General features: G+C 37.4%; 39 protein-coding genes (1 of these 39 running past the window's edge). 19 read left to right on the top strand and 20 right to left on the bottom strand.

Features of this window, described 5'->3' with window-relative positions:
* The 5 genes from A3EM_RS0120505 to A3EM_RS0120480 form a co-directional block, all read right to left on the bottom strand.
* Positions 1-798: the beginning of a hybrid sensor histidine kinase/response regulator transcription factor gene (locus tag A3EM_RS0120505; RefSeq protein ID WP_020530121.1), read on the bottom strand. The gene continues 3,501 nt to the left of window position 1, outside the view; only the first 798 of its 4,299 coding nucleotides appear in the window; it begins with the start codon at positions 796-798; its stop codon lies beyond the left edge, outside the window.
* Between the two features lie 125 nt (positions 799-923).
* Entirely contained in the window at positions 924-2,387 is a 1,464-nt protein-coding gene (locus tag A3EM_RS0120500; RefSeq protein ID WP_020530120.1) for a glycoside hydrolase family 27 protein, read from the bottom strand.
* Positions 2,388-2,569: 182 nt separating this feature from the next.
* The gene (locus tag A3EM_RS0120495) at positions 2,570-4,036 is read right to left on the bottom strand and encodes an arylsulfatase (protein WP_020530119.1); all 1,467 of its coding nucleotides are present in this window, start codon (positions 4,034-4,036) and stop codon (positions 2,570-2,572) included.
* 280 nt (positions 4,037-4,316) lie between these two features.
* Positions 4,317-5,705, bottom strand: a complete 1,389-nt coding sequence (locus A3EM_RS0120485) for a glycoside hydrolase family 27 protein (RefSeq protein WP_083925282.1) — start codon at positions 5,703-5,705, stop codon at positions 4,317-4,319.
* 45 nt (positions 5,706-5,750) lie between these two features.
* Positions 5,751-7,622, bottom strand: a complete 1,872-nt coding sequence (locus A3EM_RS0120480; RefSeq protein WP_020530116.1) for a sodium/sugar symporter — start codon at positions 7,620-7,622, stop codon at positions 5,751-5,753.
* A 261-nt stretch (positions 7,623-7,883) separates the two neighbouring features.
* Here A3EM_RS0120480 and A3EM_RS43105 point away from each other — a divergent pair, with 261 nt between their 5' ends.
* A complete protein-coding gene (locus tag A3EM_RS43105) occupies positions 7,884-9,248 on the top strand; it encodes a sulfatase (protein WP_063745026.1) in 1,365 nt (454 codons plus the stop codon).
* Positions 9,249-9,350: 102 nt separating this feature from the next.
* Entirely contained in the window at positions 9,351-11,138 is a 1,788-nt protein-coding gene (locus A3EM_RS0120470) for a DUF5060 domain-containing protein (protein ID WP_026210454.1), read from the top strand.
* 74 nt (positions 11,139-11,212) lie between these two features.
* On the opposite strand, the gene A3EM_RS43100 is transcribed toward A3EM_RS0120470, so the two are convergent.
* Both A3EM_RS43100 and A3EM_RS0120460 read right to left on the bottom strand, forming a co-directional pair.
* Positions 11,213-12,646: a sulfatase gene (locus A3EM_RS43100; RefSeq protein WP_157637999.1), complete on the bottom strand. Its 1,434-nt coding sequence runs from the start codon at positions 12,644-12,646 to the stop codon at positions 11,213-11,215.
* A gap of 231 nt (positions 12,647-12,877) precedes the next feature.
* Entirely contained in the window at positions 12,878-14,371 is a 1,494-nt protein-coding gene (locus tag A3EM_RS0120460) for a glycoside hydrolase family protein (RefSeq protein WP_083925281.1), read from the bottom strand.
* 203 nt (positions 14,372-14,574) lie between these two features.
* Between A3EM_RS0120460 and A3EM_RS0120455 the strand changes: the two genes are divergently transcribed.
* On the top strand, positions 14,575-15,381 hold the full coding sequence (locus A3EM_RS0120455) for a 3-keto-disaccharide hydrolase (protein WP_020530111.1): 807 nt from the start codon (positions 14,575-14,577) through the stop codon (positions 15,379-15,381).
* 291 nt (positions 15,382-15,672) lie between these two features.
* On the opposite strand, the gene A3EM_RS43095 is transcribed toward A3EM_RS0120455, so the two are convergent.
* On the bottom strand, positions 15,673-17,532 hold the full coding sequence (locus A3EM_RS43095) for a glycoside hydrolase family 2 protein (RefSeq protein WP_020530109.1): 1,860 nt from the start codon (positions 17,530-17,532) through the stop codon (positions 15,673-15,675).
* A 43-nt stretch (positions 17,533-17,575) separates the two neighbouring features.
* Complete coding sequence (locus A3EM_RS0120440; RefSeq protein ID WP_083925280.1) at positions 17,576-18,568, bottom strand: glycoside hydrolase family 43 protein; 993 nt, start codon at positions 18,566-18,568, stop codon at positions 17,576-17,578.
* Between the two features lie 215 nt (positions 18,569-18,783).
* Between A3EM_RS0120440 and A3EM_RS0120435 the strand changes: the two genes are divergently transcribed.
* A complete protein-coding gene (locus A3EM_RS0120435) occupies positions 18,784-19,827 on the top strand; it encodes a pectin acetylesterase-family hydrolase (RefSeq protein ID WP_020530107.1) in 1,044 nt (347 codons plus the stop codon).
* A 189-nt stretch (positions 19,828-20,016) separates the two neighbouring features.
* On the opposite strand, the gene A3EM_RS0120430 is transcribed toward A3EM_RS0120435, so the two are convergent.
* The 4 genes from A3EM_RS0120430 to A3EM_RS0120415 all read right to left on the bottom strand — a co-directional run bounded on the left by A3EM_RS0120430 (position 20,017) and on the right by A3EM_RS0120415 (position 26,969).
* Positions 20,017-21,543 (bottom strand): RagB/SusD family nutrient uptake outer membrane protein, encoded by a 1,527-nt coding sequence (locus tag A3EM_RS0120430; protein WP_026210452.1) that lies wholly within the window; start codon positions 21,541-21,543, stop codon positions 20,017-20,019.
* Positions 21,544-21,586: 43 nt separating this feature from the next.
* The gene (locus A3EM_RS0120425) at positions 21,587-24,979 is read right to left on the bottom strand and encodes a SusC/RagA family TonB-linked outer membrane protein (protein ID WP_157637998.1); all 3,393 of its coding nucleotides are present in this window, start codon (positions 24,977-24,979) and stop codon (positions 21,587-21,589) included.
* A gap of 203 nt (positions 24,980-25,182) precedes the next feature.
* Entirely contained in the window at positions 25,183-26,226 is a 1,044-nt protein-coding gene (locus A3EM_RS0120420) for a FecR family protein (protein ID WP_020530104.1), read from the bottom strand.
* Between the two features lie 146 nt (positions 26,227-26,372).
* The gene (locus tag A3EM_RS0120415) at positions 26,373-26,969 is read right to left on the bottom strand and encodes an RNA polymerase sigma-70 factor (protein ID WP_020530103.1); all 597 of its coding nucleotides are present in this window, start codon (positions 26,967-26,969) and stop codon (positions 26,373-26,375) included.
* Positions 26,970-27,118: 149 nt separating this feature from the next.
* Here A3EM_RS0120415 and A3EM_RS0120410 point away from each other — a divergent pair, with 149 nt between their 5' ends.
* Entirely contained in the window at positions 27,119-27,979 is an 861-nt protein-coding gene (locus A3EM_RS0120410; protein ID WP_020530102.1) for a helix-turn-helix domain-containing protein, read from the top strand.
* A gap of 94 nt (positions 27,980-28,073) precedes the next feature.
* Positions 28,074-28,559 (top strand): hypothetical protein, encoded by a 486-nt coding sequence (locus tag A3EM_RS0120405; protein WP_157637997.1) that lies wholly within the window; start codon positions 28,074-28,076, stop codon positions 28,557-28,559.
* A 71-nt stretch (positions 28,560-28,630) separates the two neighbouring features.
* Here A3EM_RS0120405 and A3EM_RS0120400 read toward each other — a convergent pair whose 3' ends face one another.
* The gene (locus A3EM_RS0120400; RefSeq protein WP_020530100.1) at positions 28,631-29,473 is read right to left on the bottom strand and encodes a tetratricopeptide repeat protein; all 843 of its coding nucleotides are present in this window, start codon (positions 29,471-29,473) and stop codon (positions 28,631-28,633) included.
* Between the two features lies 1 nt (position 29,474).
* On the opposite strand from A3EM_RS0120400, the gene A3EM_RS0120395 reads away from it, so the two are divergent.
* Positions 29,475-29,753 carry a hypothetical protein gene (locus A3EM_RS0120395; RefSeq protein ID WP_020530099.1) on the top strand — a complete coding sequence of 93 codons (279 nt, stop codon included), beginning with the start codon at positions 29,475-29,477 and terminating at the stop codon, positions 29,751-29,753.
* Positions 29,754-30,005: 252 nt separating this feature from the next.
* Here A3EM_RS0120395 and A3EM_RS0120385 read toward each other — a convergent pair whose 3' ends face one another.
* A complete protein-coding gene (locus A3EM_RS0120385) occupies positions 30,006-30,407 on the bottom strand; it encodes a hypothetical protein (protein ID WP_020530097.1) in 402 nt (133 codons plus the stop codon).
* A 190-nt stretch (positions 30,408-30,597) separates the two neighbouring features.
* Between A3EM_RS0120385 and A3EM_RS0120380 the strand changes: the two genes are divergently transcribed.
* Positions 30,598-31,584 (top strand): hypothetical protein, encoded by a 987-nt coding sequence (locus tag A3EM_RS0120380; RefSeq protein ID WP_020530096.1) that lies wholly within the window; start codon positions 30,598-30,600, stop codon positions 31,582-31,584.
* 10 nt (positions 31,585-31,594) lie between these two features.
* Here A3EM_RS0120380 and A3EM_RS0120375 read toward each other — a convergent pair whose 3' ends face one another.
* Together A3EM_RS0120375 and A3EM_RS0120370 are read right to left on the bottom strand one after the other, a co-directional pair.
* Entirely contained in the window at positions 31,595-32,236 is a 642-nt protein-coding gene (locus tag A3EM_RS0120375; RefSeq protein ID WP_020530095.1) for a response regulator transcription factor, read from the bottom strand.
* A 13-nt stretch (positions 32,237-32,249) separates the two neighbouring features.
* Positions 32,250-34,214 (bottom strand): tetratricopeptide repeat-containing sensor histidine kinase, encoded by a 1,965-nt coding sequence (locus A3EM_RS0120370; protein ID WP_020530094.1) that lies wholly within the window; start codon positions 34,212-34,214, stop codon positions 32,250-32,252.
* A 386-nt stretch (positions 34,215-34,600) separates the two neighbouring features.
* Between A3EM_RS0120370 and A3EM_RS0120360 the strand changes: the two genes are divergently transcribed.
* The 6 genes from A3EM_RS0120360 (at position 34,601) to A3EM_RS0120335 (ending at position 43,626) form a co-directional block, all read left to right on the top strand.
* Entirely contained in the window at positions 34,601-34,924 is a 324-nt protein-coding gene (locus tag A3EM_RS0120360) for a PadR family transcriptional regulator (RefSeq protein ID WP_020530093.1), read from the top strand.
* Between the two features lie 4 nt (positions 34,925-34,928).
* Positions 34,929-37,613, top strand: a complete 2,685-nt coding sequence (locus A3EM_RS0120355) for an ABC transporter permease (RefSeq protein ID WP_020530092.1) — start codon at positions 34,929-34,931, stop codon at positions 37,611-37,613.
* Positions 37,614-38,337: 724 nt separating this feature from the next.
* Positions 38,338-38,934, top strand: coding sequence for a LytTR family transcriptional regulator DNA-binding domain-containing protein (locus tag A3EM_RS46050; RefSeq protein ID WP_157637995.1), 597 nt, complete (start codon positions 38,338-38,340; stop codon positions 38,932-38,934).
* 163 nt (positions 38,935-39,097) lie between these two features.
* Positions 39,098-41,455, top strand: a complete 2,358-nt coding sequence (locus A3EM_RS0120345) for a TonB-dependent receptor (protein ID WP_020530090.1) — start codon at positions 39,098-39,100, stop codon at positions 41,453-41,455.
* 340 nt (positions 41,456-41,795) lie between these two features.
* Entirely contained in the window at positions 41,796-42,032 is a 237-nt protein-coding gene (locus A3EM_RS0120340) for a hypothetical protein (RefSeq protein WP_020530089.1), read from the top strand.
* A 160-nt stretch (positions 42,033-42,192) separates the two neighbouring features.
* A complete protein-coding gene (locus A3EM_RS0120335) occupies positions 42,193-43,626 on the top strand; it encodes an NADP-dependent isocitrate dehydrogenase (RefSeq protein ID WP_026210449.1) in 1,434 nt (477 codons plus the stop codon).
* Positions 43,627-43,792: 166 nt separating this feature from the next.
* Here A3EM_RS0120335 and A3EM_RS43085 read toward each other — a convergent pair whose 3' ends face one another.
* The 3 genes from A3EM_RS43085 to A3EM_RS0120320 are packed head-to-tail and all read right to left on the bottom strand — an operon-like array spanning position 43,793 to position 48,441.
* Positions 43,793-44,545, bottom strand: coding sequence for a glycoside hydrolase family 16 protein (locus tag A3EM_RS43085; protein ID WP_020530087.1), 753 nt, complete (start codon positions 44,543-44,545; stop codon positions 43,793-43,795).
* Between the two features lie 40 nt (positions 44,546-44,585).
* Positions 44,586-46,865, bottom strand: coding sequence for an FAD-dependent oxidoreductase (locus A3EM_RS0120325; protein WP_020530086.1), 2,280 nt, complete (start codon positions 46,863-46,865; stop codon positions 44,586-44,588).
* Positions 46,858-48,441 (bottom strand): sodium:solute symporter family protein, encoded by a 1,584-nt coding sequence (locus A3EM_RS0120320; RefSeq protein ID WP_020530085.1) that lies wholly within the window; start codon positions 48,439-48,441, stop codon positions 46,858-46,860. The genes A3EM_RS0120325 and A3EM_RS0120320 overlap by 8 nt, the downstream gene beginning before the upstream one ends.
* Positions 48,442-48,765: 324 nt before the next feature.
* Between A3EM_RS0120320 and A3EM_RS0120315 the strand changes: the two genes are divergently transcribed.
* The 5 genes from A3EM_RS0120315 to A3EM_RS0120295 all read left to right on the top strand — a co-directional run.
* A complete protein-coding gene (locus A3EM_RS0120315; protein WP_211211997.1) occupies positions 48,766-49,785 on the top strand; it encodes a LacI family DNA-binding transcriptional regulator in 1,020 nt (339 codons plus the stop codon).
* A gap of 22 nt (positions 49,786-49,807) precedes the next feature.
* On the top strand, positions 49,808-52,240 hold the full coding sequence (locus A3EM_RS0120310; RefSeq protein ID WP_020530083.1) for a glycoside hydrolase family 95 protein: 2,433 nt from the start codon (positions 49,808-49,810) through the stop codon (positions 52,238-52,240).
* Positions 52,241-52,884: 644 nt separating this feature from the next.
* Entirely contained in the window at positions 52,885-54,537 is a 1,653-nt protein-coding gene (locus A3EM_RS0120305) for a sulfatase family protein (RefSeq protein WP_020530082.1), read from the top strand.
* A gap of 378 nt (positions 54,538-54,915) precedes the next feature.
* Complete coding sequence (locus tag A3EM_RS0120300; protein ID WP_083925276.1) at positions 54,916-56,733, top strand: family 43 glycosylhydrolase; 1,818 nt, start codon at positions 54,916-54,918, stop codon at positions 56,731-56,733.
* Between the two features lie 188 nt (positions 56,734-56,921).
* On the top strand, positions 56,922-57,671 hold a 750-nt coding region (locus A3EM_RS0120295; RefSeq protein WP_020530080.1), incomplete at its 3' end, for an IS256 family transposase.

Raw genomic sequence — 57,671 nt, 5'->3', positions numbered from 1 at the left:
AATAGAGGATGCATTTTCATTAATTTGATCAACAGGTTTCCTTAGCAACCGATCTCCACTGGCCAGATATAAATAATTTTCATGAAAGGTAAAGCCTGACGTCAGGTTTTGAACTTCATCATTTAAAGTCACAGGAAATAACCGTGCTGATTTTTCATTAGAATCAACGGATAATAACCCCCTTTCGGTTGCAGCCCAAATTTTCCCCGATTCATCCCTTCCAATGCTATAGGATGCAAAATTCTCCTTATGTTCAGTTTCATAAATAGTTTCGCATTTTATCACGATATCCTGTCTGATCTCCAGGAGTTCCAGGGCATTAGCACTAAAAACAAGAATTTGATTTTCTGAAATGGGAAAAGTGCGGAAAACATCCGATTTCAATGCATTTAAAGGTACTTTCAAATTGGTGGACAGCGGAATATACTGGTGGGTAAGTAAATCAAACTTTTTTAATCCACCTTCTGTACTGATCCATAAAACATGGTTATAGCCTTCACTAAGGGAAATTATCCGGTTATTATAAACAGCATTTACTTCATTTTCATCATTAAGATATAGCCTGAGTTCTCTACCATCATACCTTTGTAATCCTGCATTTGTTCCAATCCAGATAAATCCTTTTTCATCCTGAATAATTGCTTTGGCATCGGTATGTGCCAGGCCTTCATTTACAGAAATATGACGAAACCTGTAATCAATTTCCTGAGCTTTTAAGTCAGCTATTTTTAGCAGGACAAAAAATACCCAGATTAGCCTTAAAGGAATGGTAGAGGAGAAAGTTAAAAGGCAATTCATAAGCAAATTTCAGGTGTAATGGTTAAGGTAATTCTTCCTTAAGATTTCAATACAGTTGGAAGAACAATTTAAAATAATTCTCCCATAAAACAAAAGATAAAAAACCATCCCAATGCGGAGAAAAGCTATTTTTTAATTAATCGGTATAAACCCGCACCATGAGTAGGAAGCTCAACTGCAAATTGATTCTCAAATACCCCCAATGACTTTTTTGCCCAAATATCTTTTATTTCGTAACTATCCCTTAGATATTCCAATTCGAAATCGAATGTTACTTCTGCTTTTTCTTCACTTAAATTAAATAAAGCTAAATACCTGTCTTCAGAATGTTGATCTTTAGCAACCCAAATGGCATATTCTTCCGGGACTCTTATCACTTGTCTGTTGTCTTCACTTGCCTGATTTATTTGTAATACTTCCTCATTCAAAAAGAAAGTTTCAATGGTTTCCTTTGGAGTGGAAATTAGGTCTGTACCAATCATTAAAGGGGAGCGGGCTATGGCAAATAACGACATTAACGTATATTGCTCGGGAACGGTAAATTTGGAAAGTCTTTCTTCTCCATGAGGCCGATCCTGGAGGGAAATTTTTCCAAAAGGGATCATATCTGCATCTGGCCAGGAATGTTTTTTAATCCAAGGCGACCAGGCATTTAGCAACTCGAAACTATGGGAAAGATGATCCCATTCATCCCAAAAATCGGCCGATATTCGCCACATATTGGCATTTTCCGCCAAATGCTTTGCCTGAGATAAAGGTGCTTCTCCACAAGAAAGACTTAAAACCATAGGTCTTCCGCAATTATCAATCGCTTTTCTGATCATTTCAATTTCCCCAGCATGGTAATTGGCAAACATCATATCATCAGCTTTTATATAATCTACTCCCCAGCTGGCATAAAGCTCGAATAAAGAATTATAGTATTCCTGTGCTCCGGGTTTGGTAGGATCAACCCCAAACATATTATTATTCCATTTGCAGGTGTCCCATGGCTCGGCAATCTGACTAGCTCCTATGTTGGTACCTTTAATGGGCATGTTTTTTTCTGCCACATAGCGATGTACCCCACGCATAATATGGATACCAAATTTTAGTCCCTTGGCATGTACGTAATCGGCAATGGGCTTAAATCCCTGGCCATCTTTGGCGGAAGGAAATCTTTCCACTGCAGGAAGCAGTCTGCCAAATTCGTCCACGGTTACCCACTCGGGGTGTTTTAAGGTTCCATCCTCATTAAACTGAATATTAGGATGGCCAATTCTTCGGGTAAAATTGTCGGGTGTATTCCAGTTGCCCGGGTCGGGATGCCACCAAATATAATCTATCACGGCATACTCCCATCCCAATGGTTTCATGTGCTTAGCCATGAAGTCCACAGTGGCTTTAAATTCAGCTTCATTTATACGGCAATCATATGCATCAAAACTATTCCATCCCAATGGAGGAGTATCCGCTACTTTATTGAGGTAGGTGGAAGGTTCGGAAGTAGTGGGGCTAAGGCTTTGGTCATATTTTACGCTGTGGTTACAGGCACAAAAAGTGAGCAATAACATTCCGACCAGGTAATTTGAAAATATCCTGTTATTCATATTTTTAGATTTTTTGTAAACTGAAATCAGAGATTTACTGAAATATTTAAAATTTCCCTCTGCTTGCCATCTGAAAAAAAATCAAACAGCCTATAATTATTTAATAATTGTGCACGGTATTTTTTTGACTAAAATTCGCCTGATTTTTCCTGTGGAAAATTCAATGTTTTAAAAAATGCTGATTAAAATTTGGTTTCGGCATTAGCCTCATCTTCAGAAAACAGGGAAATGAAATCAACAGGCTGATGGGCCTGATTAAGCAATTTTTCCATCTCCAGGGCCAAATCTTCATTTCCTTCTATTAAATTATTTTCCTCACCTATATCTTTTGAAAGGTCGTACAACTCTGCTACAGGTTCCGCTGCATCACGCACATGTAATTTTACATATTTCCAATTTCCCTTCCGAATGGCCTGTTTTCCACCTACTTCGTAAAATTCCCAGTATAAATACTCATGTTTTATTTGCTTCCCGGTTTCGCCTAATAAGGTGGGCATAAAAGAAATGCCATCAATTCCCGAAGGAGTGCTTACTCCGGCAATGTCGCAAAAGGTGGGTAAAATATCCCAAAAAGCACTGATATGTTCTGATTTAATGCCAGGTTTTATTTTCCCGGGCCATTTGGCAATCATGGGAATTCTTACACCTCCTTCATAAAGATCTCTTTTTGCCCCCCTTAGTTTCCCATTGCTATCAAAAAAATCTACCTGATGCCCTCCTTCCTGATGAGGTCCGTTATCACTGGTGAAAATTATAATTGTATTTTCCGCCATCCCCAGCGCTTCCAGTTTTGCTTCAATTTCCCCCACATATTGATCTATTTTTTGCATAACAGCCGCAAACCCTTTTTCAGGCTCAGGCCAGGCTTTACTGGCAAATTCTCCATGAGAAGGCACTTCCATACCGTCTCCGGTCAAATAACCTGCTTCATTATTGGCATGGGGAATATTTAAAGCATAATAGATGAAAAATGGATTATCCTTTTGGTTTTCCACATAACTCAGCAAATCCTGCTGAAATAAATCAGGTGCATAATCATTTCTTACTTCTGCTACGCCTCTTCCTTCTGGTTCCTCACTAAACTTTTCGTAAGACTCACTCGTCTGTTTGTTGTTAAGCATAACTTTCTCCCCGTTTTTGTAGAGAAAATCTGGATAAAAATTATGGGCATGCCACATATTAATGTAACCAAAAGCATAATCAAATCCATTTTGAGCCGGGTCGTCTAAGGCCGGAGGATGACCAACGCCCCATTTTCCAAAAAGGGCGGTATGGTATCCAGCCTCTTTCATCTTTTCGGCAATGGTAATTTCATCGGGTTTTAGAAGCTGGCCTGCAGGGGCGTTTCCTCTTACTGATGTATGCCCTGTATGTTTTCCTGTTAATAGTGCTGCTCTGGAAGGGCCACAAACCGAACTTCCTGCATAATGTTGGGTAAATAACATTCCTTGGGCAGCCAGTTTATCAATATTTGGTGTAGATAAAGTTTGTTGCCCATAACAGCTCAGGTCACCATAGCCCATATCATCTGTCAGGATATAAATTATATTGGGAGGAGTCTTTTTTTCAGTGTCTGCTGATGGCTTTTGGTTACAAGCCAACAATCCAATTATTGTAATAATGATCAATGTGAATGACTGTAATTTCATTTTCAATTTTGAATTTTTTGAATATTGATTAAAACTCCTGATTTAAATTATCATGGCCATTTTTAATACTATAGCGAAGGTCGGCAATGAACACTCCATTTTTTTGCTCAAATAACCGGTATTCTTGCTCTTTTTGCCTGGTCATATTCTAATTGTACATTAAAACAACCCTAAATCAATCAGGAGGGGGATTTGGTTAAAATCAAAAATCATTGCCTATAAAACCGGACTTTGCCTTTTCAACTTTATTTACCCCTTTAAAAATTCCCCAGTAACGTTTCTATTGCTGTGTTATGGAGATTAATTTGGCATCATGCGGAGCTAGTTTGCATTTCAATTTTGCACTGATTGTACCCAGACTTTTTTGTTCCCATAAATCTTTTCCCATGAATTTACCTGAAAAACCAGCCTCTTTTAAGTTCAAGGAAATCTCTTCTTCCTGATCATTCAGGTTAAAAAATCCGATATTGATCGTCTTCCCATCGGGCATTTCACTTATCCAGATTACTTTGTCATCAATTCTGGAATATTGTCTTGCACTTTTTCCTTTCTGATTAAGGGCTATCACCTCCGGGTTGGTGAGTAAATTTTCTGTAAATTCATTGTTATCGGGCATATCTCCTCCCATCATCAGGGGAGATTTTGCGATGCACCACAAGGACATATGTGTTCTTTCTTCTTGTGGGGTAAAATTACTTTCTCTTTCTGGTCCGTGTGGACCTCTTCTGGAAATCATGCCTAACTGGAGCATGTCAGCATCCGGCCAGGAGTTTGGGCCGGCCATTTCAGCCCATTTTTGCGTCAGTTCAAATTGGTTGTAAAGCAACTTCCAGTCGTCCCAGAAGTCTTTGGAAATTCGCCATAAATCACCGTTTTGTTGTACGTGTTCCCGATTTTCGTATTTCATATTTAAAGAAAGACTTAGAACCATTGGGCGTTCTCCCTGGTCTATGGCTTTTCGCATGGCTTCCCCCTCAGAAGCACGGTAAGGATATTTTTCATTCAAATCAATGTCATCCATTTTAATGTAATCTACTTCCCATTCTGTATATAATTCTATTAGGGAATTGTAATATTCCTGAGCTCCGGGCTTGTTCATGTCTATCCCATACATTTGATTCAACCAGGGGCAAATGCTGGTGGTATCTGCAATCATGGAAGCATCAATACCGGGAGCGCCCTTAATTGGAGTTTTTGCCCAAACGGCCTGGCGGGGAATACCTCTCATGACATGGATACCAAATTTTAACCCTTTTTCATGAATATAATCTGCCAGCGGTTTAAAACCCTTACCACCAGAAGAAGAGGGAAATTTTCTTAAATCAGGTAATAACCTGCCATATTCGTCCATGCCCAGCCAGGGTACAGGGGCATTGTCCTTTTTAAGCCGGAATTGGGGAGGATTGTTCTGTGTGCTTCCAGGAGGATGAGGATATGACCAACAATAATCTACCACAATGTACATCCAGCCAAGTTCTTTTAACTTCTCAGCCATGTAATCGGTGTTGCTCTTCATTTCCTTTTCAGTAACGGCTGCACCATATGAATTATAACTGTTCCAGCCCATTGGTGGAGTTTGAGCCACGGGAGTTTTCTCTGTCTGCGCACATATAAAACCTGCCCAAAATGACAATAAAATAGTACCAATAAATCGTTTGAATTTCATCATTATTTTTCGTTTGTCAGTTCAGAAAATTAAGCTTATAGCATAGAATTATTGCCAAAAAATTCCATATAGAATTGCTACGGTGGCCACAATACCTATGGCTGCCACATTAAATCCTGTTGTAGTTTTAAATAAGGTTTGTGTATCTCCAATATGGATGGCTTTGGGATCCTGATGATCCAGTCTGGCATTGGTGTAAAAAATTATGCCCAGCATAAGGAATAAAACTGCCATCATAAAAATGGATTCCAGACCAATATGGCTAAAGGCAGTACTCATTAAGATACCAATTATAAAGCAAATGATTCCGGTCCCAAGCAACAAGAAGGCAATTTTTACCAAAAAGGACGAGTTGCCGGCATAATTTGTAACGGTTTTAATCTTAATATCTTTATCCAGAAAACTAACCACTGAAGCAATGGTACACAGTATGATAAAAACATAACCCATTCTTAGAATAAAGGGAATTTCCGGAAATAATAGTTTAATCCCAATGCCGATTGGAATCGTAAGAATTGCAGTCCATAAAGCCGCTTTGGAAGTCATTTGTTTCCAGAAAAGCCCCATGGCAAAAACAACTACTACCCCTGGATAAATAAATCCTGTGTATTCCTGAATATACTGGAATACCTGATCCAGGTTGTTGAGTAAAGGCGCAAAAGAAGTGGAAATGATTAACGCCACAATGGCGACTATCCTACCCACTTTTACCAATTCCTTATTAGAAGCATTTTTATTAAAAAATTCTTTATAGATATCCATGGTGAAAATTGTTGAAGTGCTATTGATCATGGAGGCCAGGGATGAAACAATAGCAGCGGCCAAGGCGGCAAAAGCTAATCCTCTTACTCCCGGGGGAACAAAGTTTTTCAGCAGCCAGGGATAAGCTTCATCCGATTTGGTAATTTCTCCGATTTCTGAAATTGGTTTTCCAATGAGTAGGGCCAGTTCTTCAGGTGAATTATTATTCACCAGCACATAGGCTGTAATTCCGGGTATCACTACCAAAAGCGGAATGAGAATTTTTAGATAGCCTGCGAAAATCAATCCTTTCTTCGCTTCATTAATTGACTTTGCAGCCAGTCCTTTTTGAATAATATATTGATTAAACCCCCAGTAACCCAGGTTAGTTAGCCACATGGCTCCTAATAATACTGCAATACCGGGTAAATCATTATAGGTATCTTTAAAACCACCAGAACCATCGGGAACAATGGATTGTCCCCGTTCAATGATCATGGAAAAATGATCTGAAGCCCCCTGATAAATTTCACTAAATCCAGTGATTACACTTCCATGGCCGACTGCACTTAAGGCTAAAAAAGTGGTGATTAACCCGCCAATGACCAGAAATACTACCTGAATTACATCAGTCCAGGCCACAGAGGAGAGCCCACCGTAAATGCTATAAATTCCTGAGAAAACCAGTAGACCTACAATGCCGTAGATCAAAGGCACTCCCAGAATATTTTGCAGGGCTAATGCCCCCAAATAGCTTACAGAAGTGAGGTTCACAAAAACATAAACCAACAACCAGAATATGGCAAAAAAAGAACTTACCTTTCTGTTGAATCGCAAATTGATAAATTGCGGCATGGTGTAAATCTTCTTTTCAATGAAAATGGGAAGTAAATATTTGGCCACTAAAATCAGGGTAATGGCAGCTATCCATTCATAGGCGGCAATGGCCAGCCCAACAGCATAGCCAGAACCTGACATGGCAATAAAGTGCTCTGCTGATATATTGGCTGCAATAAGCGAAGCGCCCACTGCCCACCAGGTCAGAGAGTTGCTGGCCAAAAAATAATCATTTGCTGTTTTTTCTTCCCCCTTTTTATTGCGTGAAACCCATAAACCAATACTTACAATTACAATACAATATAAGGTGAAAATGACGTAGTCTGTTGTTTGAAATCCCATTGGAATAAGTCTTGGGTGAATGAAATATTTTCAAACAAATGTAGGTTCCCCACTATTTAACTTCTTGCTCAAATCCCCTTAAATAAAGCTTTATTCAATATTCCGGTTTTTGGAAAATGAGAACTTTAAATGGAGTTTGCTCAATTACTTTCATTTTTTGTTTTATCAGCCTTTCTTCCTTTTAAAGGTTTTTCCATTGCAAGCATATGTTTTTATTTGAGGTATTTCCGCAGTATGGTTTTTCACTTTACCTTTTTCAGAATGAAACTTTATATAACTCTTTTCTTTATGCTTTATACTTTTCCTGTTTTGCAGGCACAGGAAAAACAGTATAATGTCCTTTTTATAGCCGTAGATGATTTAAATGATTACACTGGTTTTTTGGGTGGGCATCCTCAAACCAAAACACCCAATATGGACAAATTGGCTGGCCAGAGCCTGGTTTTTACCAATGCACATTGTGCGGCATCTGTCTGTAATCCTTCACGTGCGGCTATTATGTCTGGTATCAGGCCTACTACATCCGGGATTTTAGGGAATAAAGATAAAATCCGATCTTCAGCCTTGTTAAAAGATGCTGTAATGCTTAATCAATGGTTTCAGGAAAATGGTTATTTTACCCTTTCAAGAGGAAAAATATACCATACACCAATCGTGGAAAAAGAAGCCTGGGATTTATGGTCTCCTGTTTCCGGAAATTATGGGAAACCAAAAACAAAGGAAGCAGGCAAAGAATTTAGCGGGCTTCCTACTGCGGAGTATTCCGGCAATTTGAATTGGGGAGGAACTGATGTTCCAAAAGCACAAACACCAGATTATCTCAACGCTGAATGGGCTTCCAAACAACTGGAAGGAGATTTTGAAAAACCATTCTTTATGGCTTTGGGAATATTCAGGCCTCATTTAAGCTGGTTTGTTCCTCAGGAATATTTTGATAAATTTCCCCCTGAAAAATTAGGACTTCCCACCATCAAAATGGATGATTTAGAGGATATTGAAGGTGCAAAACCATCAAAGGAATTTAAATTGGTAAATAAACATCATTTAAAAAAGGAAGTACTTCAAGCGTATTTAGCCTCAGTTAATTACGCAGATGAATGTGTGGGATTAGTGTTGGATGCCTTGGCAAAATCCAGGTATGCAGATAATACGATTGTAGTATTGTGGGGAGATCATGGCTGGCATTTGGGCGAAAAGCTTCGGTATAAAAAGTTTACTTTTTGGGAAGAAGCCACAAAGTCTCCTTTGATTATTAAGGTACCGGGAGTGACCAAGCCAGGAAGCAGAACAGAAAAAATTGTCAGTTTGCTGGATTTATATCCGACACTTACCGATTTGTGTAATCTTCCTCAAAACAAAAGTAATGAGGGAATCAGTCTTAAAGAATTGATTCAAAATAATGAAGTTGCCTGGAAACATTCAGCCATTACATCTCTGCATGAGGGTAGTACAATTAGAAAAGACAACTGGAGATATACTTTATATAATTCCGGAGTGGAGGAATTGTACAATCATGAATCCGATGTTTTGGAACATCATAACCTGGTTGCAGATCCTGCTTATAAAAGCATTAAAAATAAACTTAAAAAGGAACTTCAATCGGCTGTAGGAAAATCGCTGGAATAATTATCTTTAAGGGCAAACAAGATGTTTGATCCTTCCAAAAAGAAATATGAGATGGATTTTAATTAAAGTCGCGACTTAGCTGGTTGCCATAAACACTAACAAATGAGAATTTTAATTTTATTAGCACTTTTAAGCAGTATGCATGCTGCTTTTGGACAAGGCAGTATTTCAGGAGAATTAAAGCTTTGGCATAAAGTCACCATTGATTTTGAAGGTCCTCAGGTGGCGGAAGATGATGAAAACAATCCCTTTTTTAACTATAGACTGAATGTAGAATTTACCCATGCTGGCTCTGGAAAAACTTATCTGGTTCCTGGATATTTCGCAGCTGATGGAAATGCAGGAGAGACTTCGGCTACTTCCGGGAATGTCTGGAGGGTGCATTTTGCCCCTGATGAAGTTGGAGAATGGAGTTATTCGGTAGATTTTAGAAAGGGGAATTGGACTGCAGTGAGTGAAAAAAAAGCCACAGGTGTTTCAGGAGAATATATGGACGGTGCAAAGGGTACTTTTTCCATTGTTCCTACTGACAAAACTGGGTTTGATTTTAGGTCGAAAGGCAGATTGAGCTATGTAGGCAAGCATTACCTCCAATTTGAAGGGACTGGAGAGTATTTCCTAAAACAGGGTCCTGATGCTCCGGAAAACCTGCTTTCCTATGCCGATTTTGATGGTACTTTCCATAATGATAACCATAAGGACGAAATGGTGAAAACCTGGGAACCCCACTTGAAAGACTGGAAAGAAAATGACCCTGTGTGGAAGGGAGGTAAAGGAAAGGCACTGATTGGGGCACTGAATTACCTTCATGCAAAAGGTTTAAATAGTGTTTCTTTTCTTACGCTCAATATAGTGGGAGATGACCAAAATGTTTTTCCATATGTGGATTATGATCATTATGACAGGTTTGATGTTTCTAAACTGGACCAATGGGAAATGGTTTTTGCCCATGCGCAAAAGTTAGGTTTGTTCCTGCATTTTAAAACCGCAGAAGTGGAAAATCAGGGCTTACTGGACAACGGTGGAGTAGGGGCCTTTCGCAAGCTGTATTACAGAGAACTTATCGCCAGGTTTGGCCATCATCTGGCTTTGAACTGGAATTTAGGAGAAGAAGTAGGGGATTGGGTAAAAAACCATAAAACTCCTCCACAATTTAAGTATCAGCGATTAGCCATGGCGCAATATTTCTACGATCATGATCCATATAACCACCATATTGTAATCCATAACGGAAATCCGTTCGATGATTTACTGGGTCCGGAATCCAAACTCACAGGTCCTTCCGTACAAACCAGCAAACCCGATTTCAGCCAGGTTCACGGGAGTGTAATTAAATGGAGAAAGAAATCAGCTGAAGCGGGAAAACCGTGGGCAGTGGCTGTAGATGAACCAGGTGATGCCCAGCATTCCTTGCTTCCGGATGCGGAAAATCCCACTCATGATAATGCCAGAAAAAATGCCCTTTGGGGAGCCATGATGGCGGGAGCCTGGGGCGTAGAATGGTATTTTGGATACAAACATGCACATTCCGACCTCACTTGTGAAGATTGGCGTTCCAGAGATTTGTTCTGGGACCAGTGCAAGTATGCTTTAGATTTTTTCAACAATAATGAAATTCCATTTTGGGAAATGGATACTGCAGATGAATTGATTTCAGCAGATAATTATTGTTTTGCAAAAACGGACCAGATTTATCTGGTATATTTAAAAAATGGAGGAACAGTTGACCTGGATTTGTCAAAAGCTTCTGGGGAATATTCCCTCAAATGGTTTAATCCCCGAACCGGAGAATACCATAAAAAAGAGGAAAAAGTAACCGCAGGAGAGTTAGTGAAAATTACAGCTCCTAAAAAAAGTGAGGAAGATTGGGCTGCTATATTGAAGAAATAGCTTAAATCATATTAAGAAACAGGAAAAGGGAATCGGAAAAGATAATTTCTGGTTCCCTTTTTAGCTTTTTGATTTTAAAACCTTCGTCCACTTAATTCTTCTGCCCATTCCTGAGGAATATATTTGGTGAATTTGGCTTTAATGGCTGTAGCTTCGGGAGATTTGGCTTTATTCCTTGTTTCGTAAGGATCATTTTGATGGTCATAAAGTTCTTCTGTTCCATTACTATACCTTATGTACCTAAATCTATGATCTCTCAAAGAAGTATATTCCTTACCCAGTGTGGTTAATGCCGGTCTTTCCCAGGTCATTTGTGTGTCTTCCAAAAAGGGGCTTAAACTTTTTCCATCCAGGGTTTGAGTTGGTTGTTGCAGGCCGCAATAATCTACTAATGTTGGGTACAAATCAACCAGACTAACCGGCTGATTGGAAACCTTTCCGTTTTCCGTGTTCTGGGGAATTCGTATGGCCATGGGTACCAAATCAGCTTGTTCCCATAATGTACCTTTTTCCCAGTGATTTTTTTCGCCACAGTGGTAACCATTGTCCGACCAGAAAACAACAATCGTATTCTCGGCATAAGGACTTTTTTCCAGTTGCTCTAAAACAACTCCAATAGACCAGTCGGCAAAAGAAGTACTGGCCAAATAGGCATGAATCATATTTTTCCAGTCTTCTTCCGTTGTAGGACCACTCACTTCAAATCGTCCAAATGGGTCAATTAATTTTTTGGCAAGTGAATCAATATCAGCTAGATCATTTTCTTTATATCCCTCCGGAATGGTGATCTTGTTAATATCATATAAATCATAAAACCGCTGTGGGGCAGTAAAGGGGGAATGTGGTCTCCATAATCCTAGGGCGGCAAAAAAGGGTTTCTGGTGATTCTCTTTGAGGAAATCTGCAAGGGCATAGGCATTTTTCACATCGGGGAAAGCAGTATCAGGGAAAGCCTGAAAACCCCAGAATTTTCCCTTTAGCTGATGGAGAGAATCGGGAAATGGACCAAAACCTCCTCCATAAGGTGGATTGTCCCAATTTTGTTTTTCTCTTCCTTCGGTAAGTGGAGCATGAAATAACTTTCCTCTGCCGAAAGTTTCATATCCATTTCTTTTAAAAAGCTCAGGAAGTGTTTCTGTTTGCTTGATTAAAATTTCCGATTTTCGCCAGGGATCTGAGCCGTTAAAATAAGCCCCTGTGCTGTGTGGATACAAACCACTAAAAGTAGATGCCCTGGAAGGTGTGCAAATTGGGGAGGCACAGTAAGCATTTCTGAAAGTTACGGAAGAAGTTTTTAAAGCATCCAGATGGGGAGTTTTTACATCAGGATAAGTATGGTAAAAACCATAATCATTCATATCATCCACAATCAGAAAAAGTACATTATAGGGTTTGTGGTCTTCTTTTTCCGTCTTGCATTCCAGTAAGAAAATTCCTGGAATAAATACCCAAATCAGGTAAGCAGCCCTGAAGTTTTTGATCCTGGAAATAGTAAATTCAATTTTCATATTTATTGAAATTATTCTGGTTAAAATACTTAGCTGTAATGCTAAAAAGAAGTTAAAGGAAGTTACAGTCACAGTGGGGTCTGCATTTTTGTGACCCTTCGCTAATTTTAGCACGCTTCCACCTTGCAAGGTCTTTCTGAAGAAAAGACCCTGCAAAGAAATGATGTACTTTTGTTAACTATCACTGTAATCCGGTACAATCAGAAATGATAAAATAGGATTTTCACTTTTTTATTGGAAGTTTACTTTTTCCACTTCCCCTTCTGTTTTTAGGTTAAAGGCTTCCTTGGTTGAGATTTTAGATGTGCCAATATTTATATTCTCCAATGTGATGTTGCTGATTTTCCCCCTTTCCAAAGCATACAGGTAATTGAAAGCATTATTTCCTCCATTAATAAAGACATTTTTTATATGGATATTTTTAATCGTTCCTCCCTTTAATTTGATACCCAACAACCGTTGCACATACTGATCTATGTAAATATTTTCGAAGGAGCAATTGCCAATATTCGACCCGCCATTATTCACCAGATTTACAACTGCAGTGTTACTTTCCTTTTGAGGGTATTTTTTTGCATCCTTCATGACATAAATATCATGGACTTTGGTGTGATTGGCAGAACCATAGGCATTCCAACCGAGTTGAAATAAAGCGCCATTTATTTGTTTATAAAAATACATATCCCAGGCCTGTTGATGATCTCTGTAGATTTTTACAAAATCGTCATTTACCTTCATAAAAGTATCGAATATCACGGAACCTTCATTTCCCCCAAATCCATCTGTCTGATGATACCAGGCAAACATTTTAAGATTGTGTGCTGTGATTTTTCCTCTTGAAAGCAAGACAAAATGAGGTGCATTGGTAAATGTCAATCCTTCTACTATTTGGTGTTCTCCGGTACCGTCTAATTGAATTTGGTTAAAGGGAATACTTTTCGCCTGAGCCAGTCTTTCTTTACCACATCCTGAAATTATTCCCCTTCCGCAAATTTTGATATTTGAAACATTTTCTCCACGAAAACTCCCTACAATATAAGCTCCTCCGGGGATATAAATTTTTTTATTGCTCACAACAGGAAGTTGGTAACCAGGATAACCTGCGTCTGTTTCCTCTCCAAACTGATGAATCCCCTCTTCAAAATAGACGGTTTCCAAATCTGGATTTAGCAGGATTTCACGAACTTTCTTTACAGGCATATCAGGCTGGACTAAACCCACTTCAGGTGCATTTTTATTGGGAATATTTTCTTCAGGGGCATCGGCAAAAAGGAAAAGCGGATCATTTTCCATTCCCTTCATTTCCACATACAATTTTTGAGGTTTATCCAAGGTAATGAGTAGTTCCTTTCCATTTATCTGAAAAGGGATTTCTTTCACCAAAGGATAAATAGTACATTTTTCAATGGGTGTTTCATCAAGTTTAGTTACCCTGATTTCTATTTTTCCTTTAAATGAAAAAACGGTAAAATGATTCCAGTCAGTCATCAACTTCCTTCCACCGTGATGTGAGGGAAAAGTATTGTAATCAGCCATCACATAACTGTCATAAGATTTCCCATCCTGAAAGATTTCTACCTGATATTGAGGGCTCCTGAAATTTTTGCCTAGGTGTGTTGTAAATACCAAAGTATCGGGATAGTCATAAACCCAAACCTGGGAAAAACCAACTGAATAAGTTGCCCAAATCAGGCATGTAAAAAGGTATCTGTACAGGTGCATCATTTTCTTTGCGGCTTATAATTTTTTTGATCTTGACAAGTTAAAGCGGTTTTCAAAGGACTTACAACCAGTTGGTGAGGAAAAGTACAAATGGGCAAAAAATGAGGATGATCCTATAAAAGATTAAGAATCAGATAAGATTACTTTGAACAGGAGGCATTGAAATTTGATGCTTAATTCATTTTAATTACTCAGATTTAATATCTATGATAGGAAGCTTAAAAATTCGATTTTTTATTATTATTTCCATTTATGCTTCAGTTTCATGTAACAATAAAATACAGGAAACTGAAGTGCCAATTAAAAATGAAAACCAGCAAATTGCCACCAGATTATTCAATGGGAAAAATCTTGATGGCTGGTTAATGACCACCAGGGATGATTTTAATGGTAAACCTGAAGATATTTTTTCTATTGAAAATGGAGAAATCCACGTTTTTGCCAATCAGGAAAATGGGTCCCGCCAAACCTTTGCCGGGTTAACTACTAAGGAAAGTTTTAGTCATTATAATTTAACTCTGGAATACAAATGGGGAGAGAAGAAATTTCGACCCAGGCATAATTTTGTGAGGGATGCCGGGATTATCATTCATACGATTAATCCTGAAACGATCTGGCCTAATGGGGTAGAATGCCAGATACAGGAAGGGGATACAGGTGACCTCTGGGCCATTGGTACAAAAGTAACCTCTAAAGTAAGCAGGGTAATTCGAAATTTTGATCCTCATGGTGATTCCCTGACTCTAGGGAATCGTGAACAAAGGTTTCATCGGTTTCACAGGGGTTATTGCTGGGAAAAACCTGGATGGAATTTAATTGAGCTTCAGGTTAGAGGGGATTATGCAAAATTTATTATCAATGGTAATCTGGTAAATGAGGCCATCCATATGAAATACTGGTCGGATGAAACAAATGACTGGAAACCCTTAACTTCGGGTAAAATTATGATTCAGGCTGAAGGTGCTGAACTTTATTACAGGAATATCCTTTTGGAGAAAATTGATGGAAAGTAGGGGGAAATAGTTTTTCAATTATTAATAAAAAACCCAGCAATTACTTCTATAAAACCCTTGCGTAAACCATAGCTTTTGAAGCTTAAAAGACGCAGGGTCACAAAAATGCAGACTCTGCAGGAGCATCTTGCGCGCTAAAACCTGTCAGGGACATCCAGCCCGGGACAGGTTATTTTTATTACATTGGAATTACTATAAAAAACGGGAAGGTACTCTTTTTTAGAAAAACCCAATCCCATGCATATTATTTACATGGGGTTGGGTTAAAAAAGGAGAGATGATTTTTTAGGATTACTTTCCAGCTTCTTCTTTTTCCATGGCAGCCGGAGCTCCAAAAATGGCTTTCAGTTTATCTGCGTCAAATTTTAATTTTCTATCATAAGTATAAATACCGTTTACTTCCTGTTCCACATCTGTAAGCTGGGTATAAGTGTAGCCTGCAATATTTGGATTATCCGTCAGTACTTTTGTTAAATCTGCTATTAATTTGATTACTTCCTCCGCACTTTTTCCATAACCCCATTCTCTTCTGCCTTTCCCCTTGGCGGCTTCTTTAGCATATTCCGGAAGCCAGAAAGTTCCTCCGTACTCATCAACTACATAAGGCTGACCCAGATATTTCACATCATAGTCTTTAACCGTTCCATACCAATCCCAGCTCACCTGATAGACATCGGGATTATCTGGTCTGATATGGCTGTATCTTTCTGCCATGGATTTCAGATTCTGATCGTAGTCATGAACAGTAAAAATATCTGTTTTAATATGCAAAAATCCACTGGCATCATTAATTGGTCGGGTAGGATCTAGTTGTTGGGTTAAATCATAAATATCTAAAACAGCTCTGGTGTATTCCTCCAGTCCTTTTTTGGGTGAATGTGTTTCATTTAATGGGGTCCAGGCGATGATGGATGGATGATTCATATCCCTTACCATGGCTTCCTGCCATTCCCTTTTAAAGTTGATAAAAGCCATTGGACTGATGTACGACCGGCTTACACCCCAGTCGGGATATTCCCCCCAGGTTAAATAGCCCAGTTTATCTGCCCAGTAATGAAATCTTTCTTCAAATACCTTTTCATGTAACCTGGCTCCATTAAACCCTACAGCCATAGACCTTTCAATATCTGCTTTTAGTTCTTCATCACTAGGGGCAGTCCAGACTCCTTCAGGATAAAATCCCTGATCTAAGACCAGTCGCATAAAAACCGGTTTGTTATTCACATAGATTTTATTTCCATCAATATGTACCTTTCGCATTCCGGCATAACTTTTTACCTCATCTACTACCTGTCCATTTTTTAAAATCTGAAATTTGAGCTTGTATAGATATGGACTTTCAGGACTCCATAATTTAGGTTTTTTCAATTTTAAGGGAATGGGCATGCCATTTCCCGAAGTAGAGTTAACTTTTACCACTTCTTTTCCATCTGCTTCAGTTAAAATAACCTGAAAAGAAACACCGTCTGCATAACCTGAGAAAATGGGAGTGACTACAAACTGGCTGTTATCCAGGTCCGGCACAACTCTTACCTGTTCCAGGTGTTGTTTGCCTCTGGCTTCCAGCCAGACAGTTTGCCATATTCCTGTTACTCTGGTGTATTTACAACATCCTGTATTATAAAATGTAGGACTTTGCTTTCCGGAAGGCTGGACTTTGCTCCTAATGTCATCCAGTGCATTAACCACCAAAGTATTTTCTCCTGCTTTTAGCACATTGGTAATCTCAAAACTAAAGGAAGTACTTCCGCCATAATGCCGCCCTACCTGTTGGCCATTTACCCAAACCCGGCAATCATAATCTACCGCTCCAAAGTTTAAAAAAATCCGCTCTCCATCCCAATCAGCAGGAATCGATATCTTTCTATGATACCAGACAGAGGGCATAAAATCCTTGTATTCAATTCCTGATAATTTGCTTTCCGGGCAAAACGGAACTATAATTTTTTCATCAAATCCAGAGGGGTCTTCATACCATTTTTGCTCCACACCTGAGACTCCAAAATCTATTGCAAAATCCCATTCTCCGTTGAGGTTCATCCATTTTTCCCGTTCAAATTGAGGCTTAGGATGTTCCGGTCTGGGTGTTTGACTGAATAAATGTAAGCTAATGATAAATAAGATAAAGGTCGAAAAGGTTCGTTTTTTCATTTTCTAATTAAAATACATGTTTATAAAAATTACTGATATTCATTTAATCTTTGAGGATAAGGGCCCCATTTCTTTCGTCAATTTCAAAAAGTCGGGCTCTTTCTTCCGGAGAAGAGTTTGGCTGGTGAAAAACCAGCATTAATTTACCTTCGAAAGTCTTAAAAACCATTCCGTGCCCTCCATTGCTGGCAAAAAGAGGCTGGTCGATTTGTTTCCATGGTCCGGCTATTTTTCCAAAGGAGGAAAGAGCCATGCCAATGGCATATTTATTCAACCCAAAGCTGGACCAGATCATTAATAATTCCCCATTTTGTAATTTGTAAAGGAAAGGTCCGTCCGTTACCCAGCCATCATATTTCATCCCAAGGTCTTTCATACTTTTTGCCCATTTTGCTTCAGAAGTTTTGAAAAGGGTTTTAGGTTTCCCGATTTTTCTGGACAAATCTGCTTTCAGTTTTAATAATTCCATTGTGCCATCATGCACCTGAACCCATTCATGACAAAAAATCATATAAGGAATTCCATCCTCTTCATACAGAGTTCCATCCAATGCCATCCAGTTTTCCGGGGTGTGGGGTTTGTTAGCAAATGGTTTAAATGGACCTTCAGGATGATTGGCTACTAAAATTTGCGTGCCTCTTTTATATTTGGGAGGAATTTTTCTTTGGGGATTTACTTTAAAATTGAGTGTATCATGGGAAGTAAAAGTGACCAATAAGTAATATTTGTTTTTATAGAAATGTACTTCAGGAGCCCAAACCATGTTTTTAGCCCAAAAATTTTCAGGCACTTCAAACACTGAAACTGGACCTTCCCAATTTACCAGGTCTGTACTTTTATACACTTCCACTCCCTTAACATCATCTTTTTTGCCGATCCTGTTATCCATCTGAGCATACATATAATAGTATCCCGAGCTTTTATGCGGGAGGATAAATGGATCTCTAATTCTAATTTCTGACAATGTGGTTTTAGATTGCCCAAAAACAGAAAAGGGCATGCAAAACAGAAGACAGGAATAAAGAATGAATTTCATCTGACAAATAAGTTAAAGCCGGTTAATTGTCGGTAAAACTACCGAATATCTAAAAATGGCCTTTGTCTATTCATCCGAATAAATTGCTCATTATGTGAATAACTAAACTTTCAATTGTAGAAAATTTGCTTAATTTAATTATAGGGGTATTAATTTTTGTTTTATTTATATTCACTGTACAGAACCAATTTTTTTGATATTTATAAAATCAACTTATGTCAGTGAAATACCAAACAACCAGTTTAATAATTATGTTAGGGCTTTTGCTCTTTAGTTGTTCCCCCAATAAGTCACTTTTTAAAAGGTATGGAGAAATTACCCCAGTGAGCACTAAGGAAAACGCTAAGTTTGCAAGTTGGCAAAACTTCTACTTTTCACCAGAAGATTGCAAGTGTGTAAATGGTGGAGCGTATTTTATTGCCATTAAAGACGCTCCCTCACAAACCGGAAATTTAATGATTTCGCTTCAGGGTGGAGGAGCATGTTGGCCTGGATTGTTACGGTGCAAACAAACAACTATAGAAAATGATGTTCGAATTTCAAATTTTACAAGTCAACTGGATGAAAGGTTAGCCGAAGATTGGAATAAGGTTGTAATCCCGTATTGTGATGGTTCGATTTATATGGGTGACTCAGAAAAAGATTATGACTCTGATTATGAGATTGATCATTGGCATAATGGACTTAAAATAAGTGTTGCGGCAATAAAACTAGTTAAGGAAAAATATCCAAATATCTCAATAATTTTCCTTACAGGGTGTAGCGCAGGTGGATATGGAACGATTATCCAATTACGGCTTATTAGAGAACTTTATCCCAAGACATCAATATTTGTACTTAATGAAAGTGGCCCAGGACTATTAAGGCCGGATCAAAAATTTTGGGAAATGATTGTTAAGTCCTGGAATTTTAATCAACTCGTTCCTAAAAATTGTGAAAAATGTAAGGGGCAACTTATTTATTGGTATCAGGACATGCTTAAAGATCCTAAAATAAAGATAGGGCTTTATTCTGCATATATGGATGAGGTTATTGGTCAAAAATTCCTTAATCTGGAACCTGAAGGCTATAAATCATTACTTCTTAGTACCTCAGATGATTTAAACTCAAAATACCCAAACCAATTTAAGCGGTTTTTCATCAATGGAAATTCACATTGTGTTAAGGATCGTGATTATCAGGTAAATGGAATAAAATATTGGGATTGGGTTTTAGCCTTTATTAATGAGCAAGAAAATTGGAAAGACATTCTGGAATAAATTTTATCATATAAAGATATATGGCCGCCTGCTAAAAGTTCTCAGTATGTATTGATTTCTTTTGGGAAATTTTAATTTTATATCCCAATTATGCTTAAAGAAAAACGAGTTATTTGAATTGCATAAGTGCGTTTAATAAAAGGACGTTTATCCGGTTATTATCTGCACTTATGCAATTCATAATTAAAATTACCAGCCTTGGTTTTGTATCAACACACCCTTACTGGCTTCGATCTCATGTGGAGGAATTGGCCACACATGGTGAACGGAAGGGTCAAATTGTGGTCTGGCTGGCCAAACCTCAGAATTATCATGTGCGTGAAGAGGCTTGTGATAAGCTTCTTCAGCATCTCCCCATCTGATTAAATCAAAATGCCTGTCACTCCATTCTCCTGCAAGTTCACATCTTCTTTCATGTTTTAAATCTACCATGGTAGCACCTGAAACTGGCTTTAATCCAGCCCTTTTTCTAACCATATTCAGAGGTTCATCGCCATTTTTCCCATCAGCTATCAACGCTTCTGCTTTAATTAATAATACTTCAGCATAGCGCATTAAAGGGACATTTAGGTCACATGTTGGTTTATCCCCATTCGGGTTAACTCTTGCTTTATCGCTAAATGGCTCGGTATATTTACCAAACATGTAGCCTGTCACATTATTGGAGGTTTGTGTCCAGGTAAAGTCTTCCCCAAAATAATTGAATACAGTTCCTTCCTTGAAGATAGTAAAATCCCTTCTTGCATCATCAGCTTCGTATTCATCATACAATTCTTTAGTAGGTTGATAATATCCCCAGCCATTGTATTTTCCCCATCCTTTATTTTCGAACATTACACCAGGTAAAATACTTCCTGTTTGGGTATTGGAAACTACAGACCAAATGTATTCGCTGCTCCAATTGTTGGCTGATGTGAAAACTGCTTTAAAATCTTCATTGGGGTTTCCAGTATTAATTAAGGCATGTTCTCCTGAATTAATGACTTTATCGGCAGCCTCAACAGCTTTTGCATATTTTGATGGATCGTGTTGTGCCCAATAAAGATATGTTTTTGCCAGAAAAGCGTTGGCGGCATGCTTATGGGCTCTTCCTCTATCCATGGGACCAAATTCATTAAAAACGGGTAATAATTCTGCTGCTTTTTCAAATTCCCCTTCAATGTATTCGTAATTGATCATTACATTTTCAACTCTGGGTAAATTAAATTCCAAAAGATTTTCCCGGTCGATGATGGGAATACCTGCAGCTTTGTCCCCATACCTATAAGCTAAGTCAAGATACATTAAACCAGAAAAGAAATAAGCCTCACCCATTGCCCTGTTTTTCACTTCCTGGTCTACACCTTCTATTAAGGGAGCATTTACGATAATGTCATTTGCTCTCTTTATGATCTTATATTTATTTGCCCAGATATTTCTGGTATATCCCTCATTACCGGTACAAATAAAGTTTTTCATTTTATCTGGATCGGCCTTAACTCTACCAGTTACCATATCATCACTTACATTAATAAACCAGAAGAACCCTCTTCCATACATGTCATCCCAGGTAAGTGGTTCATACATTGAATTTACTGCAGCGATTAAATCAGCTTCAGTCTTCCAGAAATTATCAGAAGAAGGGGCGCCTTGTGGAGTAAGTTCCAAAAAATCCTCACTGCAGCTATTGCAAAAGAGCAACAAAATTATGACCGGGATATATTTAATATATTTCATTTTATTTCTTTTTTGAATTGAAAAAATTGACATTTTGCCACGATTAGAAAGAGAGGTTTAAACCAAAAATGTAACTTTTAGCTTGTGGGTACCTACCCATATCAATTCCACGGTCGGCAATGACCTCAGGGTCCATACCAGAGTAGTTGGAGAAGGTAAGCAGGTTGGTTCCTGTAAAGTAAAACCTAAGCTTTTGAACATTAATTTTGTTGATTAATGCTGTGGGTAGTGAATAACCGATTGTCAGGTTTTTAAGCCTTAGATAGGAAGCATCTTCCAGGTACCAATCAGATTCTGTTCCGAAATTATTATTATCATCTTTTACTGATAATCTTGGAATATCCGAACCTGTATTGTCAGCAGACCATGCATCTTTCACATCCACAAGCATGTTGTATCCCTGAGTGGGCTTAAGCGTAGAAAATTTAAGTCCATTAAATACTTTAATGTTATCAACTCCCTGGAAAAACATGGTGAAATCAAAGTTTTTATACCCCAACATGGCATTAAATCCATAGGAAAGGTTAGGAAAAGCATTTCCTTTAAAAACTTTATCTTTTTCATCCAATACACCATCCCCGTTCTGATCTACAAATTTTAAATCCCCAGGTTGAGCTAATGGTTGGATTAATTTTCCTTCGCTTGATACATGGCTATTTATTTCGGCTTCATTTTGGAAAATCCCCGCATTTTCATACAAATAAAAAGAATACAATGGCTGACCAACCTCACTTCTCAATGGTTGTAAAATTCCCCTTACATTATTACCATGTGGAATTCCTCCTTCATAGTTCTCTCCAAGAGAAATAACCTTATTTTTTATGGAAGCCAGGTTAGCCGAAAATTCATACTTAAATGATTTGGAAAGTTCTTTATAGCCTAATGTAAGTTCCCATCCTTTGTTTTCTACTTTACCCACATTTTCATAGGGAGAATTACTCACACCAGCTGTACCAGTAAGTGGAATTGCCAGGATCATATCATCTGTTTCTTTCACAAAATAATCTGCCATTAAGGAAACTTTGTTTCCAAAAAGCTGAGCATCGATACCGAAATCCGTTTGTACGGTGGTTTCCCATTGTAAATCAGGATTTACAAGCCCATTAATAGCATAACCGAAGTAATTGTCATAGGATGCAGGATCTCCTAAAAGTGCCCTGGTTCTGGAAAGACTAATGGAAGTGGCATAATTACCCAATGGACCTAAATTTCCAATTTTGCCCCAGCTACCTCTTAATTTTAAATCATTGATGAATGAGATATCTTCCATGAAAGCTTCATTCGAAATTCTCCATCCTGCTGATACAGAAGGGAAAGTTCCATATCGGTTGTCCTTATTTAGTTTTGAAGTGCCATCTCTTCTTACAATGGCCGAAACAAGATATTTATCCTTAAAAGAATAGTTCACTCTGGCTAATACAGAAACAAGCCTGTTTTCTCCTCTACCTCCATTTGGTGTATTGAAAGGTCCGGTGGCATTTGGGAAATACCTCAGGTTTTCATCCTCACTTTCAAATCCTCTTGCTGACATACTGAAAAATTCACTTTCATTTTTTTGAACAGTATAACCAGCCAAAACATCAAATAAATGATCCTTTCCAAGATATTTTTTATAAGAAAGTGTATTTTCAAGTATAAGAGAATTTGAAATACTATTGGACTGTTCCAGTTCATTAAAATCGAAAATCTTTCCTGGTTCCAGGATTTTGCTTGTAAAATTTTTACTGGAAGAATTTACCCTGGTCAGACCTGCATTTAGTTTATAATGTAATCCTTCAATGATTTCATAATCGATGAAAAAATTTCCGGATAATGTAGTGCTTGGTCTCCTGTTATCTAATCGATGTAAATAGGCAACCGGGTTAATTAAATCCCCATAAGAACCAGCATATGTCAGGTTATCTCTTGGAGTTACTCCTCCATAAAGTCCAGCCGCCTGATCTTCCCAAACTACTGCACTCGGGGGATAATACAATGCTGTAATAATGGCTCCTGTATAACCTGAAGTAGTATTTACACCATAATTACCATTGGTAAAAGCCAAAGAGAAATTTTCTCCAATCTGGAGATTTTCCCGCAATTTGTGTGTAGAATTTAATCTGATTGAAATCCTCTCAGATTCAGTATTAAGTAGTGTTCCTTCAATTTTTCTATATCCAAGAGCGGTGTAAAATGTACTTTTTTTATTTCCTCCACTAAGGGCCAGATCATAGTTTTGCATTTTCCCTTTTTGGAAAATTTCATCCATCCAGTTTGTCCTGGTTACAAGCCCATAGGGATTTTTATCTGGGTCAATATAATCTCTTGCAGGATTATCCATAGCCAGATCAGCATTATCAAAGGCAGTATTCATAATATCTGCATATTCCTGTGCATCTAGAGGTGTTAAGGTTTTACCTACTTCCTGGAAACCCAAATAGGAATTGAAGGAAACATTCATTTTACCTTCTTCTCCTTTTTTTGTTTCAATTAATATGACCCCGGAAGCAGCTCTTACTCCATATATTGCAGCGGAAGAAGCATCTTTCAACACAGTCATGGAGGCTATATTATCTGGGTTGGGTACAGCTCCGCCAATTACACCATCCACCACATAAAGTGGACCTTCACTGGAAAGGGTACCTACTCCTCTAATCCAAATTAGCGGATTAGCCGTTGGATCACCTCCATCATTGATTACCGTTACACCAGCCACGTTGCCTTGCAAAACCTGACCTACATTATTGATAGGACGATTGGCAATTTCCTTTACTGACTTTACATCTTCCACAGCTCCGGTTACATCTTTTTTGGTAGATTTTCCATAACCTACAATTAATACTTCCTGTAACTCTTGTAGATCGGGAATTAATTTAATTTCAAAATTTGTTTGTCCTTCAATGGGTATTTCCTGAGATTCATAGCCCAGAAAGGTGACTAAAATCGTTGCATTTTCCGGAACTGATAATTTAAAATCACCATTCATATCCGATATTGTTCCTGTTGATTGGCCTTTTACCAGAATACTTGCTCCGGGGATAGCTTCATTATTGGTACCATCAAGGATACTACCTGAAATAATAACCTCTTGTAGGGAAGTAACAAGTGGCTGTTTATGGATAGATTTTCCTTTATGCCTTCTCACCACAATCTGCTCATTTATCCTTTTAAATTCTAATTTGGCTTCTTTGGCAATTTTGATAAGGATCCGTTCAAGCGTTTCATTTTCTGAATCAATATTTACCTTTGTTTTTAATGGAATCCCTCTGTGGGCGTAAGAAAACCTGAAGTTTGTCTGATCTTCAATGATCCCAAAGGACTCTTTTAAGGAAATATCACCTGCATTAATATTCAAAACCACTTCCTTTAGTTTTTGGGCCTTCAGCTCATCTGAGGCAAAAACAAAGGAAAAGAGTAAAGACTGAAGAACCAGTCCAAAAATTAGGTTCCTTGACATTATTAATAGTTTCTTGATAAAGTTTTTTTTCATAATTTTAAAGCTTAAATGAAACATGAAGTTTTGTTTAAAAAATCTAAACCTTTCCAGCATCCGTTGCGCCACAATTGATTGCTGGATTAGGTTTAAGAAATGATGGGATATCTTTCAGGTATCCCTTTTTTATTGGTTTTTAATCATAGGCAATTCTTTTATGTAATATTTCAGGGACATCCATTTCCACTTAAAATAATTATCCCATCTTCGTTTGTTGAATAGTGGAGAGAAGTCGCATATTTAAGGACCTCCAATACATTGTTTAATGGTTCATTTTGGAATGATGCTTTTATCAGACAATTTTTGAGCTGATGGTTTTGAAAGATGATTTCCACTCCATACCAGTTCTCCAAAACCTCAGTAATTTTTCCTAGTGGTTCATTGTTAAATATCAGTATATTGTCCTTCCAGGAGATAAAGCTGGTCAAGTCTGTTTTTGATTTTATGTTGCCTGTTGAATTTGTTTTATTAAAAATGAACTGGTCGGAAGGGGTAAGTAAAACAGGCACGGCTTTATTGTTTTGTTCTTTGTTATACACAGCTACACTTCCCTCCACTAAGGATACATAGATGTCATGTTCGCCTTCATAGGCCCTTACATTAAAAACAGTTCCTAAAACCTTGGTCCGAATATTATTGGTGATGACCACAAAAGGTTTCTCGGGATTTTTAGCCACTTCAAAAAAAGCTTCACCTTCCAGGAAAACTTCTCTCACATCATTTTGCGCAAAATCTTCTCTAAAGCGAATTTTACTATTTGAATTGACTTTAATTTTGCTTCCATCTGGCATGGAATAAGTAGCTCTCATTCCCTTTGGAACTGATTTTTCTGTCCATACCACCTCAGCTTCTGGAGTTGTATAATATTTTGGAAGGATAATAAAAGTGGAAATGAGTAAAAAGGAAATAGAGGCTGCAACCAAAATTGTCTGATAAATTTTTTTGGAGACCTTTAGTTTTTTTACTTTTCCATTTTGATTTTTCTCCTTAAGCTGTTGTTGTAATAACTTTGATTTAAGTTTAGCTTTCCCAAGTTCTAAATCGTATTTTGAAGGTAGTCTTTTATGCTTTAACCAGATGGCACTGGCTTGTTCAAAAAGTTGTTCGGCTTCCTCATCAGCATTTAGGAAGGTCTGTAACTCTTCCATTTCCGATTCTGAAGCTTCATTTGATAAATACTTTGTAATTAATTCCCAGATTCTTTCTTCCATATTATATGCATTTTCACTGTAATGACAGCAAAAAATGCAAACACCTACTATCCCTCCTTGTAAACAAAATATGAACTAATTATAGGCTTTTTATGAACTGGATTTTCGGTTTTTCACCTGGCTTTTTTAAGGATAAATACGGATAATTAAATTAAACCTAACAGCAAAACAGGGAATAAAACCATTTGCTTAAGGAGTAAGTATGATTTTTCAATCAGGAATTTGTTGGCCTTAACCATCTGGTTTTGAACAGTATGTACGGAGATTGATAGTATTTCTGCAATCTCTTTATATTTAAATCCTTCTATTCGGTTCATGCGAAAAATTAACCTTCTTTGGGCAGGCATGGTATTTAACAATTTATTAATAGCCAAATTTAGTTCGGTGCATCCCAACATCGATTCCGCTTCATTTTCCACCTGAATTTTATGTTCTCCTCCTTCCAGGTCAATGAAGGAAATTTTTCTATGTTGTTTTAAATAATTGATGCTTTTATTTTTTACCGCCACAAATAAGTAGGATTTTACTCCCGTTTCAATTTGTATGGTTTTCCTTTTAGTCCACAACTCCAGGAACAAATCTGAAACGATTTCTTCAGCTAAATCAGAATTGGTCACAATGATTTCCGAAAATTCACAAAGGGGCTGATAATATTTTTCAAACAATTGCTCCAATCCCTGTTCATTTTCATTTTTTATGGCTTTAATGAGATTTAAATCTGATAGATTATTTTTAAGTTCCATGGTAGTGGGGTATATGCCTATATGATTTTCAAAATTATCAGACTTTAAACCACAAAATCGAATATTCGAGATTAAACAAATATGAATTTTGTTGCTTTCCTTTAGGTTTACCAAAATGAACTGAAAATTATTTAAAAACAGTTGATTGAATGATAAAAAACAGACAACATCTTGACCTGAATGGCAGAACAGTTATTGAAAAACTAAAAGTCCTGCCGCCATTACGTCAAAACCCTGTTTTTCAGGATGAAGCATGTTTTTTATATTTCAATGAAGGGGGTACTCATATTTCAGCTCCTACAGAAAAAATTACAATTAAACAGAGTGAAAGTGTTTTATTAAAATGCGGAACCTACTTTGCAGATCTTTTTCAAAGTAGTGTTTCTGGTATTTGTGAAGTATGTGTGATTCATTTTTTTCCTGATATTCTTGAAAGAATATTTAAAGAGGAGATTCCTTTTTTTGTGAAACAACAAAAACCCGGCAAATATACCTACGGCCTTTCTCAGAAAAATGTCATTGATCACTTTATTAAGAGTCTTGACTTTTATTTTGACAATCCTGAATTGGCCAAAGAAGAAATTCTCTACCTCAAAATTAAAGAACTAATTTTGCTTTTGCTGCATACCGAAGCCGCTGAAACCATCCTGGAGCTATATAGTTTTTTATTCACTCCGCAAAAAGCAAATATTTCCGATGTCATCGAATCCCATCTGTATGCTAACCTGAGTCTTGAGCAGATGGCATTTCTGGCAGGTCAAAGTCTTTCTACTTTTAAGAGGAAATTTAAGAAACATTTTAATGATACTCCAGCCAACTACATTCGCAATAAGCGGATGAAAAAAGCAGGAGATTTGCTGAAACATTCTTCACTTACCATAAGTGAAATCAGCTTTCAGGTCGGTTATGAAGACAGTTCCTATTTCTCGAGATTGTTTCAACAGAAATTTAAAATTTTGCCTTCTGAATACAGGAAAGCCAATCAAAAACCAACTATTCCCACACACTGAGCCATAAGTCCTGTTTTCTGGCCTTTTCCCCACAGTTCCAAGGAATCCCAGGACAATAGCTTTGTTCCAGAGATTCACCTTTAAAGAAATTGATATGGATTCTTTAGTTGTATTAGGGGTACAGTGCACCTTTAGCCTGCTGGTATTTTTTCTAATTATCAAATGGTATGTCATTCCTGAAATTAACCAGGAAAACAAGTTTAATGTTTTGGCAATTTTACTTCTGGTAAACGTATTTCGATATTTACCACTTTCTTTATTTATGCCAGGGCAGGTTTCCCCTGATTTCCCTCCTTATTTAAAAGAGATAGTAGCTCATGGAGATTTCCTTTCAGGCCTGTTGGCTTTGATTGCATTGCTTTTGCTCAAATCTAAAAAAAGGTCTGCCATTGGGTTTACCTGGCTTTTTTCTGCAGTAAGTATTATTGATATGGTTGTGGTACTGGCTTTGGCCATGAATGAAAAAGTTTATCAATTGTCACTGGGAGCCAATTATTTTACGGTCTCGGTTTATGTACCACTGTTAATCGTGGTCCAGGGAATGATCCTGAAGATTCTTTTGACTAAGGTATACCGATGAATTTAATTATTAAAGGTAGAAATTTTGCACCCGAGTAATGATAGAACCTTACAGATATTTCATTTTACTTTTTAATTTAAATTTTTAATCCCAGTAGTTTCATGTTTGTAAAAAACTTCTTCCTGCACTTTATTTCTCAGATGATTTAGCTTGTTTTGATCTTCCTCAGTGAGTGCTGTATCACTGTACTTCATAATTTGCAAGGTGCCCAAATGACTCAATTCGTTATAAGGCGTTTGTTTGGCTGCCATGTCCTCAAATACACGTAAATCGTGATGGGCCACCTCTCGTTTCTTACTACATTTTATACTCAGGTATTTGATGGCGTCTTCAATATAGCCTTCCTTTATGTAGGATGAATGTATAACTGAGGACCACTTGACATAACTATCATTATCTTCTGCAATTACCGGGTAGTCAAAAAGGATTTCTTTATAGGCTTTGATAGCTTCTTCATATCTTTCTAATTTAAATAAGGAAAAGGCCCAACGTGCTCCATAAACATCATCGAACAACCTGGGAGCGTGTGTTTTTAGTTTTTCATATAGTACAATCACTTTTTCAAACTCTTTTGCATCAAAGGCATGATGGAAGGCCTGTGCATAATTCACAGCTGGTTTGTAACCCAGTTTAGCAACCTTAATAAAAGCTGCTGTGGCTTCCGAATAGCGTTTATAAATGCTCAAAACCTGGGCATTCACCAGATGATCAAGCGCATCTTTAGGCGCTGCAATCAGTGAGTTTTCAGAAAGCATTTCTACTTCTGTGGAAATATTGATACCTGTTTTTTGAGGATACCCCTCATGCATTAATAATTGCAGATAAAGTAAATATGTACCCTTCAGTGGCTGGTAATGATGAATGTGGGCCAGGTATTCATAGGCTTTGTCATAAGCCTGAATCTGATAAGCCATAGTGCTTGAAATTGAAAAAGGAGGTACGGATGAAACAGAACGCATGATATGGCCTCTGGCTCTGCAAATTTTGAAATTAGCCATTGCTAAGGTAGCTGAAGATAATTTAGGGAAGGAAGCGCTGAATGAATCAATTGATGGGATTCTTTTGAGAAATTCTGAAGATGCAACCGTGATACTAACGGATAAAACTTTAAACATCGCGTTTGATCTGAAAGCGGCAGGAAAGCACTTATGGAGTCCTGGCATATTGCAGGAGAAAATGGAGAAAACACTATAAACGTTAAAAATCAACACATTGGAAGACCAAATGTAGGGGGAGGAAGTGGAAATTGGGGAAGAAATCAGGGTGGTGTTACTCCATCATCCAGAAGTGTAGGTTTACTATGAATCTTTTAATTCGGGGACTGTTTACGGATATACAATGCAATTGCGAAAGGAGGTAGGTAATATAGAAATTAAAAGAGCCAAAAAGAAAATAAAAAAGGAGTTAGCAATTTGCCAACTCCTTCAGTTTGGTTGAACAGTGCGATTATAAAATGTTCATTAAGTAATCTTTTATTTGTGTGTCGTTAAAGAATCCGCTGTAGTGCCCACCAAAACTAGCCTTAATAGTGAATACACCATCTTTTACTTCCATGGTTTTGTTGGCTTCAGCATTTTCCTGCTCAATATTAGTAATAGCCAGTTGGTTAATACTTTCCTGAACCGCCTCTTTCCCCATATCGTCATTACAAACTTCACGGAAGGCATCGATAGATCTTTTTACGGCTACACCGGGTATAAATTTGATGGCATCAATATCCTTACTAAAGCTATCCCAATCCATTTCAATAGGAAGTTCTTTACCAACAATGTCATTTAATTCTTTTTGAAGATCACCCATATATTGATCTTTAATACCTTGAATCGCTTTTTTCTCTTGTAATCCCATAAATATATTTTTTTAATCTTTAGCACAAAGGTATGGCGCATTACGCTTCTGCCTTTAACCACTAGGGGTGAAAAGGTAAATTCACTGATTTCAGTGAGGAAGAAGTCCTTGTCTTCATGGATATTTAAATTTTGAATTGGAAGAAAGAATTGTTTTGGATAATTCGTTATTGAATTTAATTTAGAAGTATATGAAAATTCTTATCTGGGTTGGAGTTGGGTGGCTTGTCCTGGCGGTTACTCCCTTTTTATTATTGTTTTTAGGTATGGTTGCCATGCGGCTTTTTGCCATTTCGGAGAAAAAAGCTAAAAAGGAACTTACAGATTTCATTAATTCAGAATATGGTAATGCCTGGAGCATCACAAAGGCTACTCGCTTTTTCAATGAGGGGAATATGAATCCCAATATGTTTTATATGGAACTTAAAGCGAATACAGAACCGAAAGTGAAATTCGGTATTTACTGGGATGCCAAATTAAAGAAACCAAAAGGGAACTATGGAGATGATGATTACTCCTTTAATAGTCAGTACAAGCGTGCACTTGAAGATCATGCTCTGCATAAAGCCATCGAGAAAGCTATTGGGAATGAGGCCAAGCTGGAGCATATGGATTACTGGAAATTAAAAATTAATACAGATAAAAGTGAAGCGGACTTTATGCTGAAAATGGCTCGTACGATAGAAAATGTTATCCGAAGCTATAGCCCTAATTATGGTTCTGCCATGGATGTGATTTTCACTAGTGAAGTGGAGCCTGATGGTTTTTATAAAATCGAGATATCACTAAGTGAGCCCAAACCTAATTTGTATATCGATCTTAATACAGCTGCCAGTAATGGTAAATTGGATAGGATAAGGGTCGAATGCCTTGCTGCTTTGAAACCAGTTCTGGCTGAGGAAAATCCATTATTGGATTTAAATGATATTTTGGTGTCCACCTGGGTAAATCAGGAAAATGAGGAACAGTTCTATGGTGTACTGCAAGTCACCAGCCAGAAAGTGAAAGGTGATGAACGAATAGGTATGCAGCAATATGAAGGCCTAATGTTTTTTCATTTTAATATACTGGCAGGTCAGGTAACAGAAGGAAAATTTGAGAAAGCCGGAAAGAGTATCGCTAATGACCTGGAAGTACTGAATTCCCAGCTTCCAGATCATTACAAAAAGCCGGAATAGCCTCTTAATACTATTCCAGAATACCATTCTGAAGCGCAAATTTCACAGCGCCTGTTGTGGTTTTGGAGCCGGTTTTGAGCAGTATATTCTTACGATGCGTTTCTACGGTGTTGAGAGAAATAAATAGTTTCTCAGCAATCTCTTTGGAGGTGAATTCATCTGAAAGCAGTACTAAAATCTCTTTTTCTCTTTTAGAAAGTTTTACATGTTTGTGTTTTTTACGCTCAAAAACACTTTCCATGTAACGCTCTTTTACGGCTGCTCCATAGTGTTGTTCACCTGCTAATACATTTTGTACGGCAGTTTTTAACTCATCCTTATCCGCAAACTTGAGCAGATAGCCATCTGCTTCTTTTTTAATGACCTTATTGATGGTAAGATAGTCATCCAGCGCACTGAGCACAAAAAACTTGACATTGGGCCTGGTTTTCTTAACTTCTGTAAGCAGAACCAAACCATCCAATTTTGGCATATTTATATCACTAATGATCAGGTCGATATCATTAAATTTTCCCAGGTATTGCAATACCTGCTGTCCATCCGTGGCCAAATGGATTTTATTAATTTCTGGTAGTTCTGATAAAATGGCATGCAAACCATCGAGCAACATCACATGGTCATCTGCCAGAATAATATTAAATGTTTTAATCATAATCGTTTATATGCTAGCTGTGGTGAAGTGGTAAATTTATATTGATGGTAGTACCTCTTTTTCCTGTGTCGATATCCAGGGCGCCTTCCAGGTACTCCAATCTCTCTTTGATATTGCGCAGACCAATACCTGAAACTTTTTGCGAAGGCATGCCTCTGCCATTATCACTCACAACTACATTGATGTAATCCTCATGCTTTGTGATTTGCACTTCCCCTTCTGTGGCTTCTGCGTGTTTTAACATATTTGTGGTGAGTTCCTGTACTATACGGTAGATTTCTGCCAAAATGTTATCGGGAAGCTGATCAATTTCATTTTGAGGAAAAAACAGTGCTTCCAAAGTTGTCTTAGTCTCCTTACTTTTTTCCAGTAAAAATTGCTGTAGAAAATCGCTGAAGCCACTTTCGGAAAAAGCAGGCGGATGTAACTGATGTGAAATACCACGCAAATCCTTATATAATGTTTGGATGGTATATAGCATCTTTTGTAACCCCTTATCTTTCATTTGTTTGCTCATGAAATGCTCAAAGGAAATTTTTAAGCTGGCCAGGTCACTGGCTAAACCATCATGAATCTCCCTGGCGATACGTTTTCTTTCCTCCTGTTGCCCTTCGTTATACTTTTTGATGGCATCGAGTCGGTAATCTTTGATGAGCGTATTTATTTCCTGCTGGGCAATTTCTTCTTTCTGGATGCTAAGTTGTTTTTGTATACGCATGCGTTTAATGTAGGAGTGGCGCAAAAGTACCAGGGAGAGTAATACAAGTGCAAAACCAATAATAAAGGCATTTCGGAGCAGTGTTTGGCGCTTTATTTCCGATTGCGATTGGCTGAGTTGAGCTTCCTTTAAAGATTTTTCCTGCTCCAAAACGGTAATCTGAGTTTCTTTTAATTGCGTTTCATATTGCTGCTGCAGCTCGGCTAGATGCTTGTCTTTTTCCAGTGAGTTCAGGCTATCCTTGAGGCTATAGGCCTGAGATAAATGTTGAAAAGCCATTTTATACTGTTTATTGTCAGCATAAAGCCCGGATAAGTTGAGGTGTATGGCATCATGTAACTGAGAACCTTCTTTGATTTGCAGAGCTTGTTTGTAGAAACCAATAGCTTCTTGTGTTTGGTTGAGGTTTTTGCAGGCAACGCCCAGATCATTGAGCACGATCACCTGATCCTGAGGATAGCCGAGTTTTCGTAGCAAAGCATAGGTTTTTTGGAGCATGGGCAGCGCTTCCTTATACTTCTTTTCGGCAAGAAGCAGCTGCCCAAGGTTGATTCGTGCATTTGCCTCCTGCACTAAATTTTCTGTGGCCAGGCTATATTCAATTACTTTCCTGTAAAAGCTTCTTGCCGCCTCGTTCTTGCCCTGATTTTTGAAAATATTGGCCAGCGCAAAAAGGGTGGAAACCACTCCATCGGGGTAATTAGCCGCTTTGTAGGCCTCAGAAGCACGCTGTAAATTGTCAATAGCACTTTCGTACTTTTCCTGCTCAATGTAAATATTAGCAATGTTGCCATAAACATGGCCAATTTCGGTCTGATCTCCTTCGAGTTCTGCCATTTCCAGACACTTTACGTAGTAATCCATCGCTTGGATATTATCTCTCAGGTTTCTATAGGCCACAGCAAGCACATTATATACTGCCGACAAACCTTTTTCACGGCCGGCATCCTTAAGTGCCTTTGCCGATAAAAGTCCCTGTTCAATCGCTTTTTCGTTTTTCCCCTCTGCATTAAGTAAATAAGCCAAAAAATAATGCCCCCTCGCTTTGTACAGTTTTTTGTTATATTTGCTGCTGAGGGTAATTAATTCCCTCACACTTTTCTGTGCTTCGGCTGGGTTCTTATCTAAATTTTGCTTGTAAATCCCGAGGAGGCTGTCAAGCTGTTGGGTGACGATGCTATCCTGGGGAGCATCGCTCTGGGAGGCATTTGCTATAGTAATACTGATATATAAGGAAAGAATTATAGTAGTAATGCGCACGTTTATGGTATGAGGTTGCTGGTTTATTTATTTTTTAGGAGGCAAATCTAAACGCTTAGATAAAAAGAAAAAAACTATTAATTTGGGGTTATGATGCCTTCACAATTTTAACGTCAGTTTTGTATCCCCAGGTCATTATAAAGAAATTCTCAGTTTTCATCTGATATCAGGATTTAGTTTTAGTACTTTTTTAAAGTAATCCTTCTTTTGGGATTTTTCAGTTTATTTTATCTCTGGCAAGTTTGACCTGCCCTTTTTCAAAAACCTTTGCTGTATAATTCTTTCCGTTTAAATCATTCAAATTCGTAGTTATATATTTGTTTTACAAAAGTTGATTAAATTGCAGTAAATTTGTTTTACAAATATTGAACTAATACTTTTTACTCATGGGGAACCAGTTAGGAAATTTGGAAGAAATGATTTTATTGGTTGTAGCCATTATGAATGATCAGGCTTACGGAGTTAGCATTACGGATGAATATAATCAACAATCTGGAAATAATATTTCCCTGAGTGCGGTACACACCGTTTTACGAAGATTGGAAAAGAAAGGGTTAATTAAATCTGATATGGGAGGAGCAACTCAAGACAGGGGTGGAAGACGAAAACGCCTTTATAAAATTACCAGCTACGGATACAGCACACTAAAGGAAGTTCAACAGCACAGGGAACGGATGTGGCAACAAATTCCAAAAATTAGTTTTGGTTAAAATTATGGAGCAAAACAGTAAAAAAAACAGCCCTCCGGCCTGGGCCGACAACTTTCTGGAATGGTATTGTGCTCCGGAACTACTGGAAGAAGTTCAAGGAGATATTTATGAATTATTTCTAAGAAGATGTAAATCTGAAAATATCAAAAAAGCACGCTTCAAATTCATTTTGGATGTATTTCGATTCTTTAATTATTCAACAATAAAAGGTAACAGAACATTTTTTCGAATTAATCCCTCTACAGCTATGCTGAAAAATTACCTGAAAGTGTCCTTCCGGATACTTGTAAAAGAAAAATTATATACAACCGTCAATATTTCAGGGTTATCTATAGCACTTGCTTGTGCTATTCTTATTGCCTTATTTGTGAAAGACGAGTGGTCTTATGACAAATTCCACCAGGATTCGGATCAGATTTACAGGGCTTGGGTAAAAGAAGATCATGGAAATAATGAAATTTATTTTAATAGTACTACACCTATTGTGCTTGGCCAGACTATCCGGAATACCCTGCCAGAAGCCGCTCAGGTGGTAAGAATTGCCCAAATCAATACCCTGATCTCCAAAACAGATTTCAGTGACAATCAGCATGTACTTTTTGCAGAAAAGGGATTTTTCGAATTATTCAATTTTAAAGAAATTGATGGAGATAGAAATAATTTTCTGCTTCAGCCAGGAAATGTTATTCTGTCAGAAAAGGTATTAAAAAAATATTTTGGAGATGAAAAAGCATTGGGAAAACTGATTAATATCGATTTAAATGGAGAAAAAAAGCCGTTTAAAATTGTGGGAATAATCGAGGATGCACCAAGCAATTCCAGTATAACTTATGAGCTAATTATCCCTTATTCCAATTATGAAACTGGTGCATCTAGAAATGAATTGGAAAATTGGTATAGTGTATCGGTAGAAACCTACGTGAAAATTAATGAAAATAGTTCTCCTGACCTGATTTGCCATAAAATAGAGGGAACTATTAAATCTTTATTGGCAGATAATTATCCTCAAAATGGATATAGAGTTGGGCTGCAACCCCTAACAGATATTCATTTAAATAGTGAAATGCCGAGGGGGTTTGCAGAAGTGAGTGATGGAAAATACAGTTATATTTTAGGAACAATTGCCTTATTTATTCTAATTGTAGCCGCTATAAATTTTATGACTCTTTCAATTGGGAGATCGCTGAGCAGAGCAAAAGAAGTGGGAGTTCGAAAAAGTATAGGGGCGAAGCGGAAACAAATTGTGATGCAATATTGGACTGAAGCCCTTTTAACCACCTTTTTCGCTATGCTTTTTGGATTGTTTCTAGCTACACTCTGTCTACCATTATTCAATGGTTTTACTTCCAAACAATTGGAAATTGAACCTTCAATGGAAACTTTACTTATTATTCTGGGCATTTCCTCTTTTACGGGGCTCGTATCAGGAATTTATCCGGCATTAATCCTATCCAGGTTTACCCCAGCCACTGTTTTAAAAGGAAGCCTTGGTAAATTGGTTTCAGGGAAAGGCAATGATTCTTTCAGAAAAATTATGGTTAGTTTCCAGTTTGTGGTTTCTGTAATGCTGGTTTCGGGAACTTTGATCATAGGTGAACAATTGAGATTTATTCAGGATAAAAATTTAGGCTATAACAAAGAACACCTTTTGGTTATTCCCCAAAATATTAATGCAGGAGGTTTGTCTGATTTATTTAAAAATGGAAAAGCCAAAGGTCAGCAACTAAAAGAAGAAATACTTAAAATACCAGAAGTAAAAAATGCCTCTGTCAGTATGCATACCTTTAATCAAAATGGCTGGATGGAATTGGGTTACAAGGATGAAAATAATATCATGCAGTTTTTTAATTTTAATGTAGTGGATGAAGCCTTTTTGGAAACACATGATATTTCCCTCTTACAAGGTAGAAATTTTTCGGAAGAGATCTTAAGTGATCAAAAAAATGCCATGCTCATCAATGAAACGATGTCAAACACTTTTGGTTGGCATGTAGGTGACCGACCGAAGCAATTTCCTCAATATGAAGTTATTGGTATAGTAAAGGATTTTAATTTTATTTCACTTCATTCCTCTGTAAATCCAGTTATCCTGGCCATTAATCCATTTGGCATTTTTGAAAACATTTCCAATCATGAAAATAGTACTTCAATTGTCCCAAAAGTGACTTTAAAATTACAATCCAAAAATTTGGGAGAGACCCTAAGCAAGGTGGAAAACATATTTAACAAAATTCATCCTAACGATGTCTTTGAGTTCAACTTTGTAGATGAAGCACTTAGCCATATGTACCGGAAAGACAGACGAATCGCGGTGGTTCTTAATTATGTCACATTTCTGGGATTATTTATTGCCTGCCTTGGATTATTTGGCTTAATTACTTTGGTGGTTAATAAAAGAGCAAAAGAATTTGGAATTAGAAAAGTATTTGGAGCACCAATTTATTCAATATTAATTCAGATATCGAAAGAATTTGTCTGGATCGTCATTATTGCTTTATTAATAGCCACACCGATAACCTGGTGGTTAATGGAAAACTGGCTAATGGATTTTAGCTACAGGATTCAAATTAATCCGCTCATTTTTTTGCTGACCGGATTTATTATGCTGGTAATTACAGGCATCACTATAAGTTATCAGGCCATAAAGGCAGCAAAACTTAATCCAGTAAAATCCTTGAAAATGGAATAATAAGGGTCTGGTGTCATAGAGATTGAACATATTGTAAAATAACATAGCAAGAGCAAGCAAAAGCATTTGTTCCTCCCTGGCTATCAGTATTGATACTGCTGGTGTACCTTCTCAGTTTCCTGCGGAAGGTTACCACCAGTTCTCAAAAATCGTTTCCAAATCCGCAAAATTTCATATCACGGATAATCAACCAAACAATTAGTTGAATTTCAATTTAACATTTCTTTTTATTTTCAGGGTTATGGTAAAGCAATAAAACTGAGGAATAATCTAATGAATGCCTGATATTGGCTTTTCAGGCAAGTATGGAAGAATTATGGGAGACAGAAGATTTTCGAAACTCCTTAAAACAGTAATTGTTGGGCTGGGAATAATGCCTCTTTCCTAATAATTTGGAGAGGTTCCTATTAAAGTTTAAGAATAATTATTTTTGCTTTTAAACTTTTATATTTGAATGTCTATGTTGAGAAGTTTTGTTTTATGGCTAAATAGGAGCTACCCACAAAATTATCTAATCAAAAATCCTTATCGTGGAGCATTGGTTACAGCTATATTTAGTTTTATTTTTCTGGTTTTATATACTCCTCTTAACATTAATCCAAACCATTCCAAAGGTTTTGAGGGAAGCATGGCAATTTATTCTTTTTCAATTGTTTTTCCTCAAATCGCTATAATCTTAATATTACGAAAAACCAGTTTTTTTTCTTCAACAAAAGATTGGAATATGCTCAAGGAAATTATTGCTGTTACAGTGGTACTTTTTGGGATGGGTATTTTTGTCTATTTCATGGGTTTTTGGCTGGAAGGTCCAAAAGGGCGGTGGAATTTTTCAACCTTTTTTGATTCAATTAAAATCACTGTTTTAGTTGGGTTCATCTTTTTTGGTTTTTTCAGTGCCCTCAACTACCGGCACAGGACAACCTCTCATTTTCATGAGGAAAACAGACTGGAAAAAACAGAACCTGAGGAAAGCAAGATACAAATTAACTCCCGTCTAAAGAACGAAGAATTAAGCTTTTTTCCATCCCAATTTTTATTCGCAGCATCAGATAGCAATTATGTGATTTTTTACCTCATGTTAGATGGGATAATACAAAAGGAAATGATTAGAAATTCTATTACCGATATTGAAAAACAGCTTTGTGGGATTCCTGGTATTTTTAAAACACACAGGTCTTTTATAGTCAACCTGAATAAAGTAAGGGCAAAAAAAGGGAATGCTCTTGGTTATAAACTCGAACTGGAAGGGATTGAGGAGGAAATTCCTGTGGCAAGAAACAAAGCACAATCGTTCAATGAACAGTTTAACCTTATCCAATAAGTATTTTTACCCTTTACCATTTGTCCCAAATCTTTACACTTCATAACAAGTTTTCCATAGAAGCTTTCCATTCCCATCAAAAATTTGCTTTGTATCACATTTAATTTTATACCATTTTCCTTCCCCTTTTTTTTGTCGCAGTTCAAACTATCAAAAAGGGAATATGAGAAACAAAACAATTCTAATTACTAAAATTTTCATTGTAGTTGTATTAAAATTTGGTTGTTCATCAACAGTTTTTTCACAACAATTAAGTGATATTACCATCACAGGAACCATTATTGACAAACAAACAGGAGAGGCAGTCCCTTTTGCTAATGTAGCAATGTATAATGCTGGAGATTCTACTCTGGTAGGTGGAGTAGTCAGTACCCTGGAAGGCAGGTTTGAAATAAGCAAAGCTGGCTCAGGTGAATATTATTTACAGATTAGTGCGGTGGGTTACAAAATTCAGCAAAAGCTTATTCAACGAAGGGATGAATCATTTATCAATCTTGACATCATTTACCTCCACGAAAACAACACAGAACTGGAAGAGGTAATTGTAATGGGAGAACGTACCAAAGCTCGGAATGAAGTAGATAAAACTACATTCTTTATAAATAAGAAAATTATTGATGCCTCCAATACAGGGATGGATATTCTTAAAACTATCCCGGGTATCCAGGTAGATTTTATGCAAAATATAAGCTTACAGGGAAATGGAGGAGTAATAATTTTGGTGAATGGGATAGAGAGAGACCGCAAATATATTCAAAGCCTGAGTCCCCATAAGATTGACCGCATAGAAGTAATGAGTAATCCACCCGCAAAGTACGAGGGAACCTCAGGTGGTGTAATTAATATTATTTTGAAAGAAAATCTAAGAGCAGGGCTCGATGGACAGGTGTATATGGAGATGCCAACATCGTCTTCTGAAATCTATATTTTCCCAACATACGGCCTGAATTATGGAGTTGGCAAAATAAATATTCATACCTCCTACAATGGGGATATCAGTTATTTTGACATGGAAGAAAATTATAAAAGGAATTTATTCAACCCAGAAAACACCAATGAAATAGTTTCTACTCAGCTTATAAAGCAAAAAAGCTGGTCACACCGGTTTAACTTTGGTTTGGATTATATTCCAAATAAAAAAAACTTACTGAATTTTTATGCTTACTATAATCCATATTCAACTGAATTTGATGGAAATACTAAGGTGGAAGCCGGGGGAGAGAATCCTATGATTTGGGAAAGGAAAAAAGAGGATACCGATATTAACCGGGGTAGTTTTTATTCTTTGTATTACAAACATTTATTTAATCCGGAAACAGGACATTACCTGGATACGGATATGAGCTTTTACCGCTTAAATGGGAAAAACAGTACTGAATTTTCTGGTGAAAATTTGCAGGAAGATCTGGTTTATAAAACAAAACCGCAGCAGAATTCTGTAAGCTGGAGAATGACTTATAACCTTCCTATTAGTCAAAAGTTTAAAATGTCGGCAGGAGTCCAAAGTAAAATACATAAACTTGCTAATGGAAATGATTTCAACTATGGCACCCAAATCTATGCAGCCTACGGAAGTATTCATTTTATGGCTAATAGGTTTGATGTACTACCTGGCCTTAGGGTTGAAAAATCGGCATTAAGACCAAGTGATGCCTTAAAACAGGATTATTTAGTTCTTCTCCCCAATTTGGTTGTGAATTATAGATTAACGGAAGATAAGAGCCTTAAACTCCAATACAGACGATCTGTCACTTATCCGGGATTACACCAACTGAACCCTTATATATCCATGGATGACCCCTATACACAACGTAGTGGAAATCCCTTGTTAGCACCGGTATTTATCTCCAATTGGAGTTTGGAATATTCGCAACCTTTTGGTGATAATTGGCTTTCAATAAATGCTTTTTATAACAAAAGATCTGATGTAATCAATGAAATGAGCTGGTTAAATGACCAGGATATTATGGAGACTAAAACATTTAATCTTGGAACGATTCATTACAGTGGCTTGCAATTAACTTCCGCATTAAATCTTGGTAAGGCTGTGATTCTACAATCTTATTTGAAAGGATACCGAATAATTTCTGATGGAAATGACCTGGCAAATCAGCAAAACATAAAACATATGCAAAAGTTCGCCTTCGAATCTGGCTTATCCGCTATAGCTTCCCTTAAACATAATTTTACGATTTCTTCAAACTTTATGTACAATAGTCCGGTAAATGACATTCAATGGTCCCGATTTAGTGACCCTCTTTATTTTCTTTCCGTTGAAAAATCATTCCCTAAAGGATTTAAGGTAGGCATCACAACAGCCCTTACATTTAAAAAATCCTTTACCTACCGGGGTAATGAAGTTTACACCCAGGACTTTTCCCAATACCAGGAGCGTAATATTCTATTGTCCGCTGTGCCAGTTTGGTTCAAATTTAAATATCAGTTTTCTTCAGGGGTTAAAAGGAAAAAGATAAATCGAAGGAAAGAGGAAATCCAAACGGCTCCTGAAAAGGGTTTTTAAACCTACCTGGTATATCTCTTAATTCCAAAATATTGAGTCTCGGTGTATATTCAGGGAAAAAACGCATTCAAAAATTCAGAACTATATGATAGTGTGTATTTTATATCAAATTGTTGCCTCTGAATTTTTGAATTAAAAATATGCTAAATCTTCTGGATGTGAGAATTAATTATTCACTATTGAATTAAAGAAGTTTAAAGGAAAATAGGATGGAATATATCTCTGGATATATACCGAGAGCTTTGATTAAGGAAAGTTTAAAATTTCATAATCACTTCATCGAAATATTTTTGTAACCCTTTATTTTTATTACAACTTCGCTAAACTAATTTTTAAATTAATGGAAGATAAAAAAATTTGTCTCATTGATATTAGTAGTGACGATCTTTTAGATGTTTTTACTTTTTATGAATCTGGTAAGATAAAGCACTTTTTCGATAAAACCAGATTTAATCATAGTCTTACAAAATGGTATGCTGATGCTTCAAAAATACCGGAAATTAAAATAGACCAATTGATAAAAAAATGCCCCAAGGAATATTTTGATAAGATAAAACTAATTCTTTACCAATATTAATTGCTTTCAGAATCAGTTCCAACCCAGTAAAAGTTAAAGGTTATATTCGATTTAGCGCATAAATCATAAATATGTTTTATGGTAAGTATTAAAAACATAAATAATCACTTATGCAAAATAATTGTTTCATTTGTATCTGTAAACTTCAAAAAATAAAATGATGCAAAAAGTAACTTATGCTAAAGGTGATGGAATAGGGCCTGAAATAATGGATGCGACAATTAGAATCCTTAAAGCTGCAAAGGCAAGAATTCAATGGGAAGAAATCCAGGTGGGTGAAAAGGTATTTCTTTCCGGAAATACCAGTGGAATTGATAAAGCGGCCTGGGACAGTATTCGAAAAAACAAGATTTTTCTGAAAGCTCCGATTACAACGCCTCAGGGAGGTGGTTATAAAAGTTTAAATGTAACTATGCGCAAAACGCTGGGACTTTATGCCAATGTAAGACCTTGCAACAGTTTTCATCCATTTGTAGAAACCAAGCATCCTGATATGGATGTGGTTGTGATTCGGGAAAATGAAGAAGATCTTTATGCCGGAATTGAGCATCAGCAGACCAATGAAGTCGTTCAGTGCCTTAAATTGATAACTCGCCCCGGATGTGAAAAAATTATTCGGTATGCTTTTGAATATGCGAGGTTATATAACAGGAAAAAAGTAAGTTGCTTTACCAAAGACAATATTATGAAACATACTGATGGGCTTTTCCATCAGGTATTTAAAGAAATTGCTCAGGAATATCCTGATATTAAAGCAGATAATTGGATAATAGATATTGGGGCAGCCCGATTGGCCGATACACCAGAAATGTTTGATGTGGTAGTGATGCCAAATCTTTATGGGGATGTGGTATCTGATATTACCGCACAAATATCTGGTTCTGTGGGCCTTGCAGGATCATCCAATGTGGGTGAAACCTGTGCGATGTTTGAAGCTATCCACGGATCTGCACCAGATATTGCCGGAAAGGATTTGGCTAATCCCTCCGGATTAATCAGGGGAGCAGTGATGATGCTTAACCACATAGGTCAACAGGATATAGCTGAAAAAATAATTAATGCCTGGGCCTGTACTATAGAAGATGGAGTGCTCACTGCTGATATTTATAAAGAAGGGATTGGCAGACAATTGGTGGGGACTAAAGCCTTTGCTCAGGCAGTTATTGACCGATTGGGCAAGCGACCCAGGCACATCAAAGGAGAGTCCTTTACCAAAGATGTAAAACTCAATTTACCCAGGTATAAAAGAAAGCCCAAAGCAAACAAAGTACTCAAAGGTGTGGATGTATTTGTAGACTGGGATGGGGGACGAGTGGATGAGCTGGCGATGAAGCTAAAAAATCTGGAAAGTGATATAAAGCTCAAAATGATTACCAACCGTGGGGTGAAAGTTTGGCCAGAAGGGTTTGAAGAGACTTTTTGTACAGATCACTGGAGATGCCGGTTTGAAGTGGAAAATGGACATCCTGCCAAAAAACAAAGTATCCCAGAGGTATTAGTGAAAGCTTTGGAGCAGGGAATAGATGTGATCAAAACTGAAAACCTCTATGAGTTTGACGGTATCCGTGGATATTCGTTGGGTCAGGGGCAATAAGTTGAAGAGGCTGTCCAAGAATTGGACAGCCTCTTTTTCCTTTGGTATACCTTCCTTGTATGTCTTTATTTAAATAAATGTTCCTTATTTGAGAGTGGTAGATGATATTTTCATTCAATTGTAAAATCACCCTGATTTAATTATTTACTTAACCTGTTAAATAATCTTACTTTGGTCGATAATATCTCACATAATCAAATGCTACTGTTGCAGGTAATTGACTTTCATCTACAGCTTCAGTTTTGCCTAACCAGCTGGCAATACTTGTCAGCCAGATATTGAGTGGGGCTTTTGGCATTTCCGAAATATCAATGTGCTGCACCTCCTCACCATCTAAATAATATTTTACATACTCTACAGTATACACACAGGAAAATGTATGGAATTCCTTACTCAGATCCGGGGAAACAACATTTTTATGGCCTTTGGAAGTATGTTCGTCTTTCCACTTATGAAAATTTACCCCATAGCTCAATGGATTTTTAGAGTCATTTTCAATAATATCGATCTCAATGGTTGAGGACTTTGGGTTGGTAGTTCCTGAACCATCATGGTCCATTAACCAAAAGGAATTATGCCATCCGGTACCTGAAGGAACTTTCATTTTTGCTTCATAATATCCATAACTAAACCGCTCTTTTGAAATAATACCCGCACCGGTGTATTCCATTCCGTTTGATTTTTCTTTCTTCAGGTGAAGTAATAATGACCCGTTTTTCACTTCCACATTTTCGGGTAATTGGGTGCTCCAGTGCTTGCTGTCTGTACGATAGTCCCAGACTTTTTCATTAAGCTGGTTACCCTGAAATTCATCGCTAAAGGCCAGTTTGTATTTCTTTCCGTCTATCTTAATGGTGTCCCGGGAAATTGACCAGGATGATAGTAAACCAATTAAGGTAATAATTAGATATTTTCTCATGTTTTTAAAGGTCCAAGTAATTAATTCAAAAAAGAAAAATTTAAAACACCTGAAGGTGAAAAAGGGCAGCAGGGACATTTTTTGAGGGATGTTCCAACTCAATTTTTAATCCTGCCGTGCTAATCGGGTTTGTAAATTTTACTTTGTTAATTGTCTGATGATTATTGACACTTTCATAAATTACTTCATTATTTAAGTTTTTAATTTTATAATTTCTAACTACAAATGGAATAACACTTTCGGGATGTCCCTGAAGCGAGGATTCCAGTGGATGATCGAAATCGGGATCGAAATGTAATTGTATCTCCTTTATTGTTTTTACTTCATTCCAAGACAGTTCAATTTCTGGATTTTCATCTGTGAGGGCTGCGACCCAGGCATTCCCGGTATTTGTTGGTCTGGTATACCCATTGAGTAAGGCATCTTTTCCAAAACCTTTTACAGGTGGATTAATCTCCATAGCCATATTATGCCCTTTTGGCCTCCTTTCTGGCGTCCAGAACTCGAAGGAATCAAACCCGGTATTTTCCGGTGGGGTTTGTGCTCCATGATTGGATACTGCCAGATTTTTTTTGTTGAAAACACTTAGCAATCCTGTTTGTCTGTAATCGGAAATTTCTACACTTACCAGGTCATTCTTTTGAAACAGGATAAAAGCGTACTTATCTTCATTTAAAGATTTATCGAAAGCAATTTTCACCTTTTGCTCCCCTTCCTTTAGTTCAATGGATTGACATTCCAGTGTTTCATCCGGAGTATGATTTAAAGGTTTTGAACTTGTGCGTAATTCACAATTTAAGCATGTAGCTTTCTCAGCTTTAAAGTTTAATTCAAATTCATATTTTACCTCCTTTTTTAGGGGAAGCATTTGGGCAGCAGATTGATTCAGAGAAAGCCATTTTCCATTTCCAGATATGGTTGATAATGAAGTGTAAGAAGACAACCGGATATCGGTTTGAGCGACTAAATTATCGGAAATATCATGAGGAATTCCGGGAATACTCTGTCCGGTAGCATTTAATTTTTGTTGAAGTTCACCGATCAACCCTTTTTTCAGAACGTCATTTGGAAGGATATTTTTTTGCGTGCATAGAGCTGCTGCCATACCTACTGCCTGGGCACCATGGGCACAAGTAGCCATTACTCTTGAAGAACCAAAGGCTACATGAGTCGCACTGATTATTCGACCTGCATAAAACAGGTTATTGATGTCTTTGCTGATGTAGCATCGGTAAGGCAACTGGTAAACACCTTTTGCATGATACTGTTCGCAACTGGGTAAATTGCTGTAAACCCCATCTGAAGGATGTAAATCAATGGCCCATCCTCCGAAAGCAATGGCATCTTCAAATGAAACCTGATTGACAATATCCTGTTGTTTGAGTATATATTCACCTTCAAACCTCCTGCTTTCCCTTTTTCCTGGAATTGTGGCTACCCATTCAAGTGTTAAATTATCCACATCTTCGAATTCCCCACTATTTTTGATATAATCCCAAACGCCATAAACCACCTTCCATAATTCCCATTTTATCAATTCGGTATCATGCACTGTATCGTGATTTCCTCCATATTCGATCCACCAAAACCTACAACCAAATTCCTTGGAACTGATGACTTTAAACTTAGGTAGTTTTTTAATATCATCTAAAGCAAAAGCAGGTGGCGTATAGGCAACCGGACTATCTACCTTTTTGCTGTAAAAATACATGGTATGGCCCAGCAGTTCTCCATAGGCTTTATCCGGAGCGAATAATTCTCCAAATTCTTCTTTGGATTCCGCCCCCATTCTAAATGCAGCTCCAGCCTTAAAAGCCACAATGCCATCTCCAGAGGCATCGCAAAACAGATTTGATGCTACATGATACTCGGTAGAATTCTGACTACAAAATGCTTTTAACTTTTTAATGGTTCTTGAACCAGATTTTTCGACATCATAAACCGCAGTATTAAGAAGTAAGGTAATGTTCTGTTCCTGATTAACCTTTTCCAACAGAATGGTATCGAAAATTATAGGATTTCCTTCTTTGTTTCTATAAAGGTTTTCTATCAGAATCTCATCGATCACACCTCCTTCCCGGGCCCACCTGTTGTTATTTCCCATGTGGGAAGTTGCCCCTAATATCCACAACCTTACTTCACTGGAAGCGTTTCCTCCCAACACAGGTCTGTCCTGAATAAGAATGACTTTAATACCTGCTCTTGCAGCAGTAATAGCACAACAAACCCCCGACATTCCACCTCCTACTACCACCAAATCAGCCTGGTGTTTTACAATTAAATTTTGGCGATTATCTTCACTAAAACCAGCTCTAATCATGATTTTTTATGTTTTGTTTCCTCGGATATATGATGAAAGCAACTAATAATATTATTGCTCCAAGCCCTATCACTAAATTATTGGCAAACTCGGCAATGAATCCCAATCCAATGACCAGCAAACCAATTGAAAATATTCCTTTGGCAATTATTGATCGGCCTTTTTGATTGGTTGTTTCAGAAGACATCACCTCCTGTGATTCTTTGTTTATTCTTGTAGTTAGCGCATCTATGTACTTACTGTATGTCTCATTATCTTTGCCTGTATACATGAAGTATAATTCAGAAAGTGATAACAATCCAAAAGGAATCATCACCCCTACCAGCATTTCCATTCCCCTTGAAAAAGAAAAGCCAAATAATTGAGGCGCAATAAATTTGAAAAAAATATTGAGAAGCAGACTAATGACAGTCACAGCCAGTACATTTTTTCCTGTTTGATTTTTGGAAAACATGGCCCAAATGGGGGGTAAAAACATGGCTCCCCCGGTAAGCGATGCTAAACTTAAAACGACCTCAACAATCCCACCCATCTTTGGCACAAGCAAGGCAACTGTGATGGTGATTATCCCAAAAACGAATGTGGCTATTCTCGCCACGTTCATGGTCTTTTGTTCAGATATATGCTTAAAAAGTCGTTTGAAAATATCGTTGGTAAATACCCCTGCCGAAATATTGAGGGTAGTATTTACAGAACTGGAAGTGGCAAATATCATCCCGCCCAACATCAAACCTAATAATCCTTTTGGAAGCACTTCTTTGCAAACCATCAGGTAAGCACCTTCATCCGCCAGGCCATTTAAGTCCGGGTTGATCACCCGGTAAATCATTGGAGGCAGCATCCAGATCAGTGGGCTAATCAGATATAACCCACTAAAAAGCCAGGCCACTTTTTTGGAATCCCGTGGCGAAGCTACTGAAGTAAACCTTTGTACATAAGCCCAGTTTCCTCCAATAAATACAATATGGTAAAATATCATTCCCGCAATGAAAGTCCAGGAATATTCCTCATTTACCAAATTGAAAAATCCTTCCGGGGAAGCCTGAATAAAAGAATTAACTCCACCAACTTTATTGATAGCCAATGGCACCACCAACAATACCGCTGTTGTCAGTACAATAAACTGTAACACATCGGTTACTATTACAGCCCATAAGCCGCCAACTGCTGTATAAATGGTAATTAAAACGCCTAACCCTATGATGCTATAAACCAATGGAATAGCAGTAGATACTTCCACAATTTTGGCTACAGGATAAAGAAAAGCGCCTGTGGTCACCATGGAAATAAAAAGGAAAAAATAGGTATATAATTTTTGTGTATTATAACCCAGGCGTTCTGTGATAAACTGTGCAGCAGTAATGGTTTTTGTTTTATTCCATTTGGGTGCGATAAACAAGGCAATAACTACACCTGCAATACACATGGTGGATTGAATGGTGATGGCCACAAATCCCTCGGTATAGGCTATAGATCCCCAAACTACAAAAGTTCCTGCAGAAAAGAAGCTCATAAAAAGAGATAAGCCGCTAATCCAATAAGGAACTGCTCCTCCTGCTGCAAAAAAGGACTTCATATTTTGACCTGATCGGGCAAATGAAATACCTGTTATGAATACAACAAGTGAAAAAATTGATATGGTCCAGTAGTCGAGTGTGGTCACAATTTTGAATTTAAGTCCCTATTTTTCATCTCAGTATCAACTTGTTGCACTTCGTGCCAAAGGGCACATTCTATAGATTAAATTTTATCTCATTACTTAATGAGAATTAAAGGTAGGTATAGCTGCCTGCTTAATCCTAAAATAACACTTGCTATTTTAGTGAAAGCGCTTTCGAAACCGTTTTCGAAAACCGAAACCGTTTTCGAAAATTTTGTATCTTCGCTGCACTCTCAAAATATGAAGATGAAACACGTAACCATAAAAGATGTCGCCAAGGAATTAAATGTTTCGGTATCGGCTGTATCAAAAGCTTTTAATGATCGGAATGATATCAAAAAAGAGACTAAAGAACGGATTTTAAAAGTGGGAAAAGCTATGGGTTATCATCCTAATCCTATAGCTAAAAAACTGACCTCCCGCAAAACCTTTAATGTAGGGGTGGTCATTCCGGAATTTGTAAATGCATTTTTCCCAGAGGTAATTATAGGCATTCAGGAAGTGCTTATAAAAAAGGGTTATCAGGTTTTAATTATGCAATCCAATGAATCCTTCGAGATGGAGCTCATGAATGTGAAAACGCTGGAGGAAAATATGGTGGATGGTCTTATTATTTCCTTATCAAGAGAAACCCATAACCTTGATTATTACAAAAGTCTTATCGATCAGGGATATCCCATTGTATTTTTCAATAGATACAATGATGCTTTAACAGCGTCTAAAGTCATATTTGACGACTTTAAATGGTCATTTTTTGCCACAGAACATCTGATATCCCAGGGTTTAAAAAAAATCTTTCACTTCTCAGCCTATAAGCACTTACTGCTTTCAAAAAAGCGTATGGAAGGATATAAAAGGGCCATGAACAAACACAAAATCAAAGTGGATCCTGAGTGGATTATTGAAACCGGACTATTGGTAGAGGAAGGGGAAAGAGTTATGGAAAAAATTATTGATTCAGGTAACCTTCCGGAAGGAATCATCTGTGGAAATGACATGATAGCACTTGGAGCCATGCGTGTTATTAGAAAACATAATTTAAGGGTTCCCGATGACATCGCTATTACCGGTTTTTCAGAAACACCATTCGCTGAACTGGTTTTCCCACCACTTACAAGTGTTGCCCAGCCTACTTATGAAATGGGAGAAATCGCAGCCAATCTTCTCTTAAAACAAATGGAGAGTGAAAATACAACTCCGGAAACTGTAATTCTTAATGGCATTTTAAATATTAGGGAATCATCTAAGATCAGAAATTGAAAAAGAGAAATTAATAAGTTATATGAAACAATTAATAAAGCAAAACAATCATTTGATAAATCTTAAAGGTATTACTGCCCCACTAATCGTACTGTGCCTGCTGCTTTCAGGTTGTGCGGATCAACAACCTGCAAAAGTTTTTTCTGGTAACACATTATGGTATAATGAGCCTTCTTCAGAATGGTTCGAAGCCCTACCTTTAGGAAATGGAAGACTTGGCGCTATGGTTTTTGGAGGGGTGAAGGAGGATCATCTTCAGCTAAATGAAGAAAGCCTTTGGGCCGGGATGCCAGAAAACCCTTACCCTGATCAGGTGGGAAAACATTATGAGAAGTTTCAACAATTAAATCTTGAGGGAAAGTATGAAGAAGCCTTTGACTACGGCATGGAAAACCTGGTGATTTCCCCTACCTCTATTCGCTCTTATCAGCCTTTAGGTGATTTATTTCTCCAATTCAATCATCAGACTACTCCTGAGACCTACAGGCGATATTTAGATATAGAGCAAGGAGTCTCCGCTATAGAATATGCTATAAACGGAAAACGATACCTCAGAGAATCTTTCGTTTCAGCCGAATACGATGTGATTGTTTATCACTTCAAAAGTCTGGATGATGTGTTAACGTCCTGCAAAGTTCGCTTCGATCGGGAAAAGGATATCACCAGGGATATTCTGTCGGATAAAATACTGGAAGTAAATGGACAAATCTTTGACGACCCTGATGGTTACGATGATAACGCTGGAGGCTCAGGTCAGGGAGGCTACCACATGAAGTTCAATAGTCATGTTGCTATTTCTTCTACAAATGGGAAGGTATCTGCTGAAGGAGAGGAACTAGTGATTGAGGATGCTTCCGAATTTACCCTGATTGTAAGTGCTGCGACTGATTACAATCTGGAGGAGATGAACTTTAATCGAAGCATTGATGCAAGGAAAAATTCACTTCAAAAACTTGAGACTGCTGTAAAAATTCCATACGAAGCGCTAAAAAATAAACATGTTGCGGCCCATGGTAGACTTTTTAATCGGGTCCAGTTGGAAATTGAGGGCTCTTCTTTGGACAGTCTGCCTACCAATGAACGTTTGGCCCGGCTGAGAGAAGGAAAGGAAGATGTAGGGCTGGCTATTTTATTTTTCCAATACGGAAGATATCTGCTCATGTCAAGTGGTATGCAAAAAGCAGTTTTACCAGCGAACCTTCAGGGCATCTGGAATGAGAATATGTGGGCGGCCTGGGAATCGGATTACCACTTAAACATTAACCTCCAGATGAATTATTGGCCAGCTGAAGTTTGTAACCTGTCTGAGTCTTTGGTGCCGTTGACGAATTACATGGTAGGATTGACGGAGATAGGAAAGGAGACTGCTCAAAAGTACATCGGTTCTGACGGTTGGATGATTCACCATGCGACCAGTCCCTTAGGGAGGGTTACTCCTAATGGGTCTACTAAAGAATCGCAAGTAACGAATGGCTATAGTTATCCACTTGCTGGAGCATGGATGTCCCTGACGATCTGGAGACACTATGAGTTTACAAAAGACAAGGAATATTTAAAGGAAAATGCATATCCCATGATCTTTGGAGCAACACAATTTATCCTGGATTTTCTTAAGGAAAATGATAAGGGCGAATTGGTAACAGCACCATCATATTCTCCGGAAAACACTTATATTGATCCTAAAACGGGTAAAAAGCAAAAGAATACAGTTGCGGCCAGCATTGATATTCAAATCATTCAGGATGTTTTTCAGGCATGCCTGGAGGCCGAGAAAGAGTTGAATTTAAACGAACTGACTCCACAAATAGAAACAGCTTTGAAAAAGTTACCTGATACAAAAATAGGTGCAGATGGCACCATACAGGAATGGTATGAAGACTATGAGGAAACGGAAGTTGGACATAGGCATATTTCGCATTTATTTGGATTGTATCCATCCTCGCAAATCTCCGGAGAAACGCCTGAACTGTTCGCAGCAGCTGAAAACACTATAGAAAAGCGCCTCTCGGCTGGTGGCGGTCAGACCGGTTGGAGTAGGGCATGGATCATCAGTTTTTATGCCCGTCTTAAGAATGGGGATAAATCTTTGGAACACCTAAATGCTTTGATCAGTGAACAATTAGAAACGAACTTACTGGATTTGCATCCGCCAAGAATTTTCCAGATTGATGGGAATTTGGGAGGTACTGCTGGTGTGGCTGAAATGCTTGTCCAGTCACATGCACCAGGCAAGATTTACTTACTACCTGCAATGCCAAAATCCTGGAAAAGTGGAAAAGTGAAAGGGCTTAAGGCCAGAGGAAATTTCGAAATCGCCTTTGAATGGAAAGATGGTGAAGTAACCATGGCCAAAATCTATTCACCGATAGGTGGCTCTGTGGAGGTATTCGCAGGAACAAAAAGTAGAAAGGTGACCTTAACCGCTGATGAAACCCAAACACTATCATTTAATTAGGCAAATATTAAGAATTGAAATAAAAACTAATTAGGGATTTATCAATTCCTGTGTAGTTGAATGAATGATCAAGGCCTGGAGCAGCAAGATAATTTTTAATTTAACGCTGCGGTGGAATTATTTTTAATTCAAAGTAGGCTGAGTAATGATTGCTAGTTGGTAGTATGAAAATACAGAAAACAATGATAACATTAATAATAAAAATAAGCTAAATACAGTAAAAAAGGATCAAATTCCATTGGCTTTGGATTGATCTTTCTGAATTTTTACTGAACCCGATTTTTCTATTAAATCTCATCTTTTTCATTAGATTTATACCGAAGACACTGCTCTTTTAATTCAAGGAATAAAAAGCAAAGTTTCGCGAGAAGGGAAAATAACAGATTGAGGGACAGAAATGGAAATAGAAAAGTTATTAGAATACTTTAAGGAGTTGACAAAAAAGCCCTCAGTCAATAATATAGAATCTTATTCCAATGAGTCTGGAGGTCCCAATTGAATTTTTATTTGAGTTGAATTAGGTTGTTAAGCATTGAAAGAATTAGGATGGAAAATTATTGGAATTATTAGCTTTACTATAAGCTTTAACCTGAGAACTGATTAATGGAATTTGCTACAACTTATTAAAAATAATTAGATATAAAATGAAGTATTTACTGTTTTTGTTTTTTTTAATAGTTTTTAAAAATTCCAGTGCAAATGATGCACCCAATATTGTGTTTATATTGGCGGATGACTGTACCAAATGGGATATTGGTACTTATGGGAGTAAAGATGCTGTCACTCCTACAATTGATCAGTTAGCCCTGGATGGGATGAAGTTTACACGCTGCTACCAGGCTGCTCCAATGTGTTCTCCTACCAGGCATAGCCTAATGACTGGTGTTTTTCCAGTCAGGTCCGGAGCCTATCCCAATCATACAATGGCATATAACAATATAAAGTCAATTGTACATTATTTAAAACCATTAAACTATAGGGTTGCGCTTGCTGGTAAAAGACATATTTTACCACAAGAAGTCTTTCCTTTTGAATACCTTGAGGGCCATGCAAAAAAGGAGAAGAACCCTGATTTTACGGAGGTGGAAAAATTTATTTCAGGAGCTACTCAAAAGGACGAAAAGTTTTGCTTATTTATTTGTTCCACAGAACCTCATAGTCCATGGAATAAGGGAGATTCTACTCTTTTTGATTTAAATTCCATAAAGTTGCCTCCCTATTTGGCAGATACCCCTGAAACCAGAAGACAATTCAGGAACTATCTGGCTGAAATTAATTATCTGGATAATCAGGTTAAACAAACTTTGGAGCTATTGAAAAAATATAATCAGGAGGAAAATACTATCGTCTTTTTTGCAAGTGAACAGGGAAATAGTTTCCCATTTGCAAAGTGGACTTTGTATAATGCTGGTCTTTCTTCCGCTTTAATTGTGAAATGGCCGGGGAAAATATCCCCAGGTTCAGTCTCTGATGCATTAGTAGACTATCTCGATATCGTACCGACTTTCATAGATTTGGCAGGAGAATCTGAACAAAATAATTTGGATGGAAAATCATTAATGCCCATATTAAATCAGGAAACAAACATTCATAAATCTTATACATTTGGAATTCAAACCACAAGGGGTATTTATAATGGGTCGGAGTATTATCCAATTAGAAGTGTATCCAATGGGAAATATCGATTGATTTGGAATATTTCTGCTGAAATGGCCTTCCAAAATAATGTTACCGAGAAGAATAATTATTTTAAAGAATGGGAACAGAGTAATAATCCTGAACATTTGAAACTTGTCAAACGCTATAAAAATCGGCCTGAGTTTGAATTTTTTGAGGAAGAAAATGATCCTTATAATATGAAAAACCTGGTCAATGAACCAGAATTTCAATCTATCATCGAAGAAATGAAAAAGGTCCTAAAAGAGTGGATGGCATATTGTGGAGATAAGGGATTGACTACTGAGCTTTATGCTTTAGAGCACCAAAGAAATAAACCTATCAAACATTTTGGGGAGATTGCATATAATCCAATTGAACCAGGTGTGAATGGTAATCTTAAAATAGAAAGAAAAGGATTTTACACTTTCTATTTTAATGGAATTGGAAAGTTAATGATTAATGACAAATTGCTTGTGGAGGATATTGGAAATAATCCTGAAATTACCAATTACCGAATTGTTTACCTTTTACCTGGTAGCTACCAACTTCAAGTTAAATATCAGGGCAAGTCTGGGCCAAACAGGAAACTGGAATGGTCTGGTCCGGAAATAAAAAAACAAGCGCTTATTTTGCCATAAGCTAAAAGCAGTTCTTTTAACCATCATTTTATCACTATTGTTCTTAATTAGGATTTAAAGGTGATTTTAAGCATAGCTCCACAAAGTTTAAATATAATTACAAATGAAATTTGCCCGACCTAAATAAATTTGGATCAGGCAAAATGCTGGAAATGAAAATGTTATTATGTTGAAAAAAAGGAGAATGTTCAGCTTATCGGATTTCTATAAAAGCCTACTTTATATTGGGACCAACTTACTTATGCATCTATTCGAATTGCTTGAAATATAAAATTTCCCATATTGTACAAATGAACAAAAAGTAAAAACGCTCAATTTTCCAATAAGGGAAAATACCATATTTCTTTGAATCATTTAGGTTATAAATGAAAATGAAATATGATGAAGAGAATTTGTTTGCTATTTTTACTATGTCCTTTTATCCCTTTATTGGCTCAGGAAGACCCAAAGCAATTTTTTAATCACCCCTCTGCTGATTTGGGCGCTGTGACTATGCCGGGTGAAAATGCGAAACCCATATCCCCACTTTTTAATCATCCTTTAAAAGATATCAGTATTTCCTTAGGTAAGGATGGCTGGTATTATTTAACCGGATCCAACCTGAAAAAGCATCAACTTGGGGTAATGCTTTGGAAATCCAAAGATTTGAAGAATTGGGAAGAAATAGGAGTAGTATTTAATGATTCTCTTCGTTATACCGCCCCGGAAATTCACTATATAAAAAATAATTTTTATATAGTTCTGGTAGATGACTCTGGGTGTTTAAAAATTCTTGAAAGTACCTCAGGAAATGCTGAAGGGCCATATCAGCCAGGAAATTGTCTGGTTGAAAATACAACTGATCCTTCATTGTTTGAAGATGATAATGGGTCTGTTTATTTGTTACACGGCAATGGATTTATCGTGGAGCTTTCAAAAGACCTTAAAGCCCTAAAAGGAGCGCCACATTTTATCAAGTCATCCAGAGCGTTTTTGAAAGAATTTGATTTTCCGAAAGGAAGAGACTGGCCGGTGATTAGCAAAATTGGAAATGGAGGGATTTTTATTAAAAAGATTGAAGGTAAATATTATGCTTTTGCTAATGAAATAATTAATAGAATGCAATCTCCAACTGATGACGTTTTTGTCGGAGTGGCTGAAAATATTTATGGGCCGTATGAACCGCGGTATCTTGCCATTCCTCATGCTTCCCAAACTACCGTATTTGAAGATCCCAATGGCCAACTATGGGCTACCTATAGTGCTTCTAATTCAGATCAGTTGGGTGTGGTAAGGGAAAGACCAGCTTTAGTTCCTTTAACTTTTTCTCCGGAGGGGAAAATAAGACCCGCTGCCAAATGCTTATTAGAGAATTCCCCGGTGGCTGGTAAAAAGCCAATAATTAATTCAGAAACAATGAGAGATCCTTCTGTAACATTGGGAGGAGATGGAAATTACTATTTGGTTGGTACCTTAGATGGTTATGGATATCAATTAAATAAAGGAGGGGTTAAGTTATGGAAATCTAATGATTTGAAACAGTGGGATGACGTTGGTTTTATCTGGAAATGGAGCGAATTGGGAAGAGATTTTCCAGATTTTACGATGCTTTGGGCCCCTGAAATTAAATATGTGAAATCTGATGATAACTATTACCTTACCTTCAGTTTGTGGACAAAAAAAGGGTTTACTTATCTTTTTAAAAGTGAAACTGGAAGACCAGAAGGGCCATACAAAAATGTTGTGGCAGGGCCTTTTGTAAAAGGTATAGATGGGTTTATTTTTGAGGATGATGATCTTAGTGTTTATTTTTTATGGGGAGGGGGAAACCTAGGGAAATTAAATAAAGAAAGAACGGGCTTTGAATCATCTATCCACAAGTTACAGACTACTGAAAACCATCATGTGGGCTATGAGGGAAACTGTTTAACGAAAATTGACGGTAAATATATTTTATTTGGGGCGGAATGGAATGGTCCATTAAGACTAGAGGGTACTTATGACATGATGTATGGAGTGTCGGATAATATTCTAGGCCCATACACATCAGCAAAAGTGGCTGTTCCACATGCTGGTCATGGAACGGTATTTCAGGATAAAAATAAAAAATGGTGGACTACCATGTTTGGAAATGACAGTTCATCCCCCTGGAGAATGCATTTTGGATTAATTGAGCTGGAGATTAGCCAGAGTCATAATTTAAGGGGGAAAAATTAAATTGGTTCTTCTTTGGTCATGTGGCAAAATGGGACTTCAGGGGCATATCCAGGGGAAAAGTTCATTTTTAAAATCAATTAAAATTTAATAATGCGGATTTTGTTCCATTTTATTCGAGAGTGTAAACTGACTTCTGTCTAAGGAAAAAAAAAGTTTAAATTTATTATTCACTTAGACAAGAGACAGTAATGACACCAGAAGAATTAGCAGCTTTACAATCCAAGGCGCTTTCACAATTGAAAAGTGGTCAATCATTAACCGGTAAAGATGGAGCCTTTGCTCCCTTATTGAAACAATTTTTGGAAAGTGCGCTCCAATCCGAGATGGAAACTCATCTGGATGAGCCAGAACGTAGTAAAGGCAACAAGCGAAATGGTTTTAAACCCAAGACAGTGAAAAGCATGTCTGGACCAATTGAGCTGGATATTCCCCAAGATCGCCACAGTAATTTCACACCAGAGATCGTCAAGAAAAGGGAGACGATTCTGGCAGATAGTCTGTCAGAAAAGATTATTGGCTTGTATGGCCTGGGCATGAGTTTGCGTGATATCAGTGCTCATATAGCCGAGATGTATGATGTAGCAGTATCGGCCGCCACATTGAGTGAAATTACTGATCGGGTGATTCCTCAGGTGAAAGAGTGGCAGCAAAGGCCTTTATCAGCGGTTTATCCAATTGTCTGGTTGGACGCTATGTTTTATAAAGTGCGCGATAATGGTAAAGTGGTTACCAAGGCAGTTTATAATGTTTTAGGTATCAANCTGGAAGGATATAAGGAGTTGTTAGGCTGCTATTTGGCAGAGAGTGAAGGGGCCAGATTTTGGCTACAGGTATTGACTGATCTGAAAAACAGAGGGGTTGAGGATGTATTAATAGGCTGTATCGATAACCTGAAGGGTTTTGCTGAGGCAATAGCAAGTACATTTCCAAAAACAGAA

The organism is Flexithrix dorotheae DSM 6795 (genome assembly GCF_000379765.1).
Classification (GTDB): domain Bacteria; phylum Bacteroidota; class Bacteroidia; order Cytophagales; family Flammeovirgaceae; genus Flexithrix; species Flexithrix dorotheae.
The sequence above is the reverse complement of the archived record's forward strand: the minus strand, read 5'-3'. Positions and strand labels throughout refer to the sequence as shown.

Bases quoted from the DNA above. Each gene is read 5' to 3' on its own strand.
- A3EM_RS43105 (WP_063745026.1), top strand. From the start codon at position 7,884: ATGAAACTTTATATAACTCTTTTCTTTATGCTTTATACTTTTCCTGTT.
- A3EM_RS43085 (WP_020530087.1), bottom strand. From the start codon at position 44,545: ATGAGAAAATATCTAATTATTACCTTAATTGGTTTACTATCATCCTGG.
- A3EM_RS0120430 (WP_026210452.1), bottom strand. From the start codon at position 21,543: ATGAAATATATTAAATATATCCCGGTCATAATTTTGTTGCTCTTTTGC.
- A3EM_RS0120325 (WP_020530086.1), bottom strand. From the start codon at position 46,865: ATGATTAGAGCTGGTTTTAGTGAAGATAATCGCCAAAATTTAATTGTA.
- A3EM_RS0120380 (WP_020530096.1), top strand. From the start codon at position 30,598: ATGAAAATTCTTATCTGGGTTGGAGTTGGGTGGCTTGTCCTGGCGGTT.
- A3EM_RS0120345 (WP_020530090.1), top strand. From the start codon at position 39,098: ATGAGAAACAAAACAATTCTAATTACTAAAATTTTCATTGTAGTTGTA.
- A3EM_RS0120425 (WP_157637998.1), bottom strand. From the start codon at position 24,979: ATGTCAAGGAACCTAATTTTTGGACTGGTTCTTCAGTCTTTACTCTTT.
- A3EM_RS0120310 (WP_020530083.1), top strand. From the start codon at position 49,808: ATGAAACAATTAATAAAGCAAAACAATCATTTGATAAATCTTAAAGGT.
- A3EM_RS0120355 (WP_020530092.1), top strand. From the start codon at position 34,929: ATGGAGCAAAACAGTAAAAAAAACAGCCCTCCGGCCTGGGCCGACAAC.
- A3EM_RS0120495 (WP_020530119.1), bottom strand. From the start codon at position 4,036: ATGAAATTACAGTCATTCACATTGATCATTATTACAATAATTGGATTG.
- A3EM_RS0120360 (WP_020530093.1), top strand. From the start codon at position 34,601: ATGGGGAACCAGTTAGGAAATTTGGAAGAAATGATTTTATTGGTTGTA.
- A3EM_RS0120405 (WP_157637997.1), top strand. From the start codon at position 28,074: ATGGATTCTTTAGTTGTATTAGGGGTACAGTGCACCTTTAGCCTGCTG.
- A3EM_RS0120415 (WP_020530103.1), bottom strand. From the start codon at position 26,969: ATGGAACTTAAAAATAATCTATCAGATTTAAATCTCATTAAAGCCATA.
- A3EM_RS0120435 (WP_020530107.1), top strand. From the start codon at position 18,784: ATGTCAGTGAAATACCAAACAACCAGTTTAATAATTATGTTAGGGCTT.
- A3EM_RS0120335 (WP_026210449.1), top strand. From the start codon at position 42,193: ATGCAAAAAGTAACTTATGCTAAAGGTGATGGAATAGGGCCTGAAATA.
- A3EM_RS0120320 (WP_020530085.1), bottom strand. From the start codon at position 48,441: ATGAAGTCCTTTTTTGCAGCAGGAGGAGCAGTTCCTTATTGGATTAGC.
- A3EM_RS0120455 (WP_020530111.1), top strand. From the start codon at position 14,575: ATGATAGGAAGCTTAAAAATTCGATTTTTTATTATTATTTCCATTTAT.
- A3EM_RS0120460 (WP_083925281.1), bottom strand. From the start codon at position 14,371: ATGATGCACCTGTACAGATACCTTTTTACATGCCTGATTTGGGCAACT.
- A3EM_RS0120315 (WP_211211997.1), top strand. From the start codon at position 48,766: ATGAAGATGAAACACGTAACCATAAAAGATGTCGCCAAGGAATTAAAT.
- A3EM_RS0120340 (WP_020530089.1), top strand. From the start codon at position 41,796: ATGGAAGATAAAAAAATTTGTCTCATTGATATTAGTAGTGACGATCTT.
- A3EM_RS0120485 (WP_083925282.1), bottom strand. From the start codon at position 5,705: ATGATGAAATTCAAACGATTTATTGGTACTATTTTATTGTCATTTTGG.
- A3EM_RS0120500 (WP_020530120.1), bottom strand. From the start codon at position 2,387: ATGAATAACAGGATATTTTCAAATTACCTGGTCGGAATGTTATTGCTC.
- A3EM_RS0120400 (WP_020530100.1), bottom strand. From the start codon at position 29,473: ATGGCTTATCAGATTCAGGCTTATGACAAAGCCTATGAATACCTGGCC.
- A3EM_RS0120440 (WP_083925280.1), bottom strand. From the start codon at position 18,568: ATGAAATTCATTCTTTATTCCTGTCTTCTGTTTTGCATGCCCTTTTCT.
- A3EM_RS0120385 (WP_020530097.1), bottom strand. From the start codon at position 30,407: ATGGGATTACAAGAGAAAAAAGCGATTCAAGGTATTAAAGATCAATAT.
- A3EM_RS0120410 (WP_020530102.1), top strand. From the start codon at position 27,119: ATGATAAAAAACAGACAACATCTTGACCTGAATGGCAGAACAGTTATT.
- A3EM_RS0120470 (WP_026210454.1), top strand. From the start codon at position 9,351: ATGAGAATTTTAATTTTATTAGCACTTTTAAGCAGTATGCATGCTGCT.
- A3EM_RS43100 (WP_157637999.1), bottom strand. From the start codon at position 12,646: ATGAAAATTGAATTTACTATTTCCAGGATCAAAAACTTCAGGGCTGCT.
- A3EM_RS46050 (WP_157637995.1), top strand. From the start codon at position 38,338: ATGCTCAAGGAAATTATTGCTGTTACAGTGGTACTTTTTGGGATGGGT.
- A3EM_RS43095 (WP_020530109.1), bottom strand. From the start codon at position 17,532: ATGAAAAAACGAACCTTTTCGACCTTTATCTTATTTATCATTAGCTTA.
- A3EM_RS0120420 (WP_020530104.1), bottom strand. From the start codon at position 26,226: ATGGAAGAAAGAATCTGGGAATTAATTACAAAGTATTTATCAAATGAA.
- A3EM_RS0120480 (WP_020530116.1), bottom strand. From the start codon at position 7,622: ATGGGATTTCAAACAACAGACTACGTCATTTTCACCTTATATTGTATT.
- A3EM_RS0120305 (WP_020530082.1), top strand. From the start codon at position 52,885: ATGAAGTATTTACTGTTTTTGTTTTTTTTAATAGTTTTTAAAAATTCC.
- A3EM_RS0120375 (WP_020530095.1), bottom strand. From the start codon at position 32,236: ATGATTAAAACATTTAATATTATTCTGGCAGATGACCATGTGATGTTG.
- A3EM_RS0120300 (WP_083925276.1), top strand. From the start codon at position 54,916: ATGATGAAGAGAATTTGTTTGCTATTTTTACTATGTCCTTTTATCCCT.